Source organism: Burkholderia sp. Ac-20392 (assembly GCF_017104585.1).
Classification (GTDB): domain Bacteria; phylum Pseudomonadota; class Gammaproteobacteria; order Burkholderiales; family Burkholderiaceae; genus Burkholderia; species Burkholderia lata.
Map to the genome: position 1 here is coordinate 1 of NZ_JAAGPB010000025.1, position 41,076 is coordinate 41,076.

36 protein-coding genes, 3 pseudogenes and 1 riboswitch are annotated in these 41,076 nt (G+C 61.9%); of the genes and pseudogenes, 17 read left to right on the forward strand and 22 right to left on the reverse strand.

The annotated features are described in order from the left end of the window. Window positions 1-124 precede the first annotated feature (124 nt). Window positions 125-658: a methylated-DNA--[protein]-cysteine S-methyltransferase gene (locus G3N99_RS05970; protein ID WP_174940009.1), complete on the forward strand. Its 534-nt coding sequence runs from the start codon at window positions 125-127 to the stop codon at window positions 656-658. A 19-nt stretch (window positions 659-677) separates the two neighbouring features. Here G3N99_RS05970 and G3N99_RS05975 read toward each other — a convergent pair whose 3' ends face one another. Then, window positions 678-1,496: a helix-turn-helix transcriptional regulator gene (locus G3N99_RS05975; protein ID WP_174981515.1), complete on the reverse strand. Its 819-nt coding sequence runs from the start codon at window positions 1,494-1,496 to the stop codon at window positions 678-680. A gap of 77 nt (window positions 1,497-1,573) precedes the next feature. On the opposite strand from G3N99_RS05975, the gene panB reads away from it, so the two are divergent. After that, window positions 1,574-2,443 (forward strand): 3-methyl-2-oxobutanoate hydroxymethyltransferase, encoded by an 870-nt coding sequence (panB, locus tag G3N99_RS05980; RefSeq protein WP_206121893.1) that lies wholly within the window; start codon window positions 1,574-1,576, stop codon window positions 2,441-2,443. A gap of 5 nt (window positions 2,444-2,448) precedes the next feature. Here the strand turns inward: panB and G3N99_RS05985 are convergent, their stop codons facing one another. Next, window positions 2,449-2,940 carry an Lrp/AsnC family transcriptional regulator gene (locus G3N99_RS05985; RefSeq protein ID WP_021160045.1) on the reverse strand — a complete coding sequence of 164 codons (492 nt, stop codon included), beginning with the start codon at window positions 2,938-2,940 and terminating at the stop codon, window positions 2,449-2,451. A 156-nt stretch (window positions 2,941-3,096) separates the two neighbouring features. Here G3N99_RS05985 and glmS point away from each other — a divergent pair, with 156 nt between their 5' ends. Further along, a complete protein-coding gene (gene glmS / locus G3N99_RS05990) occupies window positions 3,097-4,926 on the forward strand; it encodes a glutamine--fructose-6-phosphate transaminase (isomerizing) (protein ID WP_174981509.1) in 1,830 nt (609 codons plus the stop codon). Here glmS and G3N99_RS41790 read toward each other — a convergent pair. The 5 genes and pseudogenes from G3N99_RS41790 to G3N99_RS06010 form a co-directional block, all read right to left on the reverse strand. Beyond that, entirely contained in the window at window positions 4,904-5,335 is a 432-nt protein-coding gene (locus G3N99_RS41790; protein ID WP_241011496.1) for a helix-turn-helix domain-containing protein, read from the reverse strand. The two genes, glmS and G3N99_RS41790, sit on opposite strands and share 23 nt — an antisense overlap. A 66-nt stretch (window positions 5,336-5,401) precedes the next feature. Next, entirely contained in the window at window positions 5,402-6,214 is an 813-nt protein-coding gene (locus tag G3N99_RS06000) for a hypothetical protein (protein WP_206121894.1), read from the reverse strand. Between the two features lie 247 nt (window positions 6,215-6,461). After that, a pseudogene (locus G3N99_RS41795) lies at window positions 6,462-6,596 on the reverse strand (AraC family transcriptional regulator); the annotation flags it as partial. Between the two features lie 253 nt (window positions 6,597-6,849). Next, window positions 6,850-7,206 (reverse strand): hypothetical protein, encoded by a 357-nt coding sequence (locus tag G3N99_RS06005; RefSeq protein WP_206121895.1) that lies wholly within the window; start codon window positions 7,204-7,206, stop codon window positions 6,850-6,852. Window positions 7,207-7,248: 42 nt separating this feature from the next. Beyond that, a riboswitch (SAM-I-IV-variant riboswitch) is annotated at window positions 7,249-7,352 on the reverse strand. A 483-nt stretch (window positions 7,353-7,835) separates the two neighbouring features. After that, entirely contained in the window at window positions 7,836-9,197 is a 1,362-nt protein-coding gene (locus tag G3N99_RS06010; RefSeq protein WP_206121896.1) for a deoxyguanosinetriphosphate triphosphohydrolase, read from the reverse strand. 978 nt (window positions 9,198-10,175) lie between these two features. On the opposite strand from G3N99_RS06010, the gene G3N99_RS06015 reads away from it, so the two are divergent. After that, the gene (locus G3N99_RS06015) at window positions 10,176-11,375 is read left to right on the forward strand and encodes a PfkB family carbohydrate kinase (protein WP_206121897.1); all 1,200 of its coding nucleotides are present in this window, start codon (window positions 10,176-10,178) and stop codon (window positions 11,373-11,375) included. Next, the gene (locus G3N99_RS06020) at window positions 11,372-11,968 is read left to right on the forward strand and encodes a 7-cyano-7-deazaguanine synthase (protein WP_206121898.1); all 597 of its coding nucleotides are present in this window, start codon (window positions 11,372-11,374) and stop codon (window positions 11,966-11,968) included. Before G3N99_RS06015 ends, G3N99_RS06020 begins: the two co-directional genes overlap by 4 nt. A 693-nt stretch (window positions 11,969-12,661) precedes the next feature. Here the strand turns inward: G3N99_RS06020 and G3N99_RS06025 are convergent. From G3N99_RS06025 to G3N99_RS06075, 11 genes are all read right to left on the reverse strand, one after another. Next, window positions 12,662-13,453 (reverse strand): hypothetical protein, encoded by a 792-nt coding sequence (locus tag G3N99_RS06025; RefSeq protein ID WP_206121899.1) that lies wholly within the window; start codon window positions 13,451-13,453, stop codon window positions 12,662-12,664. 304 nt (window positions 13,454-13,757) lie between these two features. Continuing rightward, window positions 13,758-14,846, reverse strand: coding sequence for a porin (locus tag G3N99_RS06030; RefSeq protein ID WP_206121900.1), 1,089 nt, complete (start codon window positions 14,844-14,846; stop codon window positions 13,758-13,760). A gap of 197 nt (window positions 14,847-15,043) precedes the next feature. Then, entirely contained in the window at window positions 15,044-15,379 is a 336-nt protein-coding gene (locus G3N99_RS06035; protein WP_011356326.1) for a Rieske (2Fe-2S) protein, read from the reverse strand. 3 nt (window positions 15,380-15,382) lie between these two features. After that, window positions 15,383-15,694 carry a YciI family protein gene (locus G3N99_RS06040; protein WP_166955054.1) on the reverse strand — a complete coding sequence of 104 codons (312 nt, stop codon included), beginning with the start codon at window positions 15,692-15,694 and terminating at the stop codon, window positions 15,383-15,385. Between the two features lie 5 nt (window positions 15,695-15,699). Further along, window positions 15,700-15,843 (reverse strand): hypothetical protein, encoded by a 144-nt coding sequence (locus G3N99_RS06045; RefSeq protein WP_241011498.1) that lies wholly within the window; start codon window positions 15,841-15,843, stop codon window positions 15,700-15,702. Window positions 15,844-15,871: 28 nt separating this feature from the next. Continuing rightward, window positions 15,872-16,939, reverse strand: a complete 1,068-nt coding sequence (locus tag G3N99_RS06050; protein ID WP_206121901.1) for a maleylacetate reductase — start codon at window positions 16,937-16,939, stop codon at window positions 15,872-15,874. A gap of 8 nt (window positions 16,940-16,947) precedes the next feature. Then, window positions 16,948-18,414, reverse strand: coding sequence for an aldehyde dehydrogenase family protein (locus tag G3N99_RS06055; RefSeq protein ID WP_206121902.1), 1,467 nt, complete (start codon window positions 18,412-18,414; stop codon window positions 16,948-16,950). A gap of 45 nt (window positions 18,415-18,459) precedes the next feature. Beyond that, complete coding sequence (locus G3N99_RS06060; RefSeq protein WP_174938038.1) at window positions 18,460-19,479, reverse strand: hydroxyquinol 1,2-dioxygenase; 1,020 nt, start codon at window positions 19,477-19,479, stop codon at window positions 18,460-18,462. Window positions 19,480-19,517: 38 nt separating this feature from the next. Continuing rightward, window positions 19,518-20,012, reverse strand: coding sequence for a hydroxyquinol 1,2-dioxygenase (locus G3N99_RS06065; RefSeq protein WP_206121903.1), 495 nt, complete (start codon window positions 20,010-20,012; stop codon window positions 19,518-19,520). Between the two features lie 115 nt (window positions 20,013-20,127). Then, the gene (locus G3N99_RS06070) at window positions 20,128-21,057 is read right to left on the reverse strand and encodes a LysR family transcriptional regulator (RefSeq protein WP_039354094.1); all 930 of its coding nucleotides are present in this window, start codon (window positions 21,055-21,057) and stop codon (window positions 20,128-20,130) included. A 146-nt stretch (window positions 21,058-21,203) separates the two neighbouring features. After that, complete coding sequence (locus tag G3N99_RS06075; RefSeq protein WP_206121904.1) at window positions 21,204-22,457, reverse strand: MFS transporter; 1,254 nt, start codon at window positions 22,455-22,457, stop codon at window positions 21,204-21,206. 842 nt (window positions 22,458-23,299) lie between these two features. Between G3N99_RS06075 and G3N99_RS06080 the strand changes: the two genes are divergently transcribed. From G3N99_RS06080 to G3N99_RS06110, 7 genes and pseudogenes are all read left to right on the forward strand, one after another. Beyond that, entirely contained in the window at window positions 23,300-26,068 is a 2,769-nt protein-coding gene (locus G3N99_RS06080) for a type VI secretion system Vgr family protein (protein ID WP_206121913.1), read from the forward strand. A gap of 19 nt (window positions 26,069-26,087) precedes the next feature. After that, window positions 26,088-28,400 (forward strand): hypothetical protein, encoded by a 2,313-nt coding sequence (locus G3N99_RS06085; protein ID WP_206121905.1) that lies wholly within the window; start codon window positions 26,088-26,090, stop codon window positions 28,398-28,400. Window positions 28,401-28,534: 134 nt separating this feature from the next. Further along, on the forward strand, window positions 28,535-29,878 hold the full coding sequence (locus G3N99_RS06090; RefSeq protein WP_206121906.1) for a virulence factor: 1,344 nt from the start codon (window positions 28,535-28,537) through the stop codon (window positions 29,876-29,878). A gap of 171 nt (window positions 29,879-30,049) precedes the next feature. Next, window positions 30,050-31,054: a hypothetical protein gene (locus G3N99_RS06095; RefSeq protein WP_206121907.1), complete on the forward strand. Its 1,005-nt coding sequence runs from the start codon at window positions 30,050-30,052 to the stop codon at window positions 31,052-31,054. Between the two features lie 42 nt (window positions 31,055-31,096). Beyond that, window positions 31,097-31,315, forward strand: a pseudogene (locus G3N99_RS06100) (virulence factor); the annotation flags it as partial. A 70-nt stretch (window positions 31,316-31,385) separates the two neighbouring features. Further along, window positions 31,386-31,643 carry a PAAR domain-containing protein gene (locus tag G3N99_RS06105; protein WP_206121908.1) on the forward strand — a complete coding sequence of 86 codons (258 nt, stop codon included), beginning with the start codon at window positions 31,386-31,388 and terminating at the stop codon, window positions 31,641-31,643. A gap of 18 nt (window positions 31,644-31,661) precedes the next feature. Beyond that, window positions 31,662-31,976, forward strand: coding sequence for a TrfB-related DNA-binding protein (locus G3N99_RS06110; protein ID WP_174938027.1), 315 nt, complete (start codon window positions 31,662-31,664; stop codon window positions 31,974-31,976). Between the two features lie 19 nt (window positions 31,977-31,995). On the opposite strand, the gene G3N99_RS06115 is transcribed toward G3N99_RS06110, so the two are convergent. Continuing rightward, window positions 31,996-32,580 carry an NIPSNAP family protein gene (locus G3N99_RS06115; RefSeq protein WP_241011499.1) on the reverse strand — a complete coding sequence of 195 codons (585 nt, stop codon included), beginning with the start codon at window positions 32,578-32,580 and terminating at the stop codon, window positions 31,996-31,998. A 229-nt stretch (window positions 32,581-32,809) separates the two neighbouring features. On the opposite strand from G3N99_RS06115, the gene G3N99_RS06120 reads away from it, so the two are divergent. Beyond that, on the forward strand, window positions 32,810-34,300 hold the full coding sequence (locus G3N99_RS06120) for an aminotransferase class V-fold PLP-dependent enzyme (protein WP_206121909.1): 1,491 nt from the start codon (window positions 32,810-32,812) through the stop codon (window positions 34,298-34,300). A 155-nt stretch (window positions 34,301-34,455) separates the two neighbouring features. Here G3N99_RS06120 and G3N99_RS06125 read toward each other — a convergent pair whose 3' ends face one another. Continuing rightward, on the reverse strand, window positions 34,456-35,448 hold the full coding sequence (locus G3N99_RS06125) for a DJ-1/PfpI family protein (RefSeq protein WP_241011500.1): 993 nt from the start codon (window positions 35,446-35,448) through the stop codon (window positions 34,456-34,458). 215 nt (window positions 35,449-35,663) lie between these two features. On the opposite strand from G3N99_RS06125, the gene G3N99_RS06130 reads away from it, so the two are divergent. Further along, a complete protein-coding gene (locus G3N99_RS06130; protein ID WP_206121911.1) occupies window positions 35,664-36,680 on the forward strand; it encodes a helix-turn-helix domain-containing protein in 1,017 nt (338 codons plus the stop codon). A 12-nt stretch (window positions 36,681-36,692) separates the two neighbouring features. Here the strand turns inward: G3N99_RS06130 and G3N99_RS06135 are convergent, their stop codons facing one another. Next, window positions 36,693-37,649 carry a LysR family transcriptional regulator gene (locus tag G3N99_RS06135; protein WP_206121912.1) on the reverse strand — a complete coding sequence of 319 codons (957 nt, stop codon included), beginning with the start codon at window positions 37,647-37,649 and terminating at the stop codon, window positions 36,693-36,695. Between the two features lie 157 nt (window positions 37,650-37,806). Here G3N99_RS06135 and G3N99_RS06140 point away from each other — a divergent pair, with 157 nt between their 5' ends. The 3 genes from G3N99_RS06140 to G3N99_RS06150 all read left to right on the forward strand — a co-directional run bounded on the left by G3N99_RS06140 (window position 37,807) and on the right by G3N99_RS06150 (window position 40,536). Continuing rightward, window positions 37,807-38,361: a flavodoxin family protein gene (locus tag G3N99_RS06140; protein WP_174939968.1), complete on the forward strand. Its 555-nt coding sequence runs from the start codon at window positions 37,807-37,809 to the stop codon at window positions 38,359-38,361. Between the two features lie 30 nt (window positions 38,362-38,391). Continuing rightward, window positions 38,392-38,691, forward strand: coding sequence for a superoxide dismutase (locus G3N99_RS06145; protein ID WP_174938014.1), 300 nt, complete (start codon window positions 38,392-38,394; stop codon window positions 38,689-38,691). A 312-nt stretch (window positions 38,692-39,003) separates the two neighbouring features. Further along, entirely contained in the window at window positions 39,004-40,536 is a 1,533-nt protein-coding gene (locus G3N99_RS06150; protein ID WP_174938011.1) for an amino acid permease, read from the forward strand. Window positions 40,537-40,657: 121 nt separating this feature from the next. Here G3N99_RS06150 and glyA read toward each other — a convergent pair. Then, window positions 40,658-41,076: pseudogene (gene glyA / locus G3N99_RS06155) on the reverse strand (serine hydroxymethyltransferase); the annotation flags it as partial.

The window sequence follows — 41,076 nt, forward strand, 5'->3', positions numbered from 1 at the left end:
TGTGGCTGCCCGCCCGCGCCGAACGCGCCCGTGTGCCATCATCCGCGCCACATGCGGCGCGCTGGGCGCCGTGGCGCGCGTATGCCGCACTGCACGTGTGGCGCCTTCATGGAGATGTGTTGCGATGACTCCCGCTCACCTGATTCCGAGCCCGCTGGGCGACATCGCCGTGCGCATCGAGGACGATGCGCTGACGGGCCTCTACTTCGTCGGCCAGAAATACTTCCCGTCGGTTGCGATCGTGACCGAAGCGGACGCGCTCGCGATGTCGCCGCTTGCGCGCAAGGTCGCGGAAGAAGTCGCCGAGTACTTCACCGGCATGCGCGAGACGTTCTCGGTGCCGATCCACTTGCGCGGCACCGCGTTTCAGCGACGGGTATGGAAGGAACTGCTCGCGATTCCGTTCGGCGAACTCGTGACGTACGGCGACATCACCGAGCGCGTCGGGCTGCCGATGAGCGGCGCGCGCGCCGTGGGCGGTGCGGTCGGCCGGAACCCGGTGTCGATCATGGTGCCGTGCCATCGCGTGGTCGGTGCGTCGGGCAGCCTGACCGGCTATGCGGGCGGCATCGACCGCAAGCGCGCGCTGCTGTCGCTCGAAGGCGCGGGGTTCGAGCGCGGCGCCCACCATCCGGTGCAGCAGGCGCTCGCGTTCTGAGTCGAGGTGTACCGCCGCGTCAGGCGTTCAGCACGGGCCGGCGCGCTTCACGCTTCGCATACGCGCCGGGCGTCACCTGGAATTTCGCCTGGAACAGCGCGATGAATGACGACGTCGAGTCGTAGCCCAGTTGCGCGGCCACCGCGCCGATCGGCTCGCCCGCGTCGAGCAGCGGCAGCGACGCAAGCAGCCGCACCGCCTGCCGCCATTCGGTGAACGACAGCCCCGTGTCCTGCCGGAACAGCCGCGACAGCGTGCGACGCGTCGCACCGACCTGATGGCCCCATTCGTCGAGATTGCGCGTATCGCCCGGATACGCATGCAACGCCCGCGCGATTTTCAGCAGACGCGGATCGCGCGGCAGCGGCACCGTCAGCGGCGCCTGCCGCATGCGTGCGATCCGGTCGGCGATCAGGCAGACGAGCGCACCATCCGGCCCTGTCTCGTCGTAGTTCACCGGCAATTCGGCCGTGGCGAGCACCAGCTCGCGCAGCAGCGGCGTCATGCAGAGGATCGCGCAATCGTCGTGCACGTCGTCGCGCGCGATCGCGGCATCGAGATACAGGCTGTGGAACGCGACGCAATCGCGCGTCGACACCGCATGCGGCACGTGCGGCGGGATCCACATCGCATAGTGCGGCGGCAGCAGGTGCCGGCCCGACGGCGTCGACACCTCGAGCACCCCGCTCGTCGCATACATCAGCTGCGCCCACGGATGACTGTGCGCGTCGATGCTCACATTGCCGGGAATCCCGAACGCGCGCACGTACAGCGGCCTCGGCAGGCGCGCCATCGGCGGCACTGCGTAAGGGTCAGCCGATTGTCCCGCCAGCAACATAAGACGTCCTCCGAAGGTCATTGCACGAACGAGCGCGATGCTACCGTGGCGGCTCTTCTTTCACACGGCTTCCGTTCATGAGCGCTCATACCCGCACCACCCGCAAGACCGTCACCACGATCCGTTCGACCAAGGGCATCGGCAGCCTCGTGTCGCTGACCGCGTATTCCGCGCCGATGGCGAAGCTGGTCGACGAGGTGGCCGACGTGATCATCGTCGGCGACTCCGTCGGCATGGTGCTGTACGGGATGCCCGATACGCTGCGCGTCACGCTCGACATGATGATTGCACACGGTGCGGCCGTCGTGCGCGGCGCCGCGCAGGCATGCGTCGTCGTCGACCTGCCGTTCTCGACGTACCAGGAATCGCCCGCGCAGGCGTATCGCTCCGCCGCGCGCCTGCTCGCCGAAACCGGCGCGCAGGGCGTGAAGCTAGAAGGCGGTAGCGAGATGGGCGACACGATCCGCTTCCTGACCGAGCGCGGCATCCCGGTGATGGCGCACGTCGGCCTCATGCCGCAGCAGGCCAACGCGACGGGCGGCTTCCGCGCGCAGGGGATGGACCCGCGTTCGGCCGCGCAGGTGTTCGACGCCGCGTGTTCGGCTGAACAGGCCGGCGCGTTCAGCGTCGTCATCGAAGGCACGGCCGAAGCGCTCGCGCGCCATATCACCGAAACGCTGACGATCCCGACGATCGGCATCGGCGCATCGCCCGCGTGCGACGGACAGGTGCTCGTGACCGAGGACATGATCGGCGCATTCGATGCGTACACGCCGCGCTTCGTGAAGCGTTATGCCGATGCGAATGCGGTGATGCGCGACGCGATCCGCCAGTACGCACATGACGTGCGCCAACGTGTGTTCCCCGAACCCGCGCATTGCTTCGGGTATGGCAAGCCGCTGCAACTGGTGGGCGCGGCTGACGCTGACGCCGCTGCTGCTGCCTGACGGCATTACGCGCGCTTGCGCATCGCGTGGGTGACCCGCGCGTTCGCTTCGAATTTCGCGCGATGCGTCGAGAAGAACGTCCGCACGTTGCGGACGTTCGATGCGCCGGTGAACAGCCGCCGCGCGAATTCGTCGTATTCGGCGACGTCGGCCAGATCCGCCACCACCACGAAATCGGGCCCCGGCGACACGCGATAACACTGCGTAACGGCCGGCTCCGCGCACACGTACGCTTCGAACGCGTCGTAGTCTTCCGCCGTCTGTCGGTCGAGGCTAATCTCGATCAACGCGGTGACGGCCGTGCCGATCGCCACTGGATCGAGCACGGCGACCTGCCGGCGGATCACGCCGGCTTCCGTCAGCCGCCGCACGCGGCGCATGCAGGTGGGCGGCGACGACAGCGCGCGCTCGGCCAGTTGCAGGTTCGACACCGACGCGTCGTCCTGCAGGATCGCGAGGATGCGCAGGTCGAGATCGTCGAGGGTGATGCCGGCCATCGGCGGCTCCTTTCGGTCAGGACGTGAAATTTAATTTCAACATGATAGCTGATCCATCATTCGTTTCATTTGTTGTCGTATTTTGAAATTTAATTCCATATCACTCGCCCTACCATCGCTCTCACTGATCCAGACAGGACATTTACGGAGCGCGATATGTGTGGAATTGTCGGGGCGGTCGCCCAGCGGGACATCCTGCCGAACCTGGTCGACGGCCTGAAGCGGCTCGAATACCGCGGCTACGATTCGTGCGGCGTCGTGGTCTACCGCGACCGGGCGCTGGCGCGCGCCCGCAGCGTCGATCGTGTCGCCAACCTGCAGCGCGAGATCGCCGAACAGGCGCTGTCGGGCTACACCGGCATTGCGCATACGCGCTGGGCCACGCATGGCGCACCCGTCACGCTCAACGCCCATCCGCACTTCTCGCCGAGCGACGCCAATGCGCGCATCGCGCTGTCGCATAACGGGATCATCGAGAACTGCGATCAGCTGCGTGCGGAATTGCAGGCGCATGGCTATGTGTTCGCGAGCCAGACTGATAGTGAGGCGATCGCGCACCTGATCGACCATCTTTACGACGGTGATCTGTTCGATGCGGTACGGGGTGCGGTCGCGCGACTGCGCGGCAGCTATGCGATCGCGGTGATGTGCCGCGACGAGCCGCACCGGATCGTCGGTGCGCGCGACGGGATGCCGCTCGTTGTCGGGGTCGGCGAAGGCGAGAATTTTCTGGCATCGGATGCGATTGCTTTGTCGGGGATCACGGATCGCATCGCGTACCTCGAGAACGGTGATGTTGCCGATATCCAGTTGCATCGCTACTGGATCGTCGATGCGGCCGGCCAGCGCGTCGAGCGTGCAGTGCAGCGGGTCGCCGCGCATAGCGGTGCGGCCGATCTCGGGTCGTATCGCTACTACATGCAGAAGGAGATCTTCGAGCAGCCGCAGGCGGTGGCCGATACGTTGCTCGATGTGTCTTCGATCATGCCGGAGTTGTTTGGTGATGGCGCGTGGCGCGTGTTCAATGATGTCGATTCGGTGCTGTTGCTCGCGTGTGGCGGCAGTTATCACGCGGCGCTTACGGCGAAGTACTGGATCGAGAGCATCGCGAAGCTGCCGGCCAGCGTGGAAATTGCGAGCGAGTTTCGGTATCGCGACAGTGTGCCGAATCCGCGTACGCTCGTTGTCGCGGTGTCGCAGAGCGGCGAGACGGCTGATGTGCTGGGTGCCGTGCATGTCGCCAAGCGGGTTGGAATGATGCACACGCTCGCGATCTGCAACGTCGCGACGAGTGCGTTGATGCGGGAATGTGCGCTGCAATTCGTCACGCGCGCGGGCATCGAGATCGGGGTGGCCTCGACGAAGGCTTTTACGACGCAGCTCGTTGCGTTGTTTCTGCTGACGCTGTCGCTTGCGCAGGTGCGTGGGCGGTTAAGCGACGACGAGGAGAAGGAGCATCTGCGTGCGCTAAGGCATCTGCCGGATGCGATGTCGAAGGTGCTCGCGCTCGAGCCGCAGATCATGGCTTGGTCGGAACTGCTCGCACGACGCGACAACATGCTGTTTCTCGGGCGCGGGATGCACTATCCGATCGCGCTGGAAGGCGCGCTGAAGATGAAGGAGATTTCGTATATTCATGCAGAGGCTTATCCGGCGGGGGAGCTGAAGCATGGGCCGCTTGCGCTGGTGAGTAACGAGATGCCGGTGATTGCGGTTGCGCCGAACGACATGCTGCTCGAAAAGCTCCGGTCGAACATGCATGAGGTCAGTGCGCGGAATGGCAAGCTTTTTGTGTTCGCGGACGTGGACTGCGGGTTGGTGCCGAGTGAAGGAATCGAGGTGATTCGGTTGAACGAGTACTACGGGCCGCTTTCGCCGATTCTGCATACGGTGCCGATGCAACTGTTGGCGTATCACGCTGCATTGGCGCGGGGGACGGATATTGATAAACCGCGGAATCTGGCTAAGTCGGTGACGGTGGAGTGAGGGTCTCCGAATCAGTGATTCGGGTCGGGCATGACAACGCGCAGCGCGAGAAGTCTTCCGGAATGACTTGCCCGCATCGCAGCCGGGCAACGGTCAGGCTGACGTCGCCCTGTTTCCGCAGCAGCACAATCCGGCCTGACGTGGCGGCACCGCCGTGTGCCGCGGCGTCACCTGCGACCATGCTCCCGCCGATACTCCGCCCGAGTCTTCCCCGCCAGCGTGCGGATATCGCGCGCCCAGTGAGCCTGATCGAGATACCCGAGAGGCCATGAGCCAGTTCCGCGAGATCGACCTGCTCGCCGCCGGCGAGCCGGTCGGTGGCCTCATGCAATCGGTATCGACAGATCACCCGCTTCGGCATCACGCCCACATCGCTGGAAAAACGCTGCCGCAGCGTGCGCTCGCTCAACCCCGCACGCTTGAATGTTCCGTTGCGGCGCCTCTTTACCGGCCAAAGACTCGCGCAAGAAACCCTCTACTTCGACAGACTCAGCTTCTTCAACAACACCGCACCGTTCGCCTGACTCACGAGCGAAATGGATTCGATATCCAGGTACAACCTCGAAGTCCTCGTCGTGATGTCGGTCGGCTCGTCGTTGCTCGGCTCGGCGTGCTCGATGTGTTCGGTCAGGTACGGCCGGACCAGACGCCCGGAAAGAGCGAACGCGAACCCGCCATGCGTTTGCGCGTACGCAGCGGGTGACAGCCTCACGCGGCCGCGCACGGTGGACTTCCTGCCTTTTCCGGGATCGAGTTCGATGATGTCGATCTGCTGGATATAGCCTTTTGCCTTCGCCTCGGGTGCGATCACGAGCCCTCGCCCTCGCGGCCCGGTAATGACCTTTCTGAGCAGGATGCCTGTCCGGCCTTCGCCGTCGGCGTCGACCAGGTCGACGTTCACCTTCAACAGATGCTTCTGCGACTGATATCGCAGCCCGTACGTCACCGGCACCAGGAAAGTTACCTCACGATCCAGGTTGACCGCGGCCAGGTCGGCGTTCTGGCCATGCTTGTCGGCCACGCCGGGGATCAGGCTGCGGACGCGATCGCTCAGGGACGGGGACGCGCCTTTGACGTGCAGTTTCTCCAGTGCTTCCCGAATCGCAACCGGATCGTCGCCGACAATCGGCCGCGCGAGCGACGTGTTGGCCGAAACGGCAGGCGCGACGCTCGCCGTTTCGTTGACATGGTCGGCCGCTGCACGCGTCGCGACTGGGGCCAGCATGATCGCCACGGCGACGACGCACGCGACATTCAGACGGCCCAACATGGATCTCCGTTGAAACACGACAAACTCCTGGCTTTCTGGCGGATCGATCGACTATGAGATCGGCAGGATCAAACGATCGGTAACGTACCCACCGTTCGGGTTCACCGATCGCCTGCGCGACACATCATAGGTTCATTGTCAGGTCGGCGGCAGGCCGGCGCGCCACACTATCGTATTGCCCAGACTACAACAATCCACGACAAGCGAGCAGCGGCGCGACGGGCGGGGGCCGTGACATCCAGTTGCCCGTCGCGAAACCGCAACCTCACGCCTGCCGATCCTCCCGCCTGTATTCCGCCTGCGCCTTCCCCACCAGCTTGCGGAAATCGCGCGTGAAATGCGCCTGATCGACATACCCGAGCGCATGAGCCCACTCCGCGAGATCGACCGGTTCGCCGCCGATCGAACACCCGATTCACGCACGGATACACGCCGTCGGGCTCTATGCATTGACGGGTGCTCGGCGCGGCGAGGAAATCTCCGGGCGGTCGAACGCGTCGCTCAAGCGTTCTGGCTACCAGATGACACTGGCACTTTGGTTTTGAAGGCTACGTCTCGGAAACATGTCGAGGAAGTCGTATGTGAACGCTCGTTAGCTTGGCTGGCAGTGAGAAACGTTCAAGCGCAGGAGCGACAGGTCGCACTGCCATCGCCTAACAACCGCTCCCCGACGCCTTCTCGGACGCAACTGACCCATCCCGCACGAAATGATGCTCCACCCTCGTGCGCAGTACACCATCGAGCGCGGCAAGTCGTTCACGCAGCCGCACCGCTTGCCCTTCCGTCATTTCGCCGAGAACGATCTTTTGCTCGAGAACGTCACCACAGCGGGTGATGGCCCAGCGATCAACCGTAGCAGTTTCACCTTCGAGCACAGCCGCCGCGGTCGAGACGATGCCTGGATTCCGTCTCGAGACGAGATGAACCGTATGCGTCAGCGTGAAACCGGGAAGGAAGTGCGACCAGTCTTCACAGACTGCGGGGCGGGAAGCGGAGGAAATTTGGCTCATGGTTGCTCCGGATGATTGGTTATCGAACCGGTGCCAGCCATGCTGCTCCCGTTTCGTTGCCGTAAATCGGCCGCATCGCCTCAGAGGCGTCCACCTTGCCCGGGAGGGCAGGTTGGCGTCGGAGAATCCGACTCTGGATGCTTGACTTCACACGTTCGACATTCCGAACGTTGGTTCATTATATCGGAAAATTGGTGGTGGGCAAGAAGTGCCGGGAGAGCAGCACTTCGGGCGGATAGTGTCGCCGATCCGGCGCACACACTAGACGGAGCCCGTGGACGGGCAAATTTGCGAGCGGACGGCAGATGCTAGCGGACTGGAATGATGCAATAAAGGAAGATGAGAAATAGCCCGATGTACCAGTACGGCGCGACATCACTGCCGATTGGGGGGCGCTGCTCATGATTGGAGGGCGGCTATGAACCAGTGCGCCCTCCTTTCTGAGGATCGATTCGTTCGAACATCAGCGTGAATCTCAACCCGCCTTGAACACCAAAATCCTGACACCCCACACACCCGGCCCCCAATCCTCACTCGCAACAAATTATTAAATCCCCCATCAATTAAATAAAATTGAAATTACGAAAACCATTAAAATTAACCCACAAACAACCAAACAATAATACGCATCATGATAGTGATATTCCACGAATCCGCTGATATAACTCCAGAGCATACGAGTCAGTCATACCAGAAATGAAATCAGTTACGTGAACCACGCGAGTGTACGCATCCCAATCACAAAGTACGTTTACATCAATCGGCATCAATCGAAGCAATGTTTTCGATCGAACGTTACTCATGCTGCCTCTGATGGCGAAATCATCGACTGCCGCCACAAACGCCGACAACAATCCCGATATGACCTCAAAACCGCAGGCCTCAATCTCCACAACCGCTCGCGAGTTGTACACTCTATCACGAGCGAGACGCTTGAACGCCTCAAACTGGGTTACGTGTAAAATATGCTTAGACAATTCATCATCGAAACTCCCTGTCAATATATCAGCCAACTTCTCCCGGAATACCACGACAAATTCGTTAATCAACCTCCCGACTGTCTTGGCACGATAAAACTCCGCCCGACGATGCTTGTCAGTAATACGGTCTGCACGCACATCAGTTTCAGCATCACGCCAAGGCTCGTGTAGGGCACGCAACTCGTCGAACGACAGTGCGCCTGCACGAAACCCATCCTCAATGTCCATCACGTGATAGCAAATATCATCGGCTGCCTCCACAAGAAATGCCAACGGATGCCGATACCACGCAAGTGCTCCGCCAGGCTTACGAATAAGCCCCACATCTGATGCAACCTCCTCGAAGAGGTCCCGCTCGGACTGCATAAATCCAAATTTTTTCCCACTGATTCCAGCATGCCCTTTGTCAACTATCGATTCTCGAGGGTATTTCGTAAAACTGGCTAATACTGCATGCGTCAACTGCATACCACCACGCTCATCCGGGTTCTGGACCCGAGCTATTGTTCGAAACCCTTGAGCATTACCTTCAAACTTCAACAGATCCATTTCCTGACGACTTAGAAGATTCCAACGAGTCTTGAATCTACCACCTTGATCCGTAGCGGCAAACCACTCCTGAATAGCCGACTCGCCAGCATGACCGAACGGTGGGTTACCGATATCATGGGCCAAGCACGCAGCAGACACGATAGCCCCAACGGAATGTGGATCTACCAAACCTACAGTTGAAGAGTCTTCTTTGTTGATTGCCTCGCCGGCCAGGAAACCCAACGACCGTCCTACTGACGCAACCTCTAGACTGTGAGTTAGGCGAGTACGGACATAGTCGCTTTTGGCTAAAGGAAAAACTTGCGTCTTATCTTGAAGACGTCGAAAAGCCGAGCAAAAAATTAGCCGATCGTAGTCTCTGACAAATTTGCTTCTAACATCAGGCGCTTCTACCGCACTGCCCTCCGCACCAAGCCGACGTGCAGATAACAACTTCCTCCAATCCATACCTTGCGACATATACGCCCCGTCAATGACCAGATTGTTAAAGACATATGCTCGATTACTCGAGCTCGGATTTCTCAATGCTCTTTCGCCGCCCACAATTGTGCCATGGAAAATTCACTCGTCCATCCCTCCCACTGCCCCCCCCGGGTCAGCTCGTATCTGCGGCGAGAAACTCACTTCTCGGCATTTGGCACGCGGTAAGTTCGGGCTCCCAGAGCCTCTTTGGTTCGTGGATCTGCAAACGCTCACTCATTGCAAATCATCTCCTCATCGTGACATTGCATGACATTTTCGCACCAACCACAGCAACGTCAGAGCTTCATTTTTAATTCAACAGACCGCCAAAAAATGAAGAATTAGGGTTAACCGCAGGCGCACAACCTCCATCCGAAAGTGCCTCCTGCTATTTCCAACAGGTTTTTGAGAGGATACGAATGCACCCAAACCACCAATTGACGAAATCAAAAATTCAGACAAGAATCATCCCTCGCAAATTTTCATATCGAGCCGCACCACGGTACCGCATCATCACGATACAACCTGTTTTACATTATTATGTGAGCACTTTTTCGCAAAAAGAGATTCGCTTGCACAACGATCACACATCGGGGGAAGTATGTCAGGAAGCAACAGAAGTTCGGACAGTTGGCGGCCAGAGCCAATGGCACCTGTAAACGAATCCAAGCAAGGGGTTGGCAATGGGGATAGCGGTGGTGGCAGCGACCCATGCGTCATTACTGAAATAGCCGCGCTGAACTCACCGAATCCAGCGATCTTGTCGACATTACGCGTCGGTGCAGTGCTTAGTGTGGAGCTCGAGATGGGTCCACCCCCTCGGCTCCTTGCCAAGGACAGTGCGAACAATACTGCAGGTTCCATCACGTCGCGCTCGATGCTTCAGATTATGGAATGCATCCAGAAAGGAAGGGCTTACGTCGCCGAGGTCCTTAGCGTGAGCGGAGGATCGTGTCAGGTACGCGTGAGGCTAGCATGAGCCTCTCAGAAATCGCAGTGGTCGGCGGCGTCTATCATGAAAAATGCATCTGGCCAGACTGGGACCAGATAGTCGGATCAGGCGGCCGGGCTGCCATTGCACTTCGCAGTCACGTAGACAAAGTAACTTTGCATACGTACGCAGCAGATGAAGTCAAATCTGTGTTCGAACGAACAGCTCGTTTTTACGACTTCGACGTCAAAACTACATCTGCGAAATCCGGTATATCATTCGAATACGTCCATTGCATGTCAACGCCTGTTATCACCCCGACGTTGGCTCGTATTCCATCGCATGTGCCAATCCTAGTAACGGCAGACGTAGTTCTACGTTTCGGAATGCTAGAAGGTTCAGGGCTCGTAGATGCAAAATGGTGCGTTTATGACCCACAATCTGCGTTTTGCCCGGAACCATTTTGGGACAACGGCAGCAAAGCTCAGCATCTCGCAATCGTCGCCAACCGGAGCGAAATTATTGCAATGGCTGGTATAGCGGATGTTTTCGCCGCAGCTCAATCGCTCATCAACAAGGGGGCCGAAGTCGTAGTGGTGAAGTCTGGTCCAGTGGGTGCCTTTGTTTATACCGCTTCCGGTTCATCCTCGCAGGTACCCGCATACCAAAGCTCGCGTGTTTGGACTATCGGTTCAGGCGATGTTTTTGCAGCCATCTTCGCTGCCCAATGGGCAGTACATCATAAGAGTCCAGAGTACGCGGCCAATATCGCATCGCTCGCAGTTTCCCAGTACGCTGAAATGATGGCACTACCGGTGTCAACTCCGGATGTCTTGGCAAAACAACCTCGTCCTCCTGCGACGACGGTCCCAGGGCGGGTCTATTTGGCAAGCCCCTTCTTTACACTTGGCCAGCGCTGGCTTGTTGATGAAGCAAGGCGTTCACTAGAAGAGCTAGGACTCTGTGTGTTCTCCCCGGTTCACGAAGTTGGCCACGGACCGGCGCACGAAGTCGGTCCGAAGGACATTGAGGCTCTCGAATCTTGCGATCGTGTATTCGCAATCGTCGATGGACTTGATGCGGGAACTATCTTCGAGGTCGGTTACGCACGTGCAAAAAATCTGCCGGTCTATGCTCTCGCACAAGCAGTCAGCGAAGAGGACCTAAAGATGGCTACTGGCACCGAGTGCTGCATCTACTACGACTTCGTAACCGCCCTTCATCACACTGCGTGGAAAACATGAGAACGGCCCTTCTTCTGTCCGGCGGGATGGACTCGATTGCGATTGCCTACTGGAAGCGCCCTGATGTGGGGATTACTGTAGCTTATGGCCAGCGTGCTGCAGAGGCCGAAGTTCGAGCAGCTGCAGCGGTATGCGCAGCCTTAGGCATGGAGCATCATGTAATTAATGTTGACTTGAGCGCCCTAGGCAGTGGCGACATGGCGGGTCGGGCCCCTGCCACTCTTGCCCCAGTGCCAGAGTGGTGGCCATTTCGCAACCAAATGCTGGCTACACTGGCTGCAATGAAGGCCGTCTCCCTCAACATCAACAAACTTCTAATTGGATCGCTAAGAACGGACGGTGTCCACGCCGACGGCAAACCCGAATTCATCGCTGCGATGAGTGCCGCTCTGAGTTGCCAAGAAGGTAATATCACGCTCGAAGCACCCGCTATCCATCTCAGCGGACCAGAACTCATTCAAGTATCGGAGATTCCGCTGGATCTACTTGCATGGGCTCATTCTTGCCACGTATCAAGCGAAGCATGCGGAATGTGCCGTGGCTGCAGAAAGCATTACGAAACATTGGAGGATTTGGGTCTTGATCCGTATTGATGACCCGCAACCGCTAGGCGATGGTCCGTGCTCGGACTACGCCTGGCCGGTCGAATCGAGCGCACGATTCGAATCATTCAAGGCCCCAATTCAGAGACCCTTCGTTGACGTTTTTGAGCAAAGACGCTCGACACGCGAACTAGAATCTGCTCCCGTGGACTTGGTCGTCGGTGCCCTTTTGTACGCTCTAATACCGCGATTTCTCCAAGAAAGCGAAGCGCTGCGCCGTAGTCGACGGCCGACCTTGTCAGCGGGCGCGCTACATCCAATCTCGGTGTTGCTATTCGACGATTCGCGCGTCTATCGTGTCAACGCTGAAAATAGTCTGCTCGAGACGCTGACCTTCCCAAAGGAAATATGCAACATTTGGACAGCGAAATGTCGTGTGATCCTGCCGAATGCAAACGGAATGTTCCTCGCGCTCGTAGCAGATTTGGCTCGTCCTCGCAGCGCATATACGAACTGTGAAACGCTAGTGTGGCGTGACGCCGGAGCCTTGCTCCAGACACTAGCTCTCGTCGCCGAATTATTCGGTTTGGGTTTTTGCCCTCTTGGTATTCTCGGGGGCGAAATCACCTCATCGCTTCCCTCAAGTGACCAACTCCTTGCGGTCGGTGCCGCTGCAATCGGATGGTCATCCAACAGTAGCCAAGCCTACTGAGATTCGCTGCATTCTTAACGGCAGCGTATCGGTCAATGAATATTCACACCTTCATCGGAGAACAACTCAAATTGCTCCGATTGTGCACGCGACCTCCGCATGATGGCCGACAGGCGTCGCATGTGATCCCACATCAAGCCGTCGAGTGTTGCTGCGGATACCCCAATTGCGCGAGCAAATGTAACGAAGCGATCCTCCAGTTGCCGATAGTGTGTACTCGGCTGCCAGTGCTCCGGGAATAGACCAAGATGGTGACCGACGCGCAGGATGTGAATATCAAGAATAGCCACTTCACTTTCGGGGCGAAGATTACGGACGATCCACGATGCGGTCTTCAAACCGATACCTGGTAGCTCACTTAAGCGGTCTCTGAGCGAGATGCTATCTGCTGGCGGTACGAAACCATCCAATCGGGCAAGACAAACACTAAGATAGCGGGCCTTCTGCTTAATGAAACGATACTTGCGCTCACGGCCTTGATAAACGAACGGCTCACTCAACACATTCTCAAGCTCCTGGGCGGTCGTTCCTGCGTGCAATAGCTCCCTGTCGCGAATACGCGCGTAGGCCGCGAGCGCCAATTCGGCTGGCATCCCCCAGCCGCCGAGAAGGCACGCCGCTACCTCCTCCTCGAGCGAACGGCCAAGGCGAAAATCGCAAAAGCTACCTGATTCGGTATGTTGCCAAGCTTGGCCACGCCAATATGCAGGCGTCATCAGTTCGTCAACGGCTCCCCAAGGAATACCGGGAAGAACTTCGTCATCAACGGGAGGTAGGGTCAATTCGCGGTCTTCACCCGCGATGTGTGCATACATAATTTGCATCGGGACCGGTGCGTATCTGGTAGTTTTCCGTTCGCAGTCGCGGAGGTACCCGCGAGGCGTCGCATCATACATCAGTCCAAACTTCCACTCGATAGCTAGGCGGTTGCATCCGAGTATAGGAAAAAAAAATCTGAACTCGTGAGTTTATTTTGACACCTCGCGCAGTACCTACACTCTTACCTCTCCAGCATTTGTCAGACGCCCACTCGTATGCCACGCACGACCAACGCGGACGTATCCACGGGAGATCCAATCCGGTGCAACTGGACGGCTAGCGGACCATGGCAGGCGTGCGCCCGCCCCGTCAAAACACCGTATGCAACCCCACCCGCGCCACCGTCTGGCTCGCGGAACTCGACGCCCCGTTCGGATCGAGCACACCATTGACCTGCGCATTCGCGCCGTTGTTCGCGCGCTGGTAGTCCGCCGACACATACACCATCGTCCGCTTCGAGAACAGGTACTGAAGCGCCACGCTGACCTGGTGAGCGTGGTTGTCGTTCACCGCTTCGTTGCCCTTCATGTACATGTACTTCGCACCCAGCACGACATCCGGCCTGACGTGCCACAGCCCGCCCGCTTCGGCCATCCACACCCCGGCATCGTTGAACGAGTTGTGCACGGTGGTCATCAGCGCATTCGCGGTCACGACGCCGAAGTCGTAATGCATCCCGACGCCCCAGTTGCGAACGCTGGTGGACGGCACGCCGGCCGCGGGGCCGTACTTCTCGTTCGTGTAGGCCGCGCCCACCCCGAACGGCCCCATCTCATAGTTCACCCCGGCGCTGACCGCATTGTCCGCGCCGACCGAACCGGCCACCCCGCCGAACGCATACATCGCGCCGCCGGAAAAGCCCGACACCGTCGGCGAACTGTACTTGACGGCATTCGCGATCGGCTTGCTGCCTGCCGTGCGATCCCAATCGAATGCACCGGTCGGATTGTCCGGAAGCGCGAGACGCTGGAACGGGCCATTGCGAAAGCCGTACAGCCCCGAGATATCCCGTGAAATCGCGTTGTTCCTTGAAAACAGCGAATCCACCATGAAGTCGTACTGATTGCCCAGCGTGATGCTGCCGAACCGGTTGCTTTCAAGGCCCACATACGCGTTGCGCCCGAAAATCCCGGTCCCGATGATGCTGCCGTTCGCCATCGAGAACTGGTTCACGAGCGCGAAGATCGCGCGATATCCGCCGCCGAGATCTTCCGTGCCGCGAAAGCCGAAGAGGTTGGGCGCGAATATGCCGTCGTCGAACTTGACGTTCTTTCCGCCGCCCTCGTTGCTCACATAAGAGACGCCGGCGTCGATCAAACCGAACATCGTCACGCTGCTCTGCGCCCATGCGCCCTGCGCCACGGCGAGAATCGCCACTGCTCCAAACCTGAGTTTCATTGTGTCTCCGTCTTTTTTATGAAAAAGCGAGGCCAACACCTGCTACGTGGCCGGTGCTCGCTCGGTACTGCACAAGGGATCGCCATCATTCAGGCGCCGATAACCGGGCGCCTCAAATTTGATTAGCTTTACTGATTGCAAAATACGATATACGTCACATTAAACGGCACTGCCTGCACTTCATCAAAGCACGCGTATCAAGCGCCTCGATAGACGACCCACGCGGCGGCATCCACCTCGACAGCCACGGCCTCCAGCGCCGATCCCGAGCAAGGCCCGTCGATACACACGCCATCGTCGAACCGGAACAGCGCGCTGTGATGGGCGCACATCAATACCTGCGACCGGTAACAGGAAACACTACCCGGTACGAAATCGAGCGGCACCGAGAAGTGCGGGCAACGATTCACATAAGCCCACACGTGCTCGCCCCGTCGCACGACGATCACGGGACGTCCGATACAGGCTTCATCGACGACCCGCGCACCGCCGTCGGGCACATCGGAAAAGTGGCAGAGTTGTCGTGCGTCCATGCTTCACACTCGCTGCTCGGGGTTGCCGAGGCTCCAGTCCCACGGACGCACTTCCACGTGCGAGAACAGCCCTTCCTTCACATACGGATCGTTGCCGACGAACTGCATCACCGCATGAATGTCGTCTGCTTCCACGACGAGCAGGGTGCCGTTCATCGCATCGCCGTGCGGGTCCAGCGTCGGGCCACCGAGCCGCACCACCACGCCGTGCTGGTCGGCCGAGCGCAGGTAAGTCCGGTGAATCGGCCGCACGCGATCGCGCACGTCGCGCATGCCCGGCTGGTCCGTCGCAAACACCGCAAAGAATCGCGCCATGACGGTCAGCTCCGATCGAGGACGAACGCATGAAGATGCCGCACGGGGCTCTGCAACAGCACGCGTAAGCACGGGCTCGGCGTGCCGTCGACGCTGGCGACGACCGGCTCGGTCAGCCTGGCGTCGCCGTCGTGGTGATCGTGGCTCATGTCTTTCTCCGTTGGCGCATCCGCCCGCTCATTGCGGCGCGCGCCCTTCCCATGCGCGCTGAAGTAGCGCGCGAATCGCCGCGCGTTCGATTGGCCGCGGATTCGCATACGGGTTGCGGCACGCGAGGTCGGCGGCTTCGTCGAGCCCGGCCTCCGGCATCCCGAGATCGGCGAGCGCCGGCGCGATGCCGAGCCGTGCATTCAGCGCGAACAGCAGCGGGCCGGCTTCGGCTGCGTCGCTTCCGCCCAGCGCACGCGCCACGCGGCGCAGCGCATCGGGCGCGGCAGCGTGGTTGTAGTGCGCGGTATGCGGCAGCATCACCGCATGCGTCTGCGCGTGCGGCAGGTTGAAGGTGCCGCCGAGCGTGTGGCACAGCTTGTGGTGCAGTGCCATGCCGACTGCACCCAGGCAGGTTCCCGCAAGCCACGCACCGTACAACGCACGGCTGCGCGCGTCGCGGTTCCCCGGATCGCGCACGACCACGGGCAGCGCTTCACCGAGCGCGCGAATCGATTCTTCCGCCATCAGGCTGATCACCGGGTTCGCGTCTTCCGCGTAGAGCGCCTCGACGGCGTGCGCCATCGCATTGATGCCCGATGCCGCGGAAATGTCCGGCGGCAGCGACAACGTCAGCGACGGGTCGTAGAGCACCGTCCGCGGCAGCACGCGCGCGTCGCGCCCGGTGCGCTTCAGCCGGCCTTCCGTGAGCCCGAAGATCGGCGTCATCTCCGAGCCGGCATACGTCGTCGGCACGGCCAGGATCGGCAGCACCGATTCGAGCGCAATCGCCTTGCCCAGCCCGATCGTCGACCCGCCGCCGATCGCGACGCAGCAGTCCGCGTCCAGCGCACCGGCCATCTCGCGCGCCGCGTGCGCGACCTCGATCGGCACATGCATGACCGCCTGCGCGCAGATGCCGGCGGCACGCTCGCCCAGGATCGCCTCCACGCGCTCGGCGAGCGGCCGCTGCTCGGGCGTGGACAGGATCAGCGCACGGCGGGCGCCGAGCGTCGACAGCTCGTCCGGCAGCCTGTCGAGCGCGCCCCATTCGAACACCACGCGGGAAGGGGTGCCCTGATAGACGAAGCGATCCATGGCGAACCTCAGCGCTTGAAGTGCGGCGGCACGTTGCCGTCGACGTTGACCCACACCGACCGCGCCTCGGTGTAGTCGTGCATCGCCTCGAAGCCCATCTCGCGGCCGTAGCCCGACTGGCCGACGCCGCCGAACGGGCTGCCCGGATTGACGCGCTTGTAGCAGTTGATCCAGCACATGCCCGCGTTGATCCGCGACGCCATCTTGTGTGCGCGCGAGAGATCCTTCGTCCAGAGGCCGCTGCCCAGCCCGTATTCGGTTGCGTTGGCAATGGCCAGCGCTTCGTCGTCGCTGCCGAAGCGCAGCACCGTGACGAACGGGCCGAACACTTCTTCCTGCGCGACGCGGTCGGCCGCGCTCTTTGCCTCGATGACCGTCGGGCGCACGTAGTAGCCGTTGGCGAGCGCCGGATCTAGCGGCGCGCTGCCGCCGGTGAGCACACGGCCGCCCTGCTCGCGCGCGACGTCGACGAACGACAGCACGCGATCGAGGTGCTGCTTCGACGTGAGCGGCCCCATCTCGGTGTTCGCATCGAGCGGGTTGCCGATGCGGATCGACGACGCGAGCGCCACGAAGCGCTCGAGGAACGCATCAGCGATACGTTCATGCAGCACGAGACGCGAGCCGGCGATGCACGCCTGCCCCTGGTTGTGGAAGATCGCCCACGCGGCGCCGTTGATGGCCGCGTCCAGGTCGGCATCGTCGAACACGATGTTGGCGCCCTTGCCGCCCAGTTCGAGCTGCACGCGCTTCAGGTTGCCCTGCGACGCTTCGACGATCCGGCGGCCGGTGGCCGTCGATCCCGTGAACGCGATCTTGCCGACGCCCGGATGTTCGGCGAGCCGCTGGCCGGCCGTATGCCCGTAACCGGGGACGATATTGACGACGCCGGCCGGAAACCCGACCTCGGCCATCAGCTCGACGATGCGCAGCGTCGACAGCGGCGTGATCTCCGACGGCTTGAGTACCACCGTGTTGCCGGCCGCGAGCGCCGGGCCCATCTTCCAGCTCGTGAACATCAGCGGAAAATTCCACGGCACGATCTGGCCGACGACGCCGATCGGCGCGCGCTGCACGTAGTTCAGGAAGCCGGTTTCGACCGGAATCACCGAGCCTTGCAGCTTGTCGGCCATGCCGCCGAAGTAGCGGAAGCAAGCGGCCGTGCGCGGCACGTCGAGCGCGCGCGAATCGCGGATCGGGTGGCCGGTGTCCAGCGATTCGAGCTGTGCCAGCTCCTCCGCGTTGGCCTCGATCGCGTCGGCGAGGCGCAGCAGCAACCGGCCGCGTTCGGCGGCCGGCAGCGCCGACCATTTGGGGAACGCGCGCGTTGCGGCTTCGACGGCCAGGTCGACGTCCGCCGCGGTGGCGGCCGCGATCTTCGTGATGACGGAGCCGTCGTGCGGATTCAGCACGTCGATCGTGCCGCGGTCGACGGCGTCAACGAAACGCCCGTCGATGAAGAGTTGGGTTTGCATGAATCGTCCTCGGTGTATGGCTTGAAGCGGAAACTGAAGCGCCGCTCAGAACGCGATCGGATACGGCGCGAGCTCGCCGCTCTCGTAGCGCTGCGGCAGGTTGGGCGTCGCGTTCTCCCAGACCAGCAGCATCGACCGCTTCGTGGAATAGCCCTGATGCCGGATGTCGGCGGGCATCGCGCAGATGTCGCCCGCGCGCATCGTCACGCGTGCGCGCGGCGCGCCGGTGTTCTTGTCGCCGATGTCCCACACGATTTCGTCGGACAGTTGCAGGAACCATTCGACGCGGTCGTTGCCATGGAACACCGGCAGGATGAATTCCTCGGTGGTCGGGCAGAACAGGCTGCGCCCGCACACCGACGTGACCGACGGATTCCACGTCACGTCCGAGCGCGACAGGTACTTGAACAGGTTGAACGCGTGCAGCTCGCCTTCGAAGCCCGGTTCGACATGCACTTCCGGTTCGTCCTGCGCGACGTCGAGGAACGCGCGGTTGACCGGCAGGTCGTCGCGCAGCGGCGAATCGCCTTCGAGGCCCGGCATGCGGCGCGTCGCGATCCGCGTCCGCTCGATCGCCGAGCCGTTGTCGCCGTGCTTGCGTCCGAACGCCGTACCGGTTTCCTCGGGCGCCGCGAACGGATCGAAGCCTTCGTTCGTCCAGTCGTGCAGCATCGCCTTGAAGGTCGCCATGATCGTGGGCGTTTCGAAGGTCTCGGTGTAGTCGACCCCGGCGTCCTTCAGGATGCCGTTGAAGGTGCCCGCATACATGTCCACCTTGCCGTAGTGATTGCGTGTGCCGAACACGTGGTCGAAGTTCACCCAGCCGTAGAAGAAGCCCCACGCCACGTCGCGCATCATCGCGCGCAGGAACGCGTCAGCCGGCATCGCATGCGTGCGGGTCTGGCCTTTCGCGGGCCAGCAGATCTTCACGAAATATTCGTCGCGCTGGAATTCGAATGCGCCGAGCTGGAAGCGGCGGTAGCCGGTGACGGCATCGGCTTCGGTCGAGCGCACCAGATCGGCGGCAAAACCTGCGGACGTGTCGAGGGTGTCGAGAGTGGCCATAACGTGTCTCCTGGAATAGTCGAATGAGGTCGGACGAATCAGTGCAGGCAGATGTCGGCCCACTTCTCCACCGACAACTCGCCCAGGATGGTCTGCACGAGCGCGACGCCCGGCTGGCTCGCGGTGAAGCGGTATGCACAACCGGCCGGCAGCAGCGCCTGATGGCCTTGGCGCAATACGACGTAGCCCATCTTGCGGCCGGCCGGCTGGGCGCCGGCGCTCACGGTGCCGCGCGTCGATGTCGACGGCGTATCGAGCTTGATGAATTCGATCCGGACTTCGCCATCCATCTGGATCACGAACTCGTCGTGCGAGCAGGCGAACCACGGCGACTGGCCGTCGGTCCGCAGCACTTCGATCACGTATTCGAGGTTCTTGCCGGCGACGACCTTTTCGTAAGGGGCCGACTTCGATGCGACCTCGAAGACATTCGAGAACGCGTAGTGTTGAGCGCTGCCGCTCGTGATTTCGATCTCGCCCTTCCGGTAATGGTCGAGCGAGCCAAAGACGGTGTGGAATGCCGTGTCGGTCATTTCTGTCTCCTGAGTTGAACCGCTTGTTGGATTCAACTCTAGGGGCTAGGGACCATCGCAACAAGGCACGGGACGGCGACTACGGCATTTGCGTTTCGCGAATAATCCGCGCGGTTCAACGCACCCAGCCACGCTCCAGAAGCGGACGATCCCACGGCGATTCGTCGCCGATGGTTTCCGCGAGGAATTCGACCAGCGCCTTCACCTTCAACGCCTGTCGCTGCGTTGCGGGATAAACCGCGGCAAAGCTCAACGGCGCGAGCTGGAAGTCGGTGAGGATGGGCACCAGCCGGCCGGCGACGAGGGCCTCGCTCGCGACGAGCGTGGGCAGGCACACGACGCCGCCGCCGGACAACGCGTACTCGCGCAGCAGGTGCACGGAGTTCGAGCGGATCATGCCCGGCAGCTCCATTTCGACGACCTCGTCGCCGCGCGTCATCGTCCAGCGGTTGCGCGACGGATAGCCTGAATAGAGCGCCGTGGTGTGCTGCAGCAGGTCGCGCGGATGTTGTGGCGCACCATGCGCGTCGAGGTAGGCAGGCGACGCGCAGAAGAGGCGCCTGACGGTGAACAGCCGCCGCTCGATCAGCGACTCGGAGATCGGCGGGAAAATCTGGAACGCGATGTCGAACCCTTCTTCGACAGGGTCCACGACACGGTCATTGACGATGACGTCGAGCTGGATGCCCGGGTAGCGCCGGTTGAATTCCATCAGCGGCGCGCCGAAGTGATCGAGCGCGAAGCCGGGCAGCATCTGGATGCGCAGCCGCCCGGTGGGGGTCGCGCGAAGCTCGCGCATCTGGTCGGTCAGCTCGTTGACGCGCCCCACCACCTCCGCGCACTCGCGATAGAACGCTTCGCCCACTTCCGACAGGCGCACGTGGCGCGTGCTGCGATGGAACAGCGGCGCGTTGACGAACTTCTCGAGCTGCTGGATGCGGTTCGTCACGACCGAGCTGGTCACGCCGAGCTGCCGCGCCGCCTCGGCGAAGCTGCTCGCCTCCGCCACCCTGACGAATGCCTCGATGCTCAGAAACCGGTCCATACCGCGCCCTTTTTCGACAGCGAAACCGGCAGTCTACCTTTGCTGATAACGGGCTGTGTCATGCGGAAGGCGTCACTCTGTCACCCAATCGATGTCAATCGCCGAAAGCACCCGGCCCCGCATGCACTACCGTGCCCGCGCGGGCCTTACCGCGATTGCTCGCCCGCCGCGAGTTCCGGCTGCACGGCCATGCGACGCTGCAGCACGGCCGGCGCGGTTTCCTTCAGCAGCAGGCTGACCACGATGCCCAGCATGACCGCGCACATCGGCAGCCACAGAATGTTCTGGATGCCAAAGTGTGCGGCGACGTAGCCGCCCATCGCCGGCGCGATGCCGCCGCCGAAGATCTCGCCGACACCGACCACCACGCCGATCGACGTCGACACGAGCCCGATCGGCGCGGCCTCGGTCGCCACCGGGCCGGACAGCAGCGACACCAGCCCGAGCGTGAAGAACGACGCGACGAACAGGACCCCGAACAGCGCGACCGGCTGCGGGCCGAGGCCGCGGAAGATGTAGAGCATCACGGCCGTTCCCGCGAAGCCGACGATGCTCGCGAGGCGACGGCCGACCAGGTCGGACTGGCCCGGCAACCCGAACTGCCCGAGAAAACCGCCGAAGCCGATCGCCGACACGACGAGGCCCATCTTCTGCGTGCCGAGCGCCAGGTAGTCGGTCAGGTACAGCGGCAGCAGCGCGCCGAGCACGAACACACCGGTCATTGCACAGCACAGGGCCGCCATCGCCACGAGGATGTTGCGGCTCTTGAGCACATGGCCGAGCGACGCCGGCGCATGCTCCGACGCGACGGCCTTCGTGACCTTCGGCTCACGGATGACGAAGAACATGATCGCGCCGAGGATCAGGCCGGGAACGGCAACCAGCGCAAAGACCCAGCGCCACGAAACGAAGCCGAGCAGTTGCGTCGCGATGATCGGCGACAGCGCGAGCCCGAACAGCGCGAAGCCGCTTTGCTGCAGGCCGAGGTTCAGCCCGCGCCGCCGCGGATGCGATGCGTCGGCCGTCGCGGCAAAGCTTGTCGGGCAGAACGAGCCTTCGGCGACACCCATCAGGCCGCGAATCGCCATCAGCCCGAGCAGCCCGCCCGCGAGCCCCGAGAAGCCCGACAGCAGCGAGAACGCGAGGATGGCCGGAATCAGCACCTTCCGGCGGCCGATCTTGTCGGAGATGCCGCCCATCAGCGCCGCGAAAATGCCCCACGACAGGCCGAGCACGCCGATGCAGTTGCCGACGTCCTGCGCGTTCAGGTTGAGGTCCTTCATGATCGAAGGGAACAGCGGCGCGATCAGCCAGCGATCGAGGCCGACCAGCCCGAAGCCGAGCGCCAGCAGCGTGACCGCCTTCCACTCGTATGAGGTATCCCACTCGTTTGCTTTCATGTCCGTCTCCGTGGACACAGGTTCGCCTGCGCGCGCCGCAGCGCCTGCGCATGAGCCAGGTCCGATGGTTTTTGTGTGCGATGCGAATCGCGAGGAAGTGCCGGCTGGCGTTCGGTTCGACGCGTCGAGTTCAATCAGCCGACGTCACCACGATAGGTGCACGGCCGCCAATCGGGTATGGAACAACCGACGAACGCGCCATTCGCGAAACGCAAATAATCGCGGGCGGTGCCCGAACAGGGCGACGGGTAAGCGCGGAGCGAACGGGCGCGGCGTCGAACTGACGCTCGCTCATGCATCACGGGGGAATTCCCTCATGGACATCTGCGCATCCACGCAAGACGCCATCCCGGCCATGCCTGCAAAAGATCAGGCAAACCCTTCGCGAACCATGCAAGGAGAATCCGCCCGCCGGGTAGCAGGCAGCGAAGAAAACAGGGGCAAACCGATATGCACCGGACGAGCACCTGCGCAATCCTGCCCACATCCCTTTCCGACACCACAATGCGCCGCGGCTCGTCCAGACATGGGATGAATCTCATTCTTTACATATTCCATTCAATTTATTTCGACGAAAATAATTATCTCCCCATCGATAAATAGACAAATTCTCATCAAAAACATTTACACCAATTACCAAGCACAAATCCCCCTCCTCCCGAGAATAATGTCACATACAGTCTCACCCAAATCAAAAAATTATCTCTAAATATAAAACCATTTCACACGGAAGATAAGTTTGATAGCCTTCACCGCGAATTTTCCAGAAGCTTCTTTTTATTTACCTTAAGCCTCAATTCAAACCAGTCCGAATTGATAAAGAAAATAATGAGATTGCGGTGATGTCGATAGAAAGTACATTCCGAAATTTTGCGTCCGGTCTGATCGGCAGCAACAAGCGGCCGGTCGATCTCTATTTCGGGGCGGCCCAACGCGCGGTCGGCCATCTCCTGGCGCTCCATCACGCCGATATTCGCGAAGGGTTGATATCGGGGATTGACGGGCAACTGACCTGCGTGTCCACCCACGCGCATCTAGCGCCAGCGCTGTTTCTCGGTCTGCCCGTATCGGTCCGGCTGACGACCGATCGGGGCGGCATACGGACGATCAATGCGATCGTGTGCGGCGTGCGGGCCGGCCAATCCGACGGTGAACTGACCGTGTATCAATTGCACGTGTGCGACGCCCTGTCGCTGATGGACCGCCGCACGAACGCCCGCATGTTCCGATCGTGCAGCGTGATCGACATTCTGACGACGCTGATGAACGAGTGGAAACACCGCAGCCCGGCACTCGCGCAGGCCTTCGATTTCGACCTGTCGGGATTGCAAGCCGAACGCTATCCGGTGCGCGAACTGACACGGCAAGTCAACGAGTCCGACGCGCGCTTTGTCCGGCGTCTGTTGCGTCGGGAAGGCATCACGGTATTTGCGAAGGCGGGACCGAACGGAGGGGCGAGCGGCACGAGTGACGAACGACCGCTGCACACGCTCCTGTTTTGCGACGACCCATATCGTCTGACGGAAGCGCCGGCCGGCACCCTCCGCGTCCATCCGCGCGACACCGGAGTCGAACAACGCGACACGGTGACGCTCTTCGCACCCTGCCAAAGTCTGTCGTCCGGCAAAGTCAGCCGTCCATCGTGGGATCACAAGAAAGCTCGTGCAGACGAATCCACGACCGTCACCGGCATCGATCAGGGCGAGTCGGGGAACGACCTTGCGCACCTGCTGACCGACGTCGCGATCGACATTCCACACGTCGGCGATTCCTGGAGTGATCACGATCGCATCACGCGTGACCGGATGCTCGCGCATCAGTTCGAAGCCGTACGCCATGAAGGCACCAGCAGCGTGCGCGACATGCCGGTCGGTCACTGGTTCACGTTGACCGGCGACCCCGAGCTGGACATGACGCCCGCCGATCATCGCCAGTTTGTCGTCACGTCGGTTCGGCACGATATCTGGAACAACCTGCCGACGACCCTGGCTGGTCGCGTGGACGGGCTATTCGCGGCAAGCCGTCACTTGATGCAAGTCGTTCCGCGGGCGCCAGCCGATACATCGGAACGAACGGACACGCGCTATGAGAACAGTTTCACGTGCGTGCGACGCGGCGTGCCGCTCAAGCCTTCCTACGATCCGAAAATCGATGTGCCGCCGGTCCACCTGCTCACCGGCACGATCGTCGGCACACCGGGAGAGGAAGTGTTTTGCGATGAGGCCGGCCGCGTGCGGGTGCAGATTCACGGCTACGACCCGGTCGATCACGCCCACGCGGAAGGCGCCGGAACGACCGGCCTGGCCGGCGACAGTGCGCCGATTCGCGTCGGAGCAAGTCTGGCGGGGAAATACTTCGGCGCGCTGTTCCTGCCCCGGGTCGGTATGGAGGTCTTGCTGGGCAGCCTGTCGGGCGATCCGGACCGTCTGGTGATCATCGGAATCCTGAGCAATGGCGCGAACCCGCCCGCGACCTTCAGCGATACCGGCTCGCTACCCGGCAACCGTTACTTGTCCGGGATCAAGACCAAGGAAATCAAGGGCCATCGGTACAACCAGCTTCGTCTGGACGATACGCCGTCGCAAATTTCGGCGCAGTTGGCGAGCGAACACGCGCACACCCAATTGAATCTCGGCTATCTGACGCAGCCCCGTAACGATGGACACGGGAACGACCGGGGCGAAGGCGCGGAACTGCGCACCGACGCCGCCGCGGCGTTGCGCGCCGCCCAGGGCATGCTGTTGACGACCTATGCGCGGTCGCACGCGACCGGCGGTCAGCTCGATCGCGATGAGCTGATTCACTTGCTCGACCAATGCACGGAGCTGTTCAAGTCGCTCGGCGATCATGCCGGCCAGCATGGCGGGCGAGCCGCCGACACGGCCGGCCAGGACAACCTCGCCAGCGCATTCCGTCACTGGAAACCCGGCGGTTCGGAATCCTGTGCCACGGGTGACGCATCCGCGTTCATGGCGTTCGGCGCGCAAGCGGGGTCGCTGAACGTCACGCCGAAAACGCACGTGATGTATGCGGGCGAGAACATCGATCAGATTGCGCAACAACACATGCAGATCACGAGCGGCGAGCGGATCAATCTGCATGCCGGGCATGGCGTCGCGATGTTCGCGCACAGCAACGGCGTATCGGCGATCGCGAATCAGGGGAAAGTGGCCATTCAATCGCAGAACGACGACACGCAAATCGAGTCCGGCAAAAACATCCGGTTGACTGCCGCCGACGGCAAGCTTGCCGGCACGGCAAGCGACGAAGTCGTATTCGTCACGTCCGGCGGCGCGTATCTCAGGCTGCATGGCGGCGATATCGAACTGGGATGCCCCGGCACCTTCACGGTGAAATCGGGCGGCCATGCATGGGATGGCCCCGCAAGCATGAGCGTCGACTTGCCGACATTCGATCAACGTCCGCTCGGCCGCGTCCCGAAGCTGATCCGCCCAACGGACGGTCACGCGGCACCGGGGTTCGAAGGACAGATTCGAAAGGCATCGGGAACGCTGTCGGATTTGACGACCGACATGGCCGGGGAACTGCCGGAGGTCGATACCGACCGGTTCGAGAGGCTGGCGGTTCAGTTCACCAAGAAGAATGTTTGACGCAAGCGCAGGACTCCATATGACCGATTCATCTCTCGATCCTCGGCCGGCTGCGGACGCCCACACCGACGAGCATGCTGCGAAGACCGACGTGCCCGACGCGGTTGTGCCGCGCCCCGAGCCGCCGCAGATCGTCGTCGGCCGGAGCGAAGGGGTCTCCATGTGGACGAAAGACACGCGGCTGATCTGTATCAAGCAACTTCCGTTGCCCGGCATCGTCATCTTCGTACATGGCGTGAACTCCGAAGGCGAATGGTTCGAGGCCGCCGAGCAGGGGCTGTGCGACGGCCTGAACCGCCGGCTCGGGCGGCTGGACGATCAACTGAAGTATCGCGGCATCGATGCCGGGCAGCTGGTACCTGCAAAGTACACGGAAAGCGTGACGCCGGACGGATTTCTGAATCCCAAGCTCTGGGCCGGCGACTACATCAAATCTGACCCGTCCTTCTCTCCCGTGATTCATTTCCGATGGGGCTATCGGGCGACCGCCGCTGAGCTGAAAGAGTATGGCGACAAGATCTTTCTGAACGAGAAGGACTACTGGGGCGGCGGCCCGTTCACGAACGGTTGCGCGAGCCTGCCCGATCTCTGGCACGGCGGCCTCGACGACCGCGCGGCCGGGTGGTTGACCGTCCAGGGGATCAACCCGACCAATCGACCGCTGTATCGCGCGCCACCCCGCGCATATGGCGTGCTCGCAGCGTTGCGCCTTGCGAGGTTGATCGAGTCGATTCGCCGCATGCAGGCCGACGTGCCGATCACCGTCGTGTGCCATAGCCAGGGCAACATCGTGGGCCTTACCGCGGCTTTCTTCGGCGATGCACTACCCGATGTCGAAGATCCGTGGGGACGTAGCGGGCATTGCGTGGCGGATGCCTACGTGCTGGCGAATGCGCCGTACAGCCTTGCGCGCGCAGACGGCCCGAATCCATCCGATACGTTCATGGATACATGGTCGCAACGCGCGACCAGGGACGGCGAAGGCCGTCGCGGACGGCAAACCTACGGCGCGCGCACGAAAACGTTCGGCAAGTTTCTGTCGATCATCGGCACTCGGAAAGCGTACGAACTTTCCGCCGACAAGATCGATGAAGACATGGCGAACAAACGGGTATCACCGACCAGCAAGAAGTCTTATGCAGCACAAGACGATCGGGTACGCCACGGCCTGAATGGATCGACGTATGGTCGCGTCACCGCGTATTGCTGTCCACACGACCAGGTGATTTCGGCGGTCACGGTTCAAGGCATCGGCTGGCGCGGCATCGACGAGAACGAGCTGAACGATATCAGCGTCCCCGGCGTGCTGACGCAGCGCGTCTTTGCCTCCGGCTTCCACGTTGGCGTGCAGGAGCAATATCAGTATTGGGAAGATGACTGGCGGCATGTACAGAAGGGAAAGACGTCGGGCTTCTGGTATCCGCCTTCGCCACCTGCCAAATTCAATCTCATCGGTGCACTCAAGGGAAACGAGTCCGTGTTCGGGGTGGCGGCCACGCTTGCATCCGCGCCGATCATGTTTTTCGTGACCCAGATCAGCTCGGCATTGAATCTGTTCCGCGTGAACGCCATTCCGCCGGAGGGCTGGACCGTGGTGGCGGACGCTCCGGCACTCGACGAACCGTTCCCGCCGAAGGCGTTGCGGTTCGGCAAGCCCATCGAAACGAAGGACGGCAATGCGACTAGCGACTTCAACGAAGGCAACGATCCGCCGGCCGCATGGCGCGACGCAAGCAAGAGCGAGGCAGACAAGCGCGCGGACGATCCCTACGATCAGTACAACGCGAAGAACGACGATAGCGTCGCGCAAGGTACGGCGGAGAGCGAAGCCGGACAGCGTTATGAGGACCGCGCGTTGATGCGAATGGAGGCACGGCGCACGCTGAATACGGAATGGCTCGACGGTGATGGCCACGTGATCGGCGAGGACGGCAAGAGCGATATGCCGGAGGGCTACAAGGAATGGCGCGACAAGCAGATTGTCGATTGGCTCGATCGTGGTTCGACCAACAGCCCGACGAATCACTCCACGACGATGACCAATCCGGAGCATGCGAAAAAGGCGCTTGCATACGATGTGGCGATCGGGGTTTGCTATCTGACGCCCGAGCAAATGAAAGCACTACGGATTGAGGCCGATTGGCGGATGGGAGACAGTATTCCCGACGGCAGCCTGAGCAAGAAATACGCGGAGTACTTTGTACGCGGAGAGCTTGACGCGCTTCCGATGCATGCATGGGTACATGCGGAGAGCAGTGAAGGCAAGATGCCGGACACGATCACGGATGAACGGGAAGGTCAGTTCTATCTAAAGGTCGGGGGCGCGATATGAAGGCACTAATCGCTACATGGCCGCGACGTGTCGCCATTGCTGTCGCAGTGTGGCTGATTGCGGCCGTCCTCATGGCGTCGATGATGGCACACGTAGAACAACCAGATCCGACGCAACTGGAAATAGGAGATTGGATGAAACGATTTGTAGTCGTACCCAGCCTGGCTGCACTCATGGTGCTTTTGTTCATCACCGCCACTGTACGGTCGGTGCACGCGGCACCCGCCACGGAATCCGTAACTCATGCGGGGCTGTCCGCGGAAGGAGCAGCGAAGCCGTTCGTGGCACAGGTTGCAGGTTTGATCTGGCTGAACCCGTTGCAACGCATGGACTACCCGACCGAATGGCAATTGTTGTGGACGCAAGGATTTGCCGCGCCGAACAGGAATGACGATATGGTCCGCACCGATCCGAAGTCATTTTCTACTCTGCAACCGGTAGCAGGTATCGCATACGGCAACGAAGGTGCAGAAACATTCAGGGGTTTCTATCGCAAGTACATGACCAAATTCCCGCTTCTGCTCCACTCACGCTACGCAAGCAACGCGAAATACTTCTACACGGTCAAGCCCGACGACAAAAAGAACTGGCGAGAGTTGGCTGGCATCCATGTCGAACTTGCGATTCCCGAACGACTTGACGCGGCCGAATCGCAAAGCTACTTACAGGACTCGATTCGAAAGACGTTTTCGATCGGCAATTCGTACTTTCCAACCATGTGGAGCCGAAACACGCTTCCCGATGTGCGGATCACGCAAGGCGGGCCGAACGCCGGCTTCAACTCGCTGAACAATGCGTTGGACTACCTGCAGGCGAACCCCGACGAAACCGTCTGGGTGGTGAACTGGGACGCACCAAACTTCCCGCCCACCGACGCGCAGATCAACGAGAACCTTGTCGTGCTGTTCCTCGCCGGCCCGAACTTCAACACGCAGCGCGAACCGCTCGCCTGGATCGGCAAAGCCGCAACGGGCAACACGCAAGAGTTTTCGCAGAAGGTCGGCACGACGCGCACCGTGCAGGCATGGAAGGCAACCATCGACCAAGCGGCACGCAATGCCGGCGTCGCGGTCACGAACCTGAGTTACATCGTCCATGACGCAGGTGCAGGCAGCGATGCAGCGTCGTCACGCGTTGCCGCGCTCGCTCAGACGTTGACAGAGACACTTCCTGAATACGACCACCGCAAACAGACATTCAACACGGCCGCCCTGCTCGGCGACATGGGAACCGGCAGCGCATTGACCGACGTCGCGCTCGCCATCGGCCGAATCAATCACTTCGGCGGCAACGCACTCGTCGCCGGCACGACCGATCCGGAGCACCCGGTCGCGGTCGTTGTCCGGCCACCGTCGAAGCTCACGCCGATCGATCCCGACAAGGACTGGTTCCGCGCACGCGGCGGAAACAACGCCTACCTGCCGTGGTGGGGGCGTCGGCACGATACCGATTACGGCATGCAAGGTTATTCATGGTGATGCGCATCGGCTTGGCGGCGCGCTGCATGTGAACGTATCCGCCGCGACTAGTAACAAGAGTCGAGTGCAGCCATTTACTATCGCGCCCGGTTTGGTGGCGCTCATGGTGTTTCCTTTCGTCACCACCATGATTCTGGATTAACAATGACGATATGAAAATAGTGGAATGGTATGAATAGCATGCCCCGGACATTAAAATCCAAATATTTGAGAAATATAAAATTGATCGCCGCACTTCCGATAAGTGTGTTGCTAGCCGGTTGCCCGCCGATGATTGTGCCGCATTTTTCAACGAAATCTTACGAGAAAATTTATAGCTTTCCGGCTGAACCACGTCCGTGGTTGACACTGGAAAGCGAGGGTATCAGCCTTTATTTGTATCATCATTGCTATGATCGGAGCAGCGACTGTAAACGGCAAAATCTGGTCGCCTTGAAGAGCGGAACAAAGCCCGATTGGAAAATCCTTCTGGATGCACGTCCGATTAGTTGGAAAGTCCAAGGTACGAATTTACCCATGCGCCGCCCGATCTCCGCTTATGTACCCGGCACCAAATATCGTTTCATGGGTGCATTCGATAACTACCCGGAAATCGTGTTTGCAATTCCCGATGACCTTGTTTCCGACAAAGGGAATCGCGATCCGGGCTGGGGGCGGCGTTACAGGCAGATTGAAGATTACAGCTCTCTCGCCAGCCCTGTGGCTATAGATATTCAGTTGATCGTTTACGATGACGAACATCAATGGATTTTTGCTAGACAACCGAAGCCGAATTCGGAAAGAAAGAATTATCCGACCGATCTATTTGTTCCTAGTGACCTATTTAGATTTTCGGGAGGCGATGATGTGCGGCTACATCAATCGATGGCCTTGTATTATGTTTCACCAAAAACAGCACCGATCGGCTATCGCGTTGTATCAGGCAAGGCGGCGGAATATTGGGTTGGCAAATACAACATCAATTATAGAGCCAATCAAATCGCGTTAGCTGATGTTACATTTCCTTCTGCGCCCCTCACACTTGACACCTTAACCGTTGATGACAAAAGCGTCGCTGGAAAGCCCACACTGTTATGTCACTACAGTTATACCCAATTCAATCTGGGTTGGATAGATGCGGCCCAAAACAGAGGACCATCGGAGGAAGATCGGAAGAATTGCGAGCCAATTCAATAGTCGGGATGTCAAATAATTATTGTGTCGGATCGTCTGCGTTTCGCCATCGGCCGGATCAATCACTTCGGCGGCAACGCACTCGTCGCCGGCACGACCGATCCGGATCACCCGGTCGCGGTCGTTGTCCGGCCGCCGTCGAAGCTCACGCAGATCGATCCCGACAAGGACTGGTTCCGCGCACGCGGCGGCAACAACGCCTACCTGCCGTGGTGGGGACGCCGACACGATACAAATTACGGCATGCAGGGTTATTCATGGTGATGCAAACCGACGCGATGGCAGGTCACGTGCGAACGCGAGCGCCGCGCCAATCATTCAAGGGATGAGTCATATGCGAGGAATTATCCGGGTAGGCGACGTACATACCCACGGCGGCCGGGTCGAATCCGGAGCCGGAACGAGCAAGGTGATGGGGCGCTCGGTCGCCCGCATCGGCGATGTGTGTTCGTGCCCGATTCACGGTACTTGCACGATTGCGGAAGGCGACACGGCATTCAAGGTCGAAGATCGAGACGCCGCGTTCGACGGTCACAAGACTTCATGCGGCGCGACCTTGATTTCTTCACTTCACACGTCCGGGCGAGTTTGAATGCCAAAGACCCGGCGCATGACTGCCGAACAGTTCCGTCTGTTGCGCATGCAAAATACACGAATCAAGCCCTTGAACCAGTGGGCCCTGCACGAGATTTTCGTCAAGGGCCGATCACAACGGGCTGTGGCGGCGGAAGTCGGCATGACGTGTTCCGCGATGTCGCAGCTTGTACGGAAGGCGTGGCAGCGGTATCTGGAGCTACCGGGAAACTGCACGCGCCTCACCACTCTCACGATCACGATCCCGGCCAGATACGAGCCCGCACTCGAGGCATGGGTGCGGGATGCATATCGATTGGCGATTCAGAATGAACAAAAGACGGCAACCTGATCGGCGATTCATTGAAAATTCAGCACAGCGGAGACCACGCCTCCGGCAGGCAAATCGTCGACGTGGCCCGCTCGATCTGCTGCGGTCCGCCCTTGGGCGGCCAAAGCCCTTCGGCATAGTGGCGCGCGCGCAATGCCATGCGCTCCTCGAGGCTCGAGAATCCCCAGATATGGGCGATGCGAGGCGGGCCATCGATTGCGTACATGTTCGCGACGAGATGTGACGTATAGGCTTCGGCCGGGCCGACGGCCTGCTCCCACGCGGCGATCGTCGGCGCGATCCCGGCCGGTTTGAGCCAATAGCGGCGAAATTCGTAGAACCGGCCGAGTGTCGACGGCTCGATCTCGGGCAGGAACGGAAACAGTTCGTAGGTTTCCATGCTGAGCCCCACGTCGGCACCATCGATATTGAACGGCCCGCCGCTCAACAACGCACGACGGCGCTCCTGCTGCAGTTCGTCGACATCGTCGAAGCCTCGCAACACGACGATCTGCCCCAACTCGCCGATTTCCGAACGCCATGCGCCGAGGAGACGCCCCGCGGCCCCCGGATCCGATACCCATCGATGCGCACCGGCGGAAACGGCATCCTGCGCCAGCAGCAAACACGACAACGTCGTCAGTTCATACTGCATATCGACCCTCCCTCGCAAAATGGGCGGCGGACGCGCGAATCGCGCCCGCCCGCCGACAGAAAAATAAATTCCCCCAATCCACATCCAGATAAAACGTTATTCCATATCAAGCTGAATCGCCAGCCAACTTTGGATCCTTTTTCCCTCCTGTCCGCCGTATCATTTCTTCCATTCCGAAAGAAACGAGTATGAGAAGGACATGAGCGACACCACCACGCTGCACTACCTCGACTACGCCGCCACGACGCCCGCCGATCCGCGCGTGATCGAAGCGATGACGGCCTGCCTCGGCTTCGACGGCATCTTCGGCAACCCGGCGTCGAGCTCGCACGTCGCCGGCCGGCTGGCAAAAGACAAGGTCGAGCAGGCCCGCGCGCAAGTCGCCGCGCTGATCGGCGCGGACGCCGACGAGATCGTCTGGACGTCGGGCGCCACCGAATCGAACAACCTCGCGCTGAAGGGCTACGCGGAAAACGCGACCGGCAAGCGCCACCTGATCACGAGCCGCATCGAGCACAAGGCCATTCTCGATACGATGGCGAACCTGTCGAAGCATGGCTCGTCGGTCACGTTCCTGACGCCCACGCGCGACGGCGAGATCACCGCCGACGCGGTCGCTGCCGCGATCGGCCCCGACACGGGCCTCGTGTCGCTGATGCTCGTGAACAACGAACTCGGCACGCTGACCGATATTGGCGCAATCTCGCGCATCGTGCATGACGCGGGCGCGCTGCTCCACGTGGACGCCGCGCAGGCGCTCGGCAAAACGCCGATCGACGTGCGCGCGCTCGGCATCGACATGCTGTCGATGTCCGCGCACAAGGTGTACGGCCCGAAGGGCATCGGCGCGCTGTTCGTGCGCCGCGACATCGCGGACCGGATCGCGCCTCAGATTCATGGCGGCGGGCACGAGCGCGGCTTGCGCTCGGGCACGCTCGCCACGCATCAGATCGTCGGCATGGGCGTGGCATGCGAACTGGCCGCTGACAAGCTCGACGGCGAAACCGCACGGATCGCGGCGCTCGGCGCCCGCCTGACGGACGCACTGGTCGCACTCGGCGATGTCACGCAGAACGCAGCCGCCGCGCGCCGGATCCCGCACACGCTGAGCCTGACGGTGAATGCGCCGGGCTTCTTCCCGTTCATGCTCGGCGAAGCGCTCGCCGTGTCGTCGACGTCCGCATGCAACTCCACCAGCGGCGCACCGTCCCACGTGCTGACCGCGATCGGCCTCGATGTGGAAACGGCAGGCCGCACCGTGCGCGTGAGCTTTGGCCGCTTCACGACGGAGCAGGATGTCGATTTCGCGATCGCCTGTTTCCGCCAAGCGATCGAACAGTGTCGCGCGACGGCGGCGAACGGCTTCTCCGCGTCGCGGCAGATCACGCCGGCCGACCTGAAGGCGATCTGCAATGCCGGCTTCCGCTCGGTCATCTGCAACCGGCCCGACGGCGAAGGCGACGCGCATCCGGCGTTCGACGAAATCGCCGCGGCAGCCCGCGAACTGGGCCTCGAAGCGCGCTACCTGCCGGTCGAACGTGACGGCATCGGCGACGCGGAGATCGATGCATTCGGTGCGCTGGTGGATACGCTGCAGAAGCCGGTGCTCGCGTACTGCCGCAGCGGCAACCGCTCGGGCATGCTGTGGAATCGGTTGTCCGCCCGGCGTGCGGCTACGGCCTCGGCCTGAACGGGAACACCGCCCCGTCACACGAAGCCGCCCGCGTTCGCGTACGAAGCCGATGCTTCGATGCACGGCCGGGCGGTGGTGTCGATTGAAGCCGCATCGGCTTCGCACGGCGTCTTCCGCACATCGTCGCACGCCCAGCGCCGGCGACGGCGTCGCTACCTCGGATATTCCAGCAGCAAGGCCACCCAATCGGACGTCGCGCCGCCGTAGCGTGACGCGATGTCGTCGAGCACACCGGGCAGCACCGCATCGCCGCGCCGCCCTTCCGGAATGACGATGGGCGCATGCCCGACGCCGGCCGGCTGGGTCAGCAGCCGCAGCCCGTGCTTCGACACGATCTCGCGCGCGTCTGCCGTCGCGACGACGTCGCTGCGCCATGTCCGCGCCCATGCATCGGCAGTCAACGCGACCGGCAGTTCGTCGAAGCCGCTCTCGACCGGCAGATCGAACGTCTCGTGCCGCCAGAACGCCACCCGGTTCACCAGCGCCGTCATGATCGCGCGCGCGTTCAATGCGAACCGGCTGCCGTCGTGCTTGTCGCTCCAGGTCTGCATACCAAGCGTCCGCGCCGTCTCACGCGCCGCCGTCGGGCCGGCCAGCGCACTCAGCAATTCGAGCGATGCAGGCAGCGACGCCGACACGCCGCTCGTCGTCATCACGTTGCCGTCCATCACGTAGCGGCGATCGGCGATCCACGTCGTATCGGTAAAGCGGCGGCGCAAGCCGTCACGCGAATACCAGTGAGACGTCGCGGTACGGTTGCGCAGCAGGCCCGCGTTCGCGAGCACCTCCGCGCCCTCGCAAATCGCGACCAACGTCGCACCGCCGGCAGCCTGCTTGCGCAGCCATGCCAATACTGCCGGGCTGTCTGCGCGATGCAGCGCGGGCACGATCACCACATCGGCCCCGGCAGGCGTCGCGGCATCGAACCGTTCGAAAGTCGTGTCGGCCAGCATGCGCAGCGCGGGCATCAGTTCGACGGCCCCCGCGCCAGTCGACACGGCGACGACATCCACCGCACCGGACGCCTTCAGGATCGAGTAAGGGACGACGAAATCGGTCGTCTCCGTTCCCGCGTTGTCCACCACGATCGCAACGAGCGGGCGCGAGCGGCCGTCCTTCGGTGCGGCCGTTGTCAGCGTCGGCATGGGCGTCGGTGCGCCTGCCCCCGTGGCGCAGGCCGTCCCTGCGGGCCATGCCCACACGCCGGACAACACGCACGCCAGCAGCGCCATCCACGCACGTCTTGCACGCCGTTCCGCTCTTTCCCGCATCGCCCACCCCGCGTCATTCGATTGCATGCCCGGGAAATTACAAGGATCATGCTCGCGGTCACAAGGACAACTCCACCGCACTTCCCGCCATGCCCCAGCCCACGCAACCGGTACGCGACATCGTCGTCATCGGCTTCGAAGGCGTTCAGTCGCTCGACATCACCGGCCCGATGGAGGTGTTCGCGGTCGCGAATCGCTACCTGCCGGATCACGCGACGCCCTATCGGCTGACACTCGCGTCGCAGGACGGCGACGACATCGTCACGCATGCGGGCTTGCGGCTCGCCGGCCCGACCGCGCTCGCGGCACTACCTGAGCGGATCGATACGATCATCGTCGCCGGTGGCAGCGAAACGGCGCTGCGACACGCGGCGTCCGACGCCGGCGTGCTGCCGTGGCTGCGTACGCGGATCGCCGGCACACGGCGCATCGCAAGCATCTGCACCGGTGCGTTCGTGCTCGCCGCGGGTGGCTGGCTGAACGGACGGCGCGCAACCACGCACTGGAACCAGTGTTCGACGCTGCAGGCACTCTGCCCGGACATTCGCGTCGAGCCCGACGCGATCTACGTCAGCGATCCGCCGTTCCATACGTCGGCCGGCGTGACGGCCGGCATCGATCTGTGTCTTGCACTCGTCGAGGCGGACTGCGGCGCGCCGACCGCCGTCGCCGTCGCGCGCGAACTCGTGCTCTTCGTGCACCGCCCCGGCGGGCAGGCGCAGTTCAGCGTCGGACTCGGCACCCTGGCCGGCGCGACGCCGCGCATGCGCGCGCTGCTCACCGAGATCGCCGACGACCCGACCGGCGATCTCGGCGTCGCCGCGCTGGCTGCGCGGATGCACATGAGCGAACGCTCGTTTGCGCGCAACTTCCTCAAGGAAACGGGGCGATCGCCCGCGCAATTTGTCCTGGCGGCACGCGTCGAACGTGCGAAAGCGCTGCTCCAGCGGGCCGACTGGCCGCTCGAACGCATCGCCGAGCGCTCGGGATTCGGCAGTGTCGACGCGTTGCAGCGCGCGTTCGCGAAACAGGTCGGCGTCTCGCCGCGCGACTATCGCGCGCGTTTCGGCGTGCAACCCCAACCCGACAGACAGCGGACCGCTTAGGCCGCGCCCGCATCACGCGCCATACGCATCCAGCGCCTTCAACGGCACATGCAGGCTTTCGTTCGACGCAAACACGTCGAGCAGATAGTCGACCGTCGCCTGGACGCGCGACGCCTTCAAGGCACGATGCGGATACTGCATTGCCATTTCGTAGGTGCCGGGCAAATGATGGCGGTGCAGCAACACCTTCAGCGAGCCGGCGCGCAGATGCGCCCACGCGAGATGCACACCGACCTCCGCGATGCCGAGGCCGTCACGCGCGGCCTGCAGCACGGCCTCCGGCGCGGAGAACGTCAGCAGCGCCGTTTCGCCCGGATCGACCGCCACGATGCTCCCGCCGCGCATCCTGAAGCTCCACGTCGACACCTCGCCGCCTAGAAACCTGCGTGCAATCAGCCGGTGCGCACCCAGATCGTCCGGTGCTCGCGGATTGCCGTGACTCGCCAGATAGGCGGGTGACGCAACCAGCACCGTATTCATGCGAAAGATCGGCCGCGACACCAGCGCGGAATCGTGAATGTTGCCGCCGCGGATGACGATGTCGTAACCGTCGCGCACGACGTCGACGATCCGGTCGTCGAAATCGGCCTCCACCGACAAACCGGGGTACCGCGCCAGCAACCCGGGCAGCACCGGTTGCAGGTGCTCGCGCCCGAACGCGGCACTGGTCGAGATGCGCACGCGCCCTTGCGGCCCGAGCCGCTGCGCGACGATGCTGTCGACCGCCGAATCGAGCGCGTCCAGTGCGATGCGCGCCTGGCGCAGGAACACGCTGCCTTCATCGGTGAGCTTCAGCGTGCGCGTGGTGCGGTTCATCAACCGCACGCCAAGCGCCCGCTCCAGGCCGGCGACGTTCTTGCTGACGGCGGCCGACGTGATGCCCAGCACGCGGCCGGCCGCCGCAAAACTGCCCGCGTCGGCCGCATGCACGAACGACAGGATCGCACGCGTCCGTTGTGACAAATCCAAAGCAGCCTCCTTCGATCGACTCGTTGCACGGTACACCTTCGACTGCAGCCGATTATCAACCTGAAGTTGAGAGCGACTCAACCCGAACCCAACTTCTGGTTGCGGCCCGCGCCGCCCACAATGCGGCCATCGTTCAACGGACTGCAAAGGAATGCTCATGCTTGCCACCATCGTTTTCGACAGCGGCCACGGACATACCGAGCGACAGGCACAAGCCGTCGCGGAAGGTGTGCGTCGCGTACCGGGCGCGGAAGTGCGGCTCATCGCGGTCGCCGACGGCGCGATTCCGTGGGATGCGCTCGCCGCGAGCGACGCGATCATCTTCGGCTCGCCGACGTACAACGCGTCGATCAGCTCGCGGCTCAAGAAGTTCATGGAAGATTCGACGCGCCCCGCGTGGATTCCGCAAACCTGGCGCAACAAGATCGCGGCCGGTTTCACGAACTCCGGCGCGCAGCACGGCGACAAGCTGAACGCGCTGATGACGATGGCGCTGTTCGCGGCGCAGCACGGCATGATCTGGGTCGGCCTCGACCTGTTCGCCGGCACCGCGGCAAACGAGCGCAACCGGATCGGCGGCTGGCTCGGTGCGATGGCGCAGTCCGACGACGTGTCGCCGGAACTGTCGCCGATCGCCAGCGACCTCGAAACCGCCGCGCACCTCGGGCAGCGCGTCGCCGAACTGGCGACGCGGTTCGCGGCCAGCGCATAAGCGGCACAACGCGCTTACCAGGAGATCGACATGAAACTGCTGTGCCTCGACGTCCCGCTGCCCGGCGCGAATCCGGAAGCCTATCAACCGCACATGCTCGACGAAGTGCGCTACGGCTGGCAACTGCTCAAGCGCGGCATCGTCCGCGACATCTATTTCCGCCAGGATCGCCCCGGCGTCGCGATCATTGCGGAGTGCGATTCGATGGAAAGCGCGCGGGAAGCACTGCGCGAGTTTCCGCTGGCCAAGGCCGGGCTGATCGACTGGGACATCATTCCGCTCGGTGCGTTTCTTGGCTGGGAAGCGCTGTTCGCGGCGGGCCATGCGTGACCCTGCGTGACTGACGCTCGTCCCCCGGACGTCCGGGGGCGAGAACCCGGATCCGGCGTCGCACCGGATCTAGCTGCTACGCCCCATCTCCCCGCCCCCTTCCGGTGCATCCCTCCGGATTTTCACTACGTTGCCGAAATCTGATAGAGCCGGGAAATTTGATTTCATACCGTTCACGCATCGGACTGGAAAGCGATTGCCGCTCGACCCCGGGCATCGCGAGCCGCCGACGAATCCCAGGAGCGGGCCAGCTTGCTTGGCCCGGGCGGCGATGACGGTCCTGCCACGCAGGACATTCGTGACGGAGCGACCATGGATGCAAAATTCCAGCCTGATTCAGGCACCGACAGTGACGTAAGCCTGCTGCACAAGATGGGCTATGCGCAGGAACTGTCGAGACGTATGAGCGGTTTCTCGAACTTCGCGGTTTCGTTTTCCGTGATCTGCATCCTGTCGGGCGGCATTACCGCGTTCCAGCTCGCGTTTTCCGCCACCGGCGGCGCCTCGGTCGGCCTCGGCTGGCCGTTGGGCTCGCTGTTCGCGCTGATCGTCGCGGTGTCGATGTCGCAGATCGCGTCCGCGTTTCCGACGGCCGGCGGCCTCTACCACTGGGGCGCGATCCTCGGCGGGAAGAAATGGGGGTGGATGACGGCGTGGCTCAACCTGATCGGCCTGATCTTCGTGATCGCCGCGATCAATTTCGGCACCTACGACCCGTTCTTCAAGACGCTGATCGCGCCGATGTTCGGCGTCAGCCCGGACAGCCTGACCTGGTGGCATCAAACGGCGTTCATCGCGTTCATCACTATCTCGCAGGCGATCCTGAACGCGCGCGGCATCAAGATCGCGAGCAAGATCACCGACCTGTCGGGCTATCTCATCTTCGTGGTGACGATCGCGCTGGTGGTGTCGCTGCTCTACTACTCGCCGGTCGCGTTCGATGCGCATCGGCTGGTGACGTTCACCAACTTCACCGGCGTCGATGGCGGCGCATGGCCGAAGCAGGCCACGCCGCTCGCGTTCCTGTCCGGCCTGTTGCTCGTGACCTACACCATCACCGGCTTCGACGCTTCCGCACACACGTCGGAAGAGACGCATGATGCGGCGAAGAACGTGCCGCGCGGGATCATCGGGTCGGTGTTCTGGTCCGCGGTGTTCGGCTACGTGATGGTGTGCGCGTTCGTGCTGGTGATGCCCGACCTGACCGCCAGCATGAAGCAGGGCACCGGCTTCTTCGAAGCGATTCTCGCGCCGATTCCGAAGACGTTGCGCGTCATCCTCGAACTCGCGATGTTCTTCATCAACTACGTGTGCGGGCTCGCCGCGATCATGTCGACGTCGCGGATGATGTATGCGTTCGCACGCGACGGCGGGCTGCCGGCGTCGAAGCTGCTGCGCAGCGTGAACCCGACGCACCGGACGCCCGGCCCCGCGATCTGGACGTGTGCGGTGCTCGCGATCGTCGTCACGCTGTACGGCGACGCGTTCTCGGTGCTGAGTGCCGGCAGCGCAGTGTTCCTGTTCATCTCGTATGCGATGCCGATCGGCTCCGGGATGCTGGCCGAAGGTCGCACGTGGACCGACAAGGGCCCGTTTCAACTGGGGATCTGGTCGAAACCGTGTGCGCTGCTCGCGCTGGTCGGCGCCTGCGTGCTCGCATATGTCGGCATCCAGCCGCCGAACGAGAAGGTGCTGTACGTGCTCGTCGGTTTCGTCGTGGTGCTGATGGTGATCTGGTATGGCTTCGGCGTGCGCAACACGTTCGCGGGGCCGCCCGTGCTGAAGGACACGCGCAATCTCGACCGCATCCGCGAACTCGAGGCGAACGTCGATCCGTCGGTCTAAAGCGTCTTCGAAGCAGGCTGAAAAAAACCGACTCGCTGGCTCGATGCCGCGAGTCGGTTTTTTCATATCCATGCGCAACCACGCGATTCAACCGCCTTGCAGCGGTTGAATCTTGCGGGCATCAGCCGTAGACGGGGAAACGCTTGGTCAGCTCCGCCACCTGCCCGCGCACACGCTCGAGCGTCGCCGCATCTTCCGGCGCTTCCAGCACATCGGCGATCAGGTTGCCGACGATCTCCGCTTCCTTCACGCCGAAGCCGCGCGTCGTCATCGCCGGCGAGCCCAGGCGCACGCCGCTCGTCACGAACGGCTTTTCCGGATCGTTCGGGATCGCGTTCTTGTTCACCGTGATGTGCGCCGCGCCCAGTGCTGCTTCCGCGGCCTTGCCCGTGATGTGCTTCGCGCGCAGGTCCACCAGCATCACGTGGCTTTCCGTACGGCCCGACACGATCCGCAGGCCGCGCTTCACCAGCGTTTCAGCCAGCACGCGTGCGTTCTCGACCACCTTCTCCTGGTACGCCTTGAATTCCGGCGACAGCG

Excerpts from the sequence above, each read along its gene's own strand:
- panB (WP_206121893.1), top strand. The coding sequence starts at position 1,574 with ATGAGCGCTCATACCCGCACCACCCGCAAGACCGTCACCACGATCCGT.
- G3N99_RS06150 (WP_174938011.1), top strand. The coding sequence starts at position 39,004 with ATGGATGCAAAATTCCAGCCTGATTCAGGCACCGACAGTGACGTAAGC.
- G3N99_RS06005 (WP_206121895.1), bottom strand. The coding sequence starts at position 7,206 with ATGAGCCAAATTTCCTCCGCTTCCCGCCCCGCAGTCTGTGAAGACTGG.
- G3N99_RS06010 (WP_206121896.1), bottom strand. The coding sequence starts at position 9,197 with ATGTCGCAAGGTATGGATTGGAGGAAGTTGTTATCTGCACGTCGGCTT.
- G3N99_RS06040 (WP_166955054.1), bottom strand. The coding sequence starts at position 15,694 with ATGGCGCGATTCTTTGCGGTGTTTGCGACGGACCAGCCGGGCATGCGC.
- G3N99_RS06035 (WP_011356326.1), bottom strand. The coding sequence starts at position 15,379 with ATGGACGCACGACAACTCTGCCACTTTTCCGATGTGCCCGACGGCGGT.
- G3N99_RS06055 (WP_206121902.1), bottom strand. The coding sequence starts at position 18,414 with ATGCAAACCCAACTCTTCATCGACGGGCGTTTCGTTGACGCCGTCGAC.
- G3N99_RS06125 (WP_241011500.1), bottom strand. The coding sequence starts at position 35,448 with ATGCCGACGCTGACAACGGCCGCACCGAAGGACGGCCGCTCGCGCCCG.
- G3N99_RS06050 (WP_206121901.1), bottom strand. The coding sequence starts at position 16,939 with ATGGATCGCTTCGTCTATCAGGGCACCCCTTCCCGCGTGGTGTTCGAA.
- G3N99_RS05985 (WP_021160045.1), bottom strand. The coding sequence starts at position 2,940 with ATGGCCGGCATCACCCTCGACGATCTCGACCTGCGCATCCTCGCGATC.
- G3N99_RS06020 (WP_206121898.1), top strand. The coding sequence starts at position 11,372 with ATGAGAACGGCCCTTCTTCTGTCCGGCGGGATGGACTCGATTGCGATT.
- G3N99_RS06025 (WP_206121899.1), bottom strand. The coding sequence starts at position 13,453 with ATGCAAATTATGTATGCACACATCGCGGGTGAAGACCGCGAATTGACC.
- G3N99_RS06075 (WP_206121904.1), bottom strand. The coding sequence starts at position 22,457 with ATGAAAGCAAACGAGTGGGATACCTCATACGAGTGGAAGGCGGTCACG.
- G3N99_RS06105 (WP_206121908.1), top strand. The coding sequence starts at position 31,386 with ATGCGAGGAATTATCCGGGTAGGCGACGTACATACCCACGGCGGCCGG.
- G3N99_RS06095 (WP_206121907.1), top strand. The coding sequence starts at position 30,050 with ATGAATAGCATGCCCCGGACATTAAAATCCAAATATTTGAGAAATATA.
- G3N99_RS06065 (WP_206121903.1), bottom strand. The coding sequence starts at position 20,012 with ATGACCGACACGGCATTCCACACCGTCTTTGGCTCGCTCGACCATTAC.
- G3N99_RS06060 (WP_174938038.1), bottom strand. The coding sequence starts at position 19,479 with ATGGCCACTCTCGACACCCTCGACACGTCCGCAGGTTTTGCCGCCGAT.
- G3N99_RS06130 (WP_206121911.1), top strand. The coding sequence starts at position 35,664 with ATGCCCCAGCCCACGCAACCGGTACGCGACATCGTCGTCATCGGCTTC.
- G3N99_RS05975 (WP_174981515.1), bottom strand. The coding sequence starts at position 1,496 with ATGTTGCTGGCGGGACAATCGGCTGACCCTTACGCAGTGCCGCCGATG.
- G3N99_RS06085 (WP_206121905.1), top strand. The coding sequence starts at position 26,088 with ATGACCGATTCATCTCTCGATCCTCGGCCGGCTGCGGACGCCCACACC.
- G3N99_RS06070 (WP_039354094.1), bottom strand. The coding sequence starts at position 21,057 with ATGGACCGGTTTCTGAGCATCGAGGCATTCGTCAGGGTGGCGGAGGCG.
- G3N99_RS06120 (WP_206121909.1), top strand. The coding sequence starts at position 32,810 with ATGAGCGACACCACCACGCTGCACTACCTCGACTACGCCGCCACGACG.
- G3N99_RS06080 (WP_206121913.1), top strand. The coding sequence starts at position 23,300 with ATGTCGATAGAAAGTACATTCCGAAATTTTGCGTCCGGTCTGATCGGC.
- G3N99_RS06030 (WP_206121900.1), bottom strand. The coding sequence starts at position 14,846 with ATGAAACTCAGGTTTGGAGCAGTGGCGATTCTCGCCGTGGCGCAGGGC.
- G3N99_RS06015 (WP_206121897.1), top strand. The coding sequence starts at position 10,176 with ATGAGCCTCTCAGAAATCGCAGTGGTCGGCGGCGTCTATCATGAAAAA.
- G3N99_RS06045 (WP_241011498.1), bottom strand. The coding sequence starts at position 15,843 with ATGAGCCACGATCACCACGACGGCGACGCCAGGCTGACCGAGCCGGTC.
- G3N99_RS06090 (WP_206121906.1), top strand. The coding sequence starts at position 28,535 with ATGAAACGATTTGTAGTCGTACCCAGCCTGGCTGCACTCATGGTGCTT.
- G3N99_RS06140 (WP_174939968.1), top strand. The coding sequence starts at position 37,807 with ATGCTTGCCACCATCGTTTTCGACAGCGGCCACGGACATACCGAGCGA.
- G3N99_RS05970 (WP_174940009.1), top strand. The coding sequence starts at position 125 with ATGACTCCCGCTCACCTGATTCCGAGCCCGCTGGGCGACATCGCCGTG.
- G3N99_RS06145 (WP_174938014.1), top strand. The coding sequence starts at position 38,392 with ATGAAACTGCTGTGCCTCGACGTCCCGCTGCCCGGCGCGAATCCGGAA.
- G3N99_RS06110 (WP_174938027.1), top strand. The coding sequence starts at position 31,662 with ATGACTGCCGAACAGTTCCGTCTGTTGCGCATGCAAAATACACGAATC.
- glmS (WP_174981509.1), top strand. The coding sequence starts at position 3,097 with ATGTGTGGAATTGTCGGGGCGGTCGCCCAGCGGGACATCCTGCCGAAC.